Annotated in this window: 46 protein-coding genes, 1 other RNA gene, 1 pseudogene and 1 other annotated feature; of the genes and pseudogenes, 24 read left to right on the top strand and 24 right to left on the bottom strand. The window is 55.3% G+C overall.

Annotated elements, in window-relative coordinates; genetic code table 11:
• Positions 1-116: 116 nt before the first annotated feature.
• Both A3466_RS23090 and A3466_RS07495 read right to left on the bottom strand, forming a co-directional pair.
• Positions 117-263, bottom strand: a complete 147-nt coding sequence (locus A3466_RS23090) for a hypothetical protein (protein ID WP_239005649.1) — start codon at positions 261-263, stop codon at positions 117-119.
• A gap of 201 nt (positions 264-464) precedes the next feature.
• Positions 465-647, bottom strand: coding sequence for a hypothetical protein (locus A3466_RS07495; RefSeq protein ID WP_180979090.1), 183 nt, complete (start codon positions 645-647; stop codon positions 465-467).
• Positions 648-745: 98 nt separating this feature from the next.
• Between A3466_RS07495 and A3466_RS23875 the strand changes: the two genes are divergently transcribed.
• Both A3466_RS23875 and A3466_RS23520 read left to right on the top strand, forming a co-directional pair.
• Positions 746-901, top strand: coding sequence for a hypothetical protein (locus A3466_RS23875; protein ID WP_209445937.1), 156 nt, complete (start codon positions 746-748; stop codon positions 899-901).
• A gap of 15 nt (positions 902-916) precedes the next feature.
• A complete protein-coding gene (locus tag A3466_RS23520; RefSeq protein WP_321190286.1) occupies positions 917-1,198 on the top strand; it encodes a LysR substrate-binding domain-containing protein in 282 nt (93 codons plus the stop codon).
• A gap of 59 nt (positions 1,199-1,257) precedes the next feature.
• Here A3466_RS23520 and A3466_RS07485 read toward each other — a convergent pair.
• From A3466_RS07485 to A3466_RS07455, 7 genes and pseudogenes are all read right to left on the bottom strand, one after another.
• A pseudogene (locus tag A3466_RS07485) lies at positions 1,258-3,456 on the bottom strand (glycosyl hydrolase 2 galactose-binding domain-containing protein).
• A complete protein-coding gene (locus A3466_RS07480) occupies positions 3,425-6,121 on the bottom strand; it encodes a response regulator (protein ID WP_063450066.1) in 2,697 nt (898 codons plus the stop codon). Before A3466_RS07480 ends, A3466_RS07485 begins: the two are co-directional and overlap by 32 nt.
• 2 nt (positions 6,122-6,123) lie before the next feature.
• Positions 6,124-6,558, bottom strand: a complete 435-nt coding sequence (locus tag A3466_RS07475; protein WP_063450065.1) for a hypothetical protein — start codon at positions 6,556-6,558, stop codon at positions 6,124-6,126.
• Positions 6,555-7,949 carry a DUF3131 domain-containing protein gene (locus tag A3466_RS07470; protein ID WP_063450064.1) on the bottom strand — a complete coding sequence of 465 codons (1,395 nt, stop codon included), beginning with the start codon at positions 7,947-7,949 and terminating at the stop codon, positions 6,555-6,557. The genes A3466_RS07475 and A3466_RS07470 overlap by 4 nt, the downstream gene beginning before the upstream one ends.
• Positions 7,934-9,481 (bottom strand): DUF3131 domain-containing protein, encoded by a 1,548-nt coding sequence (locus A3466_RS07465; RefSeq protein ID WP_063450063.1) that lies wholly within the window; start codon positions 9,479-9,481, stop codon positions 7,934-7,936. The genes A3466_RS07470 and A3466_RS07465 overlap by 16 nt, the downstream gene beginning before the upstream one ends.
• Positions 9,478-10,809, bottom strand: a complete 1,332-nt coding sequence (locus A3466_RS07460; protein ID WP_063450062.1) for a DUF3131 domain-containing protein — start codon at positions 10,807-10,809, stop codon at positions 9,478-9,480. The genes A3466_RS07465 and A3466_RS07460 overlap by 4 nt, the downstream gene beginning before the upstream one ends.
• Positions 10,806-12,620: a glycosyltransferase gene (locus A3466_RS07455; protein WP_063450061.1), complete on the bottom strand. Its 1,815-nt coding sequence runs from the start codon at positions 12,618-12,620 to the stop codon at positions 10,806-10,808. The genes A3466_RS07460 and A3466_RS07455 overlap by 4 nt, the downstream gene beginning before the upstream one ends.
• 284 nt (positions 12,621-12,904) lie before the next feature.
• Between A3466_RS07455 and opgC the strand changes: the two genes are divergently transcribed.
• From opgC to A3466_RS07430, 5 genes are all read left to right on the top strand, one after another.
• The gene (opgC, locus tag A3466_RS07450) at positions 12,905-14,122 is read left to right on the top strand and encodes an OpgC domain-containing protein (RefSeq protein ID WP_063450060.1); all 1,218 of its coding nucleotides are present in this window, start codon (positions 12,905-12,907) and stop codon (positions 14,120-14,122) included.
• Positions 14,123-14,132: 10 nt separating this feature from the next.
• Positions 14,133-15,032, top strand: a complete 900-nt coding sequence (locus A3466_RS07445; RefSeq protein ID WP_063450059.1) for a hypothetical protein — start codon at positions 14,133-14,135, stop codon at positions 15,030-15,032.
• A gap of 71 nt (positions 15,033-15,103) precedes the next feature.
• The gene (locus A3466_RS07440; protein WP_432416606.1) at positions 15,104-16,249 is read left to right on the top strand and encodes a PP2C family protein-serine/threonine phosphatase; all 1,146 of its coding nucleotides are present in this window, start codon (positions 15,104-15,106) and stop codon (positions 16,247-16,249) included.
• Entirely contained in the window at positions 16,246-16,584 is a 339-nt protein-coding gene (locus A3466_RS07435; protein ID WP_063450057.1) for an STAS domain-containing protein, read from the top strand. Before A3466_RS07440 ends, A3466_RS07435 begins: the two co-directional genes overlap by 4 nt.
• Positions 16,585-16,591: 7 nt before the next feature.
• Positions 16,592-17,011: an ATP-binding protein gene (locus tag A3466_RS07430; RefSeq protein WP_082830919.1), complete on the top strand. Its 420-nt coding sequence runs from the start codon at positions 16,592-16,594 to the stop codon at positions 17,009-17,011.
• 102 nt (positions 17,012-17,113) lie between these two features.
• Here A3466_RS07430 and A3466_RS07425 read toward each other — a convergent pair whose 3' ends face one another.
• Positions 17,114-17,518 carry a hypothetical protein gene (locus tag A3466_RS07425; protein WP_063450056.1) on the bottom strand — a complete coding sequence of 135 codons (405 nt, stop codon included), beginning with the start codon at positions 17,516-17,518 and terminating at the stop codon, positions 17,114-17,116.
• A 143-nt stretch (positions 17,519-17,661) separates the two neighbouring features.
• Between A3466_RS07425 and A3466_RS22240 the strand changes: the two genes are divergently transcribed.
• The gene (locus A3466_RS22240; RefSeq protein ID WP_245167740.1) at positions 17,662-17,805 is read left to right on the top strand and encodes a hypothetical protein; all 144 of its coding nucleotides are present in this window, start codon (positions 17,662-17,664) and stop codon (positions 17,803-17,805) included.
• 26 nt (positions 17,806-17,831) lie between these two features.
• On the opposite strand, the gene ssrA is transcribed toward A3466_RS22240, so the two are convergent.
• Positions 17,832-18,195: a transfer-messenger RNA gene (gene ssrA / locus A3466_RS07420) on the bottom strand.
• A gap of 89 nt (positions 18,196-18,284) precedes the next feature.
• Entirely contained in the window at positions 18,285-18,767 is a 483-nt protein-coding gene (gene smpB, locus A3466_RS07415) for an SsrA-binding protein SmpB (protein WP_003863115.1), read from the bottom strand.
• A 156-nt stretch (positions 18,768-18,923) separates the two neighbouring features.
• Here smpB and A3466_RS07410 point away from each other — a divergent pair, with 156 nt between their 5' ends.
• Both A3466_RS07410 and A3466_RS07405 read left to right on the top strand, forming a co-directional pair.
• Complete coding sequence (locus A3466_RS07410) at positions 18,924-19,361, top strand: type II toxin-antitoxin system RatA family toxin (protein WP_003863117.1); 438 nt, start codon at positions 18,924-18,926, stop codon at positions 19,359-19,361.
• Complete coding sequence (locus A3466_RS07405) at positions 19,351-19,638, top strand: RnfH family protein (RefSeq protein ID WP_063450055.1); 288 nt, start codon at positions 19,351-19,353, stop codon at positions 19,636-19,638. The genes A3466_RS07410 and A3466_RS07405 overlap by 11 nt, the downstream gene beginning before the upstream one ends.
• A gap of 60 nt (positions 19,639-19,698) precedes the next feature.
• Here A3466_RS07405 and bamE read toward each other — a convergent pair whose 3' ends face one another.
• The 3 genes from bamE to nadK all read right to left on the bottom strand — a co-directional run bounded on the left by bamE (position 19,699) and on the right by nadK (position 22,801).
• Complete coding sequence (gene bamE, locus A3466_RS07400) at positions 19,699-20,037, bottom strand: outer membrane protein assembly factor BamE (RefSeq protein WP_063450054.1); 339 nt, start codon at positions 20,035-20,037, stop codon at positions 19,699-19,701.
• Positions 20,038-20,175: 138 nt separating this feature from the next.
• Positions 20,176-21,837 (bottom strand): DNA repair protein RecN, encoded by a 1,662-nt coding sequence (gene recN / locus A3466_RS07395; protein WP_063450053.1) that lies wholly within the window; start codon positions 21,835-21,837, stop codon positions 20,176-20,178.
• Positions 21,838-21,922: 85 nt separating this feature from the next.
• Positions 21,923-22,801 carry an NAD(+) kinase gene (nadK, locus tag A3466_RS07390; protein WP_063450052.1) on the bottom strand — a complete coding sequence of 293 codons (879 nt, stop codon included), beginning with the start codon at positions 22,799-22,801 and terminating at the stop codon, positions 21,923-21,925.
• Between the two features lie 122 nt (positions 22,802-22,923).
• Between nadK and grpE the strand changes: the two genes are divergently transcribed.
• Entirely contained in the window at positions 22,924-23,517 is a 594-nt protein-coding gene (gene grpE, locus A3466_RS07380) for a nucleotide exchange factor GrpE (RefSeq protein WP_063450051.1), read from the top strand.
• A gap of 51 nt (positions 23,518-23,568) precedes the next feature.
• Here grpE and A3466_RS07375 read toward each other — a convergent pair whose 3' ends face one another.
• Positions 23,569-24,855 (bottom strand): HlyC/CorC family transporter, encoded by a 1,287-nt coding sequence (locus A3466_RS07375; RefSeq protein WP_063450050.1) that lies wholly within the window; start codon positions 24,853-24,855, stop codon positions 23,569-23,571.
• A 19-nt stretch (positions 24,856-24,874) separates the two neighbouring features.
• Entirely contained in the window at positions 24,875-25,666 is a 792-nt protein-coding gene (locus A3466_RS07370) for a cytochrome C assembly family protein (protein WP_003863130.1), read from the bottom strand.
• Between the two features lie 166 nt (positions 25,667-25,832).
• On the opposite strand from A3466_RS07370, the gene ffh reads away from it, so the two are divergent.
• The 7 genes from ffh to A3466_RS07335 all read left to right on the top strand — a co-directional run bounded on the left by ffh (position 25,833) and on the right by A3466_RS07335 (position 31,270).
• Complete coding sequence (gene ffh, locus A3466_RS07365; RefSeq protein ID WP_003863132.1) at positions 25,833-27,194, top strand: signal recognition particle protein; 1,362 nt, start codon at positions 25,833-25,835, stop codon at positions 27,192-27,194.
• Between the two features lie 137 nt (positions 27,195-27,331).
• Positions 27,332-27,580 (top strand): 30S ribosomal protein S16, encoded by a 249-nt coding sequence (gene rpsP / locus A3466_RS07360; protein ID WP_022649067.1) that lies wholly within the window; start codon positions 27,332-27,334, stop codon positions 27,578-27,580.
• A gap of 15 nt (positions 27,581-27,595) precedes the next feature.
• Positions 27,596-28,135, top strand: coding sequence for a ribosome maturation factor RimM (gene rimM / locus A3466_RS07355; protein WP_028014127.1), 540 nt, complete (start codon positions 27,596-27,598; stop codon positions 28,133-28,135).
• A gap of 30 nt (positions 28,136-28,165) precedes the next feature.
• Positions 28,166-28,933 (top strand): tRNA (guanosine(37)-N1)-methyltransferase TrmD, encoded by a 768-nt coding sequence (gene trmD / locus A3466_RS07350; RefSeq protein WP_014832949.1) that lies wholly within the window; start codon positions 28,166-28,168, stop codon positions 28,931-28,933.
• Between the two features lie 43 nt (positions 28,934-28,976).
• Positions 28,977-29,324: a 50S ribosomal protein L19 gene (gene rplS, locus A3466_RS07345; protein WP_002914145.1), complete on the top strand. Its 348-nt coding sequence runs from the start codon at positions 28,977-28,979 to the stop codon at positions 29,322-29,324.
• A gap of 132 nt (positions 29,325-29,456) precedes the next feature.
• Positions 29,457-29,861 (top strand): DUF2946 domain-containing protein, encoded by a 405-nt coding sequence (locus tag A3466_RS07340; protein WP_063450049.1) that lies wholly within the window; start codon positions 29,457-29,459, stop codon positions 29,859-29,861.
• A 38-nt stretch (positions 29,862-29,899) separates the two neighbouring features.
• The gene (locus A3466_RS07335) at positions 29,900-31,270 is read left to right on the top strand and encodes a PepSY-associated TM helix domain-containing protein (protein ID WP_063450048.1); all 1,371 of its coding nucleotides are present in this window, start codon (positions 29,900-29,902) and stop codon (positions 31,268-31,270) included.
• A 2-nt stretch (positions 31,271-31,272) separates the two neighbouring features.
• On the opposite strand, the gene A3466_RS07330 is transcribed toward A3466_RS07335, so the two are convergent.
• From A3466_RS07330 to A3466_RS07320, 3 genes are read right to left on the bottom strand one after another with little or no spacing between them, the layout of a single operon-like run.
• On the bottom strand, positions 31,273-31,755 hold the full coding sequence (locus A3466_RS07330; protein ID WP_063450047.1) for an OmpA family protein: 483 nt from the start codon (positions 31,753-31,755) through the stop codon (positions 31,273-31,275).
• A gap of 12 nt (positions 31,756-31,767) precedes the next feature.
• Positions 31,768-32,988, bottom strand: coding sequence for a diguanylate cyclase DgcN (gene dgcN, locus A3466_RS07325; protein WP_063450046.1), 1,221 nt, complete (start codon positions 32,986-32,988; stop codon positions 31,768-31,770).
• On the bottom strand, positions 32,981-33,517 hold the full coding sequence (locus A3466_RS07320; protein ID WP_063450067.1) for a YfiR family protein: 537 nt from the start codon (positions 33,515-33,517) through the stop codon (positions 32,981-32,983). The genes dgcN and A3466_RS07320 overlap by 8 nt, the downstream gene beginning before the upstream one ends.
• 479 nt (positions 33,518-33,996) lie before the next feature.
• Here A3466_RS07320 and aroF point away from each other — a divergent pair, with 479 nt between their 5' ends.
• The 3 genes from aroF to A3466_RS07305 are packed head-to-tail and all read left to right on the top strand — an operon-like array spanning position 33,997 to position 37,132.
• Positions 33,997-35,067, top strand: coding sequence for a 3-deoxy-7-phosphoheptulonate synthase AroF (aroF, locus tag A3466_RS07315; RefSeq protein ID WP_063450045.1), 1,071 nt, complete (start codon positions 33,997-33,999; stop codon positions 35,065-35,067).
• A 10-nt stretch (positions 35,068-35,077) separates the two neighbouring features.
• Entirely contained in the window at positions 35,078-36,199 is a 1,122-nt protein-coding gene (gene tyrA / locus A3466_RS07310) for a bifunctional chorismate mutase/prephenate dehydrogenase (RefSeq protein ID WP_063450044.1), read from the top strand.
• Positions 36,200-36,259: 60 nt separating this feature from the next.
• A complete protein-coding gene (locus A3466_RS07305; RefSeq protein WP_063450043.1) occupies positions 36,260-37,132 on the top strand; it encodes an SMP-30/gluconolactonase/LRE family protein in 873 nt (290 codons plus the stop codon).
• On the opposite strand, the gene pheA is transcribed toward A3466_RS07305, so the two are convergent.
• From pheA to bamD, 4 genes are all read right to left on the bottom strand, one after another.
• The gene (gene pheA / locus A3466_RS07300; protein WP_063450042.1) at positions 37,129-38,289 is read right to left on the bottom strand and encodes a bifunctional chorismate mutase/prephenate dehydratase; all 1,161 of its coding nucleotides are present in this window, start codon (positions 38,287-38,289) and stop codon (positions 37,129-37,131) included. The two genes, A3466_RS07305 and pheA, sit on opposite strands and share 4 nt — an antisense overlap.
• A 30-nt stretch (positions 38,290-38,319) precedes the next feature.
• Positions 38,320-38,445, bottom strand: a sequence feature (Phe leader region).
• Complete coding sequence (gene pheL / locus A3466_RS23085) at positions 38,397-38,444, bottom strand: pheA operon leader peptide PheL (RefSeq protein ID WP_100229775.1); 48 nt, start codon at positions 38,442-38,444, stop codon at positions 38,397-38,399. (Overlaps the previous feature by 48 nt.)
• A gap of 104 nt (positions 38,446-38,549) precedes the next feature.
• The gene (gene raiA, locus A3466_RS07295) at positions 38,550-38,891 is read right to left on the bottom strand and encodes a ribosome-associated translation inhibitor RaiA (RefSeq protein WP_008502470.1); all 342 of its coding nucleotides are present in this window, start codon (positions 38,889-38,891) and stop codon (positions 38,550-38,552) included.
• A gap of 266 nt (positions 38,892-39,157) precedes the next feature.
• The gene (bamD, locus tag A3466_RS07290) at positions 39,158-39,895 is read right to left on the bottom strand and encodes an outer membrane protein assembly factor BamD (protein ID WP_063450041.1); all 738 of its coding nucleotides are present in this window, start codon (positions 39,893-39,895) and stop codon (positions 39,158-39,160) included.
• A 131-nt stretch (positions 39,896-40,026) separates the two neighbouring features.
• Here bamD and rluD point away from each other — a divergent pair, with 131 nt between their 5' ends.
• The 3 genes from rluD (at position 40,027) to clpB (ending at position 44,438) form a co-directional block, all read left to right on the top strand.
• A complete protein-coding gene (gene rluD, locus A3466_RS07285) occupies positions 40,027-41,007 on the top strand; it encodes a 23S rRNA pseudouridine(1911/1915/1917) synthase RluD (protein WP_063450040.1) in 981 nt (326 codons plus the stop codon).
• A complete protein-coding gene (gene yfiH / locus A3466_RS07280) occupies positions 41,004-41,735 on the top strand; it encodes a purine nucleoside phosphorylase YfiH (protein WP_063450039.1) in 732 nt (243 codons plus the stop codon). The genes rluD and yfiH overlap by 4 nt, the downstream gene beginning before the upstream one ends.
• Positions 41,736-41,864: 129 nt before the next feature.
• Positions 41,865-44,438, top strand: a complete 2,574-nt coding sequence (gene clpB / locus A3466_RS07275; protein ID WP_063450038.1) for an ATP-dependent chaperone ClpB — start codon at positions 41,865-41,867, stop codon at positions 44,436-44,438.
• Positions 44,439-44,796 lie beyond the last annotated feature (358 nt).

The raw sequence follows: 44,796 nt of genomic DNA, 5'->3' as shown, positions 1-44,796 counted from the left end.
GACCCCACATCATCGAGGCGCCTGAGAGTGTCGATACCACCGAAATCACCACCCCACAAACCCCCCCCCAAAAAAACGGTCGCGGGCCCGCCACCCCCCTGACCCGCTTCACCCTCTTACCACGGCTGTTCGGTCGGCATAATAAACAGCTCTGCCACGTCCACATGTTCCGGTGCCTGCAACACGTAAAGAATCGAGGCCGGGTCAGTGACATCCATCGCCAGCGCTATTGCTTCACCGCCAGCAGCCTCAATTTCAGACACCAGCGGGAAGCACCAGTGATGAGCGCGTTTTTACCTTTGAGTTCCATAGTTGATTCTCTTGAGAGTTAATTTCAACGCTTCAGAAAGAACGTCTGAAGTACGGTTCAATAATGGATTTTTCAGGCGCTGGCTTCGCGCGGGCTTTTGCTCAAACTGTCGGGCTTATGCTACGAACCATCGCTTTGCGATAGTGCGAGGGCGTCACGCCGGATCCTGAGCCAGTACCCCTGCAAGCAGGGTATTAAAGGCTTTCACGACGCGTGCACCCGGCGCCCACGGGGTCACAACCTGGCTTGAATTTTTCCCGCCCAGTTCAGCCAGCGTCAAGCCTGGCAGTATGACCGGGTTGGTCGCGTCAATCAGGATACGCCCATCCCTTAACACGGCTTCGGTTTTGTCCCAGTTCGTGCTGACAAAGACGATATCGGCGTCAGCGGCCTGTTGTACGGTGCCGGCGCGCGCAGTCGTTTGTCAGCGCGACGCTGGCAAACCTTGAGGCGCAGGTCGAGTTTCCATTATTCGATCGTTCCGGGCGTTATCCGAAACTGACGGAGGCGGGTGTCGCCATGCTGGACGCGGCACGTCTTGCCGCTGCCGGGATGGATGCCTTTAAGGCTAAGGCGCGCACCTTAGCGTAAGGTCTTGAGCCTGAGCTGGCGGTGTCCGTCGAGGTGATGTTTCCCGTTGCGCAGCTCACCGCTGCGGTGCAGGCTTTTCATCAGGCATTTCCTGACACGCCGCTGCGTTTGTATGTGGAAGCGCTGGGGGCGGTGCTCCAGCCTTTGCTGGACGATCACTGCCGGGTGGCGATAACCGGATCGCTGCCGCATCTTTCGGCGGGATGCACCTCAGAAGTCCTTCTCAGCGTGCCTGCGGTGGCCGTTGTCTCCCCTGAGCATCCGCTGGCGACCGCGTCTGGCCCGATCCTTCGTTAACACGCTGAAAATGCAGGCTGGCATGCCGGGTATCAATAGCAGCGTCGGGTAGCCAGCATTCATGGCTCAGGAGGGCTTTCCACCCTCTCAATGCGCTGGTTGGAACCCACGGTTTTACCGGCGCGATCCGAAATCTCATACTCAATGGTAACGTTATGCCTGGTGGTCGGTGTGACGGTGATGTCCTTGATCCTGCTGCCCGAATCGGGGGGGAGCGTAAGGGTTGTATTGCCTTTAGCCAGCACCCGACCATGTTGCTTCACCTGCCACTTCAGACGACACGCCTCACAGGCGGACCAGGTGTCATTGATTGCCCACAGGCGAACCGTTGCTTCGTTCCCCTGACGCCACACCGCCGTCACGGGTTCAATCGACGGCAGAATGGGCTGATAAGCTTTTTGCAGCGCGTAGTAGCCCGCTTTCGGCTTACGCAGATAATCCACGACGCCCCAGTTGATGGAGGGCCAGGTTTCTACAAACATAAAGTGGAAGAGGGCGGTAACCGGCTGATAGCGCTGCCGACGATAGCTCTCTGCCGCCATTGCCACCAGCTCCGCCTGGTAACGCTGGGTGTTGGCAATCATCTCCTGAATGGTATTACCCCGCGGAATATTGGCAAATTTAAAGGTCTGGAAGGGCTGGAAGTTATGGTATTTCCAGTGCGTCCAGCCGGGATCGTCGGCGGCGGTGCTTTTCGGTCACATCAGGCGGGCGGGAATGATGGTTTTCAGGGTTGAGAGTCGCGGTAGCGCCTGAGCGCCAAACTCCGTGATGATCGCGGTTTTGGCGGGGCCGAGCAAATCACGCATTGTGCCAAAGTACCAGCCGGCCCAGTAGTGTTCTTCCACCGCGGAAAAATGATGCACAATGCGCGAGGTGTCTTGCGCAAGCGCGTCTCCCACGCGTTTCGTCAGGTTCTGGTTCAGGGTTTTATTCCAGTCCGGGAAGCGTTTTTCCATCCACGGTGAATTCCACGGTGGCTCGTTATGACCGCCCCAGACGATAATGGCCGGGGAATTGCCAAATTGTTCAACCATCTCGCGGGTCTGCCGCGCGGCATTGTCCGCAAAGGCGTCGCTGTTGTTGTAACCCCATTGCAGGGGGACATCCTGCCAGATCATCAGCCCCATCTCGTCAGCCACATCGTAAAGCGCCCGGCCTGCCACATGCGCGTGAACGCGTATTGCATTGGCGTTCATCGCCTGCACCAGCCTGAAGTCGCGGCGATATTTCTTGCGCGTCATGGTGCTAAGCCATGGGGAACCGATGTAGTTGCTCCCCTTGATAAACAGGCGCCTGTCATTGATCAGCCAGCCCCTGTTGTCCGGCTGCTCCTCCATCTTGCGCAGGCCGGTTCGGGTCACCGCAGTATCCATCACCCCCTGTTCGTCCGCCAGGGTCGCACGCACCCGGTAGAGATTTGGCCTGCCATAGCCCACTGGCCACCAGAGCTTCGCGTCTTTTACGGGCAGCGTGACGCTGAGCGACCGCGGCTTACCGTCCGTTTTCGCAATCTGAACCGAAAACGCCTGCTCTGTGCGCTCGCCGATGAAATTATCAGGTGTTGCTGACAGGCGCAGCGTGACGTTACCGGCAGACAACGCGCGATAGCGGATCTCGGCGTGCAGCGCTGGTTTGTTCAGCCCTTCACGCCAGTCTGGACGTAGGATCACCTCGTCGATAGTCGCGCCGCGACTCAGGTGTAGCTTCACCGGTGCCCAAATCCCACCTGAGTTGGCGTCCTGACCATTCTCTGCCCACGCCCCGCCAGGGCGAGTATCGTGCTGGTTAAGTACGCCTTTAACCATCGTTTTGTGCAGCGGCCAGATTGTTTTCGGATCTTCCCAGGGGCTGTCCACCCGCACGGCGAGCTTATTGTGTCGCTGCAAAGCATCGCTTATGTCTACGGAGAAGCGCTGAAAATACCCCTCGTGGCGGGCAAGATGCCTGCCGTTGAGCGTGACGTCGGCAAAATAGTCCACGCCATCAAAGACCAGGGTGGCCATGGTATCGGGCGCGCGCCGGGGCAGGGTAAATTCGTGCCGATACCAGAGGGCACCCTGATGATCGTATCCGGCGCTGTACCAGTTGGCCGGAACCGCAATCGATCGCCAGTCGCGGTCAGGCGCGCTGGCGCCATCAAAGGGGCTGAGGTTGGCGTCATGCACGAGCCACATTCCGGCCAGTGACCAGGTGACGGGCTGGCTGGCCTGGGCCAGCAGAGGGCTAATTGTCAGCAGCAGAAGAAGCCTGATCATCTTTAACCTCCTGAGCTCTGCGGCGCAGCCAGGCCGCAGAGCGTCTGGCCTCCTCGATAAGCTCGCCATGTAAAACGCTCAGCCCCGTCTGGTTCAGCGAGACCGCCTGACTCTCTAATTGCTGAAGCACCTCTGAAAGACGAATGAAACCGAGGGTGACGGCTTCGCCGCGAAGCTTATGAGCGGCCCGCCTCAGGGCCTCGCGGTCATCATGCGCAATGTTCAGCGCTATGGCTGCCACCGCCTCGTCAATACCATTGCCGAACAGCGCCAGCAGTTCATTAACCAGTTCAGGATCGTCCGCGCACTGTTTTAACAGCTGTGCCTCATCCGGCAGACCCTTTTCTTCTCCGGCGACAACACGGGCTATCTCCTCCCTGAGCGCCTCCTGACTTACCGGCTTGGCAATATAGCCGTCGAAGCCCATTGCCAGACAGCGCGCCTTGTCGCCCTGCATGGCATGGGCGGTCATCGCGATGGTGGGCTGATGGTTACGCCCCCGCGCGAGCGTTTCTTCACGAAGAAGGCGAATGGCCGTTTCACCGTCCATTTCTGGCATTTGCAGGTCAACCAGCATTAAATCCCACGGCTGTTCACGCCAGCGTTCGAGGGCCTCCCGGCCATTGGATACCACTTCGCAACGGTGCCCGAGCTGCTCCAGCAGGCGTCTGGCCACTTTCTGATTCACCAGGTTGTCCTCGGCCAGCAGGATACGCAGACTGGCCTGCGCCGTAACGGGTGCAGAAGCGGGCACAGCCGCGGGAGAGGCAAGGGGAGCGGGCGCAAGGACGCTGGCTATGGTTTGATAGAGTTCACGTTGCGCAACCGGCTTATGCAGATAATGGGCGATCCCGATGCGCTTCAGCATGTTGGCGTCGAAATGACGGCTCATGGAACTGAGCATAATGATGTGGCTTTGCCCGGCCTGCGGCATAACGGAGAGCTCAAGGGCCAGCGATACGCCGTCCATATCCGGCATCTGGGCATCCAGCAGGATCAGCGGCCAGCATCCCCCTTTTGCGATCAGGCTTAACGCTTCCCCTGCGTTGTTAACACAGGTCGGCGTCAGACCCATCTGGCGAAGCATCATGTCCAGCAGGCGCAGGTTGGTGCTGTTGTCATCGACTACCAGTACCGATTCGCCGTTAAAGCGGGCTACAGGAGCACCGGGAGTGGAAGCTGCCAGCTGGCTCTCCAGCGGCAGAGTAAACGCAAATTCGCTGCCTGCACCCGGCTTGCTCTGAACCGTCAGCTCTCCGCCCATCAGGCTCACCAGACGGGCTGAAATGGTCAGCCCGAGGCCAGTACCGCCGTAGCGGCGGGTGGTTGAGCTATCGGCCTGGCTAAACGCCTCGAAAATGGCTTTTTGTTTCTCCACCGGGATGCCAATGCCGCTGTCGCGAAGGCGAAAACGCCATTGACCTTCACGTTGTGCAGGCTCTATTGCCAGCATCACCTCACCCTGATGGGTAAACTTCAGCGCGTTGCCCAAAAGGTTAGTCAGAATTTGACGTAGCCGGGGACCATCAACGATGAGCACGTCCGGCACTTCAGGTGCGATATCCACCAGCAGTTCGATGCCCTTTTCGCTGGCGGCGGGCATGTGCGGGCGGATCAGCGACTGCACAAAGGGACGGATCTCCAGCGGCTCTGTATCGACGGTCATCTTACCTGACTCAATGCGGGAGAAATCGAGAATGTCATTGATGATATGCATCAGTGACTGCGCTGAACTCATCACCAGAGACAGGTATTCCCGCTGTTCGGGGTTGAGCTGCGTATCGAGGCAGAGCTGTGTCATGCCCAGGATGCCGTTCATCGGGGTGCGAATTTCGTGGCTCATGTTCGCCAGAAATGCACTTTTCGCCTCGTTGGCCTCCCGGGCGACTTTCGCCGCTTCAATGGCCAGCAGCTCGGCCTCCTTGCGGCGGGTAATGTCCTGTAGGGTGCCGATCACCCGTTCGGCCTGCTGCTGCATGCTGAGGGTGACCACCTGCCCCGAGATCAGCATCCAGCGCCAGCCCTGGGACGCGTGCTGTACGCGAATTTCACATTCAAATACCGGCATATGCTCCTGTCTGGAGGCGATCATCGCGTTGCGCAGCACGGCGCGATCCTCTTCATGGACCAGGTTAAGTAAAAAGCGCAGCGGGTAGTGCAGGTGCGTACGCGACTGACCCACCATCGCCAGAAGCGTATCGTTCACCTCCAGGCTGTCTTGAGAGACCTGCCAGTTCCAGATACCGATCTGAATGGACTCTGCGGTCAGTAAAAAATCATCGTGCAGCTTGTGGCGCGAACGCTGGGCATCGTCAAGCTCGGTAATATCGGTATGCAGGCTGAGGATGCCGCCATCGGCAAGACGCTGATGCTGCACGTAGAGCCGCCGGTTTCCTGACTGCCGCACCTCACGATGGCTTGACTGGCGGCAGTTGCGAACGATCGCTTCCCGCAGGGTCCGACGGCGGGTGGGGTCGATGTTATAACCTGCATCAATGAATTTCTCCGCAAGGCTTTCAAGCGAAGCACCGGCGCTCAGCCAGGGGGCGATGACCGGGTAAAAGCGCGTTATCTGATCATTCCAGGCCAGCAAACGCTCGGCGGGATCGTAAATCATCACCCCTACAGGCAGCGCGTTGAGATCGAAACGGGATGTGGATCGCATGGTTACTCGCCTCCGGCCTGATAGTGCAGCTCCGCCTGGCGGCGCAGATACTCCAGCCCGGGCGCTATCGCCATCGCCCAGGCCGTGAGGATCTCTTCGTCGCAAAGGGGATCGCAGGTGCGCACGGTCCTGAGCATGGCCTCCCGCCAGAGTCCGAAAAATCGCGGCGGCAGGCGTAACCCTTCATCAGTCTGCTCCCGCGCCAGACGTTCCAGAAAATCCGGCACGAAGAGCGCACCGTCAACGGCAAGCATGGCGAAAAAGCACTTGAAGATCGTCTGCTGGCCATCCCGCCCCTGGCCCCGGGCAAAATGCTGCTCCGTTTCGGGGGACATATGGATAAACGTCTCCCAGAAAGCCTGCAAAAAGCGCCGTTTATCATTCTCTGGCAGAACGCGATTCAGGCTGGCGTCAAAGAGATCGCGATAAAATTTCATGGTGTGGCCCTCGCGGCGCGTTCGCCCGGCAGGCAGAGGCCGGGCGGGTTGAAGGGATCCGACGTGCGGCGGGAAAAATAGCCATCGTTTTCCACAAGGCCATTTTCAAACAGCGGCCCGGCGTTGTGTTTGTACAGCAGCGCTTCCAGCACCATGGCGTTCGTCGAGAGGGTGAGCGTCGGATTGATGTCGCCGGTTGCCTCAACGCGGCCCTCAAACCAGCCCTGTTTCGGGTTATTCAGGTGCCGGGTAACGGCCATTAACGCGTCAGTGTAATCGGTCTCCCACAGCGCCCAGAGCACGAAGACGGCCTTCGTGCTCACCTGTGCCAGGCGGGGATAGTTTTTTCCGTCGTCGCCCAGGGTGTTCCAGGCATAGCCATTTCCCCAGACGGTGTCCTCTACGTGCCAGGGAGCCTGAGAGAGGTAAAAATCGGCGCGTGCTGTGAGCGCGCGCTCACGCTCCCAGCGCGTTTTCTGGCTAAGCCATACGGCTTCGGCCCGCGCGCGCAGCGTTTTGTGAATATCGGACGTCACGCCGGGCGGTTGCCAGCCAAACTCCAGCCCCGGCAGCATGGCGGGAAGGGTGGAGAGCAGCGACGGCTGCCAGGTCGTTCTGGGATCGCGCGCGTCAACGGCGAGGCTACGCTGGTACAGAATGATGTTCTGAGAAGGCGGAGAGAATGCCTTATCCGATGAAAATCCCCACAGCCGAAACGCGCTGGCGGCATATTCGCTTTCACCCAGCCGCAGCTCGTCGCGCACCAACGGCTGCCCGTTCTGCACGGACGCAGACCACAGCTCCCCGTCCTTGTCCATCACCGGACAGAAATTCCAGCGCAGGATGATTTTATCCAGATATTCACGGTACTCAGGTGCACGCTCGGCTGCGAGCCGCAGCGCCAGCATCAGACGGGCCATATCTTTTGCCGACCAGCCGCGCGGCGCCGGTTTTCCTGTGAAATCGATGGGTGACGCCGTTCGGCTGGAATAGAGCCTGCCGGGGGTGCGGGTTTCGGTCAGCGTCAGGCGATTGAGGGTTCCGAGCAGGCGCGTCAGCCGGGCGTCGAATTCGTCCGCCTGGATAAGATCAAGGTCGCGGGCAGCCAGCGGGGCGATAAGCGTATCGCCCATTTGCCACAGCGTAACGCGCGGCTGTTTATCGCTGCCGTTGACCAGCCCTGTCTGAGGCTGGGTGTTATTGTCAAAATAGCGCCAGGCGATACGCGCCCACTCCCGCTCCTGAGGCGTCAGGCTACTGATGCGCGCGGTGGTGTGCCAGCCACCTTTGGTCAGCCAGCGCCACCCTGCGCCCTCCTGGCGGAACAGGACGAAGGCGATAATAAGAATGAGGACAGCGGCAGCCAGACCGCGGGCTAAGGTCTTAAGCATTGTGCGGTCACCGGCGGCAGTTTTACAGGCTCGTCCGTATTACAGGTGGCACACTGACAGGCCTGGCAAGCGGGTTTGGTGCGCAGGGTGGTTCCGGTCTGTTCACACCATGTCTTAACCGCTGGCGTACTGTTCAGGAACGGGCGGTTTCGCGAGGCATTATTGGGTTCAAAGAGGTCCACCAGCTTTTTCTCCCACAGGGAAGGGGCGAAGTGGCGATCTTTGGGATTATCGCTGTTGAACTGCAACAGCTTGCCTTCTTTCTTGAACAACAGGGCTTCAAGCATGATCCCGTTGTTATTGGCGGTGAACTCTTTGATGGGGCCGTCGCCGTTTTCGTACAGCCCTTCGTAGTATCCTTTGTCCGCCTCGTTGGCGTTTTCAATGGCGTCCAGCAGGCGATCGGTATAAGGCGAATTCCAGAGAACCCACATCCCGAGCGCCGCTTTCAGCGAGACGGCGGCCGTGTTGGGAACGTACACGCCTTTATCGGTAATGGTGTTCCAGTTGAAGCCGTCGCTAAAAACGGTGTCGTAGACGAAGTAGGGGGACTTATCGAGTTGATGCTCAGAGCGAGCGGATAAAATACCGGTGATGGCGTAGCGATTCTCCTGAGCCTGGTAAACCCTGTCGGCAAAGTTTTTCATCCACGGATGAGAGTAATCGCGTGGGCTGTTCTCCCTGTCCGTCGGCTTGTCGAAACCAAATTCCAGGCCGTAAAGCACATAGGATTCGGTGACGACGTAGTTATGCTGGCTGGTGAGGCGCGGATCGCGCGAGTCATAGGGCACCATAACGCAGTAGATTTCAGCCAGCTCGTAGGGCTGGGGCTGGCTCGACTGACAGGTGCCAAAGCCCCACAGCGCAAAGCCCGCAGCACCGTACTCTTCGTATCCCAGCCGTCCCTCCTGCACGTATTTTGGCTGGCCATTTTCCAGGTAGGCGCCGTACATCATCCCGCAGGGGTTGATGACGTTGGTGAAATTCCATCCCAGCATCACGTTATCAATGCTGTTGCTGTATTCCGGATAGCGCTCCTTAATGACCTTCAGCCAGATCAGCATCCTGCCGATGTCCAGCGCCGAGAAGCCAATCTCGCCAGGTTTGTTCTGGTAGTTAACCTTCTGGGCGGTGATGGTGTTATAGGCTTTATTGGGCAGTTCGTTGCGGAACAAATCCAGTTTATTGAGGGTGGCGAGTAATTTCAGCATTCTGCGATCGAATTCGGCTTTATCAATAATCCCCAGCTCCCTCGCGGCCGTCATCGCGGCCATATAGGAGGCGCTGTCCCACATGGTGGTTGAGGGAAATTTATTGACGGCATTCACCAGGCCGGTAGTGGGCTGGTAGTTCACAACGAAATATTGCCAGGCGTTTTTGGCAATGGTCATCTCGCGAGGCGTGAGTTCCCCACTACGCGGCGGGTAATCCGAGGCGGGAAGGCCGGTCGCTGCCTGGGCCGCAGAGAGTGAGAGCCAGCCTGCCACAAGCCCGGCCAGAAGAGGAAAAAAGAGTATTGATTTCAGCTTCATGGCTTCGCTCCTGCTGAAGATGTGGGGGGAGTGGCGGGGCCAGGGCAGGCCAGACAAAGCATCTGACCGTGAGCAATGTACGCCAGGCTTTCAAGAACGACCGAATTGGTATCGGCGTCAACGATCTCGTTCACGCTGCTGTTAAGGTTAAGCCCGCGCTGCCAGCCCTTACCCGGCACCTGTAGCTTCTGCACCTGCTGGCGTAGCGCTTCGCTCCAGCCGTTGCGGAACAGGGCGTACCAGGCAAAGGCGGTGCGGGTCGAGGTTATCGCCGTTTGCTCCGGCGTGGCGTCAAGCAGAGCGCTATTTTGCAGCGGCTGGCGATCGGGCAGATCGTTGACGTAATCCGGCGCGGGCTCGGCGTAATCGGTGCTGATCGGCGGCTTGCGGACCCGCAGGCCGTGACGGCGCTGTTGGATCTGCATTATGCGCCAGGCGATTTCGGCGCTCTGCGCGTCGAAACCCAGCTCGAGGCCCGTTAATAAATAGGGAAGGCTGATAAGCGAAGGCTGCCGACCCCACGGGGTGCGTAGCCCTTCATCAGGCACCATTATTCCGTCGATGTCGATCATCTGCTGCCCTTCCGGCGGGTTCGTCACCGCCAGCCCCGCCGCGTTGTCGATCAGCCGAAGCGTATGGCTGGCATACAGGCGATAGCCGAAGCTGTTTCGCGGCTCGTCCGTTGCCAGCGCCCAGTGGTGAAGCGGGACCGCGGCCTGGCTGCTGGTGTTGTGGGCAATCAGGGCGCCCAACTTCCAGCGTTCTAAAAGATCGCGCACGTCGGCGGCATGCTGGGGGTAGCGCCACAGCAGCGTTTGCAGGGCGTTAAGCAGGCGGCCCATGCCGATAGCCGAGGCGTCCGGTTTGCCCAGGGCTTCCAGCGTGTCGGCATGGTAATAGGCCGCGGGCAGCCCCTGCGGGTTGAGCGGAAGACGGGTGAGAGCAGCCAGTGCGGCCGCGATGCGTTCATCAAATTCGTCGGGAGTAAGAATGTTGAGCTGCCTGGCGGCTACAGCGGCAAACAGATAGCTGCCGGTGCTCCACAGGCTGAGCCAGGGCTCGCCGTCGTGCGCGTTGGCCAGACCATTCGGCTGCGTATTGTTCACATAATACTGCCAGGCTACCCGCCCCCAAATGGCCTCTTCGAATGTCAGCTCACGCGGAGCGGGCAGGGGCGGGAAATCGTTACTCAGCGACATCCCCGCGCTGCCTTCAACGCGTGTTGGCATCTGTTTTTCAACCCAGACGACGATGGCGAATCCCAGCAGAAAGCCGAGCAGGATCGTGAGGTAACTGCGGGCTGACAAAAGCGCGTCGCGTTTTCTCATTCGCTCACCTCTTCCTCAGCCGGGGTCCACATGGCGGCGAAGATCAGCGGCAGCATGGCGGCAATGTTGACTGCGCCCCAGAAAATGTTGATGACGTAGCCGGAGGGATCGTCAACCTGCCCGCGAGCGACCTGAATACCGCCCCAAATCAGCCCGGCCAGGGTGAGCACGACGATGGCGATTTGCGGTTTCACCAGATAGAGAAACCTGCCCGTCTGCCGCTCTTTCGGCGTGACGTGGAATTTGATCTGTTCACCGCGCAGTACCGTATCGAGCGCACGCAGGTTCATTGAGAAAAAGGAGAGATATGACGCTCTGCCGTCCCAGGCTGAAATCCCCCAGGTGCCGAACATAAAGGCCAGCTCCGACATGATGAAAAAGGGTAAAAAATGAAGATAAAAGGGCTCTGACCAGGCTGAAACAGGCGGAATGCCGGTAAACAGGTAAACAATGGGCGATATCAGGAAAATGGTGTTCCACACGCAGGCCAGATAGGACCAGAAGGTGGTGGCATACATCAGGGTCTGCGGCAGAGAAAGCTTAAAACGGCGGCGGCTGAAAATATTGTCGTGGAACAAAATATCCAGTGAACCCGCGGCGTATTTGAAGCGTTGGATCATCCACGTCAGCATGTCCTGCGGAGAGAGCATTTTCGATTCGATCCGCGGGTGCATCACCGAGCGCCAGCGGCGGGCGGCATCGCCGTGGAGCAGGATGGAGGTATAAATATCTTCCGAAACGTGAAACTTATAGGGCGTGAGCTCTGTGTCGAAAGCCACGTGAGGGCGCATGGCATCCTGAAGGGTTTCACGCATGACGGGATCGCGTATATCCCGCGTGTGCCGCTCAACCTCTTCTTCCACCGTCCAGACATAGCTGCGCAGTGCGGCCTGCATTACCGCTTCGCGCCTGTGTACAGACGCCGCACCGCAGCAGAAAGCGGCGTTGGCCCAGTTTCGCCGGCGCAAAATCACGTCATAAAACATGCGCGGATCGTTAAAAAAGGGGTCACGGCCAATGGTCACCGGCCCGATGAATTTCTGCGCAAGCCATCCCAGCCCGTATCCCGGTTTGCCCGCTTTCCGCCCAAGCCAGCGCGCCAGGTTTTCGCCTTCCGGCAGGTCGAAAAACCACTGCGGCGTCTGGACCCAGGCGACGTCAGGATCGCGAAAATAGCCCAGCGTGTGGCTGAGCAGGGTGGGGAATACCCGGGTATCGGCATCGCAAATGATCAGAAAATCTCCGTCAGTTTGCTCAAGTCCGTTTCGCAAATTACCGGCCTTGAAGCCAATATTGGTCTGGCGGGAGATGTAGTTGGCGCCTTCCTGATCGCAGACGGCTTTCATTTCTGGCCGTCGACCATCGTCAAGCACGTGCACTTTATAGTCCAGCGGAACCGGGTAGACCATCTTCATGGCGTCCCGAATAGAAAGCCTGACCAGCTCCACGTCTTCTGAATAGGTTGCGATAAAGAGATCGACCTTCAGGGGTCTGGATGCTTCCGCGTCTTCGGGGCGCAGGCAGTCATTGATCTCAACCGGGGGTGGGTTTTGCGGCGGATCGTCCTCTTTCCACAGGTTAATGGTGAACAGCACGGTGCCGATCCAGGCCAGCGTTTCCGCCAATACCAGCGGAATGGCATACCACAGCGCATCGGTATTTAAGGAGGCTGTCCAGCGCCAGTAAAGATAATTAGCGCCTAAAATCAGCGCGGCAACCGCTAATACCTGCCATGTTAGCATTACCCAGCGCGGTGTCTTAAGCGGTTCAGGCGGCTGGCGATGTTCAAAACGGGAAAAATAAAAATCCATAGAGAAGGATATCCTGATTCCACGATGGCTATTAATAACTGACCCGTTACCGACAGGGAGCACAAAACAGAAAATAACGTCCGCTAAAACAAAAAGTAAAGTAAGTGTAGATGGTGGATAAAATAATTCCAGAGGCGTAAAAAACCGATCTTTCAGGCATGCTTAAATAATCGTTAACTACGCTTAATAATATCGTAAGCGTTGTCAAAAATTGCTATATGCTTTTCTTTACGCTATCTAAATAAAATACAAGAAACTTTTTAGCATGGAGAACGCGACGCCCCATGAGCCAGATTGCGCCTGTGCTTATAAGAAAAGATACTGAAAAACCAACGGCATGGCGTTACGTCCTGTCGGATAAACGTGATTTACGTATTGATTTTATGCGCGGTATCGCCTTAGTAATGATGGTGGTGGCGCACACGGAAGTGATGTCGATATTTAATATATTCACCTGGGAAAGGTTTGGTCTGGTCACCGGTGCTGAAGGGTTTGTGATCCTTTCCGGATTTATGCTGGGAATGTTAAACCGTGCCAGATTGCAAAAAGCGGTATTGTTGACGATATCCTGGGGGTTATATCTGCGCGCATGGAAAATATATCGCGTAAATATCATCATTATTCTTTCATTTTTGCTGTTAGGGTATCTGCCGTTTATTAACGTCTTTGAGGTTACCCATTTTACCGATCGTTACTCAGGTACAACCTGGGCATTGTATCCGGTGACACCGCAAATTAAAGAAACCTGGTTTAACATTGTCCTCTACCTGCAAATTGGTCCTCATCAAACGCAAATCCTGGGTCTCTATATTTTTCTTCTGCTGTTAAGTCCGCTGTTTTTGGGAATGCTCCAGAGAGGATACGTCTACTGGCTGCTGGGGTTATCGTTGCTCGTCTACGGTTGCTGGCAGATATGGCCGGTGCGCGTGACGCCGTCTCAGTTTGAATTCGCGTTTCCGCTGCTGGCCTGGCAGTTCATTTTTGTGCTGGGAATGTGCAGCGGCTGGTACAAAGAAGACTTGATCTCTTTTGCCCGCACCCCCGCCGGTAAGGTGGTGCTCGTGGCGCTGGTGATGATTGCGCTGGTGCTTGGCTTTATCGCCCAGAATCATACCAACCCGTTCATGCCCCCCGGGCTGCTCATGCACAGCCTTTCACCCGAGAACTTTAACGCGTTTTATCATACCTGGGCGGCAAAAAATGGCCTTGGACCCGTCAGGGTAGTAAACGATATCAGCCTGATGGTGACGGTCTATCTGCTGCTGACCTGGTGCTGGCAGCCGCTGTATCGCCTGGCGGGCTGGTTTCTCATCCCGCTTGGTCAGCATTCGCTTTACACCTTTATTTTGCACGTCTACGTCGTATTCCTGGTAAGCCAGTTCGTCACGTTCGATCTGTGGCGCCAGGACTGGGTTGTGAATACCTTCATCCACGCGGTGACGCTGGGCGTACTGTGGCTGATGGCGAAATATAACGTCGCCGCACGCTGGATACCTAACTAAGGAAGGGCAGATGCGGGATAAATTGTTGCTGACCTGTGCGCTGTTGTGCGTTGCTACCGGCACAGAGGCTGCGCCGAAGGACGATGCGGAATCGCTACGTGACAAGAACGGCGAACCGGTGCAGGCTGGCGTGTTCACCAGCCGCTGGGGTCGCCTGTTCTCGGGGAATGAAGACGTCTTCTCTGGCGCGCTGAGCTTTAGTTCCGGACTGAAAGAGCAGTGGATGACCATCCCGAACAGCTCGGACAGCGCGGAGCAGAAACGTAAATACAACCAGACGCTCAATCTCAGCCTGCAATACTCACCCTACAGTTACTGGTTTGCCAACGTGACATCGCGGTTGCCGGTGACGGACACCAGCCGCTATACGGCTGATTTTCGTTACAGCTTTGGCTATGACGACTGGCATGCCAACACGGTCAGCCTGGTGTACAGCAATTACGGGGATAACCGCTTCTGGACGTCTGGAACGCGTCGTAACACCTATTTTGAACAGGGGGCCGTGACGCTGGCGTATAAATTTTCACTGCCGAAGCCCGTGGAGAATACGCTCCTGATCAACAAAGGCGACTCCATCATTTGCCAGATGGGCTACAGCTGGGTTCCGCGCTATTACGATCTGGACAGCAACGATATCCGCAAAAACAAGAACGTGGTGTTGGGCGGATGCGGTTATACCTTTAAGCAGCACTTCTTCGTGCGCGCCACTGCGTTCTGGTTCCCGGACAGCAGCCAGCAACAGCCCTGGAACGGCGACTATAGCTATAGCTTTGGCTACGCGGGCTATACGCCGGGTTCATTCTCCGTTCAGTACGCTAACTATTCCGGCACCCGTTACCCCGGCCACCAGAGCGGCAGCGGCAAATTTCGGGAAGGCACCGTCAGCGTCATCTGGTTCTTACCGCTTTAGGAGGGCGTAGGGTGTCACAGCACGTCCTGATTGTTGAAGATTCGCTGGTTTATCGTCGCCTGCTCAGCCGAATGCTGACGCAGTGGGGGTACATCGTCTACGAGGCGGAGAACGGCGTCGCCGCACTTGAGATCCTTGAAAACCAGCCCGTCAGCCTGGTGATTAGCGACTGGGATATGCCGGAAATGGATGGCCTGACATTGTGCCGGGAGGTTCGCAGCCGTCAGTTTGGACATTATGTTTATTTAATTTTGCTTACCGCGCGCGAAGAGCCGGGCGATCTGACGGTGGGGTTTGACGCCGGGGCGGATGATTTTCTCAATAAGCCGGTCGAGCAGAGTGAGCTGCGGGCGCGATTGCACGCGGGGGCACGGGTTTTGTCCCTTGAAGCCACGCTTGCTGCGCGTAATGCGCGCCTTAGCGAGGCGTTAAGGCAGATAGAGCAAGACCTTGAGGTGGCGGCACGTATCCAGCAGTCGGTTCTGCCCGCGCATCAGCTGCGCTACCGGGATTATTTTGCCGACTGGATTTTCCTGCCGTCAGCCTGGGTGTCTGGCGATATTTTCAATGTCTTCCCGCTGGACAATCACCTGGGATTCTACTGCGTGGATGTATCCGGGCACGGCGTCGGCGCGGCGATGATGTCGCTTGCCGTGGCCCGTCAGTTTCTGCATGGCAGAGCGGTGGAGCGTTTTCTGTTTGCGGACGATAGCGATGTAGCCTCTCCCGCGGACGTCGTTCGGATCCTGAACGGTCGATTTTGCAGCGAAGAGGTGGAGATAATGAGCTATTTCACCATGATTTACGGTGTTATCGACCTGTCTACAGGTGAAGGCAAGCTTTGCCAGGCCGGGCATCCCACTCCCTTTATTGTGAACCCTGGCGGCGAGATCAGGACGGTCGGTGAAGGCGGCGCGCCGGTAGGATTGATGCCGGATCTGAGCTGGACAGACGTGAACTTCTCGCTGGCACCGGGCGAACGACTCTGCCTGTTCAGTGACGGTATTACCGAGTGTGAGAACCCTGATAACGAACAGTTTGGGCAGGCGCGTTTGCAGCATCGGCTTCAGCGTGATGCCACGCTAGCGCTGGAACAGCTCTTACCGCAGTTTGCGCAGCACCTTGTTCACTGGCGCAGTGGGGAACGCCGGGAACCCCAGGCAATGGCCGACGATGTTTCCCTGTTAATTATTGAGCGTACTGGAGAAAGGCAATGAATATTGATACAGAAAGGCATCCCGGCGTGAATATTATGACGCCCTCGGTGCGAAGACTTGACGCCTCGGTGGCGGCGGCCTTTAAAGATGCCGTCACCCGGGAGCTCGGTGAGGATCGTAAAGCCCTGATTGTCGACTTCAGCAAAATCGATTTTATCGACAGTAGCGGTTTGGGCGCGCTTGTATCGCTGCTCAAAATGATGAACGGTAAAGGTGACATGGTGCTGTGCGCGCTGAACCCCGGTATACGCAACATGTTCACCCTGACTCGTATGGATCGCATATTTCGCATCTGCCCGGATCGCGCTACGGCACTTGCGCAGCTTAATCAGTGAGTTGACCGTGGCTAACGACATCACGCTTCCCGCCTCGTTAAGCTCAGTCTCGCCGCTCGCGGCGTGGCTTGAACGTCAGATGGCTTCGCTGTCCGTCAGCGATGACTGGCGCTTTGCGCTCGATCTCGCCGCCTGTGAAACGGCAACCAATATTATTCGCCATGCGCTACATGAGGACCCGGAACGTTGCTTCACCGTGGAGTTCATCGCTACCCGCTCGGGCGCGACGCTGCGTTTTACGGATGATGGCGATGCATTTCCTGCTGAACGTCTCGCGGCGGGGCGTGAAGACGTGACGTTCGACGGCTGTCTTTTGGCTGAAAGCGGCAGAGGACTGAAACTCATTTTGCTGTATGCCGATAATTTCACGGTGGAAAACGTTGCAGGGAAAAATATTACCGTTCTGGAGAAGGCGATGGTCGGATAATGTTTGACCGTGGAGAAGGTCTGGTGAGGGACAGTATGTGGGTAATCACAATGGCGCAGTAAACAGCCTGCGCCAGTATCGTGGTTACGGTAATAAAACCAGTCAGGCATCCGCCTGCCATTTCTCCATTATTGCACCGGCCCGACGGGCCGTGGCGGGCAGGAAGTCGGCATCGGCCACGTAGCCATCGGGATCGAGACAGCGATTGTGTTCTCTCGCCTGTTGCAGGATCTCCTCGTTCCATGTGACCTCCAACTGGCCTTTAAAGACCATGATGACCTGAATATCCGGGCACAGGTGTCGGCCCACAACGTGATCCTCAGAAAGACGCAGCCATTCGACGGAAAAACCGTGCGGACTCACGATAGCGGGAGCGGAATCCCGATCCTGTGAAATGCCAAAACAGATGACCGGCGCAATTTCGCCGCCGTGTCCCGGCAGCACCGAATCCAGCAGTCCCTGTGTTGACCAGCAGCGGTCATCGCCGGTTACCGCGCGCTGGCGCATCTCCTCAACGCTGTAGTCGCGCAGCCCGGCAATATAGGCCTCTGACAGCGGCGTCAGGCTGCGGGTAGGAGCTGGCCGCCATCAGCGGTCTGCCGGCAATAACGTTGCCGTGCGGCGTGAGCCGCAAAGGGGTGCCGGTGGGTATGGAGATTTTATCAATGCAGGAGGATGAGGCAGCACTGATGATGCTGGCACTGGCGTGTGAGGGGGCGCTGGGCGGGAGGGGGGATACACAAAAAAGCCCGCAGGGCTTGCGCCGTGCGGGCTTTCAGGACTTCATCGGATGACTCTGGTAATCACCGATGGAGAATTTTGGTGGAGCTGGCGGGAGTTGAACCCGCGTCCGAAATTTCTACATCCTCGGTACTACATGCTTAGTTTGTCTTTACATTCGCACGTCAGCTGCGGACAAACACGCCACTAACGAACTAGCCTGATTAGTTTTAACGCTTCAACCCCAGGCAGGGCTTCCACGCGATCTCTTTTGGGTTTGACCTCTCTTTGATCCCCGTCTTAAGAGCGGAAGCTAGGGAGAGAGGGCTCTTAGCAGGTTATTAAGCTGCTAAAGCGTAGTTTTCGTCGTTTGCGACTATTTTTTTGCGGCTTTTAACGAGGCAAACCGCCCCTCGGCATGCACCTTGGGTTTCGCAAATCCCGTCGAATCCAGAATCAGCCCCAATAGTGTTGAACTCAGTATACCAGATTTTACTTCCTCGATACCAGCCCGAAACGCTAACTTATTGAATAGTACAATAAGTGCGCAGAATCAACGCCCTGCGTTTTTCATGATACGTGCTTTGTCGAGCTGCCACTCGCGTGCTTTCAGGTCAGTACGTTTGTCGTGCTGTTTCTTACCTTTTGCAACGCCGATTTTCACTTTGCACCAGGCGTTTTTCCAGTACAAAGAGAGCGCAACCACGGTAAAGCCTTCCCGGTTGATGCGTCCGTAGAGGGATTCCAGTTCGCGCTTGTTCAGCAGCAGCTTGCGGGTGCGGGTTGGATCACAGACGTAATGTGAAGAGGCAACGGTCAGCGGCGTGAAGTTCGCGCCGAACAGGAAGGCCTCACCGTCTTTCAGGATCACGTAGCTGTCGCCAATGTTGGCTTTCCCGGCACGCAGCGATTTTACTTCCCAGCCCTGCAACGCAAGGCCGGCCTCGAATTCTTCTTCGATGAAATACTCGTGGCGAGCACGCTTGTTGAGCGCAATGGTCGCCGAACCAGGTTTATGTGCTTTTTTCTTCGTCATAAGTGTCGTAAAGCCGTCGGTAATCTGATTTTAAAAAGACACCTCATTGCGTCCTGTGAGGTCTAACGCGCTATCTTAGCACGAGATAAGGCTTAGCGTTTTTTTAACAGGTGATAAATGTTATTATTTGTCTGTTGTGTGACCATGGAAAATGCTATGCCTCAGATTAGCCGTACTGCGCTTGTTCCCTACAGCGCGGAACAAATGTATCAGTTAGTGAACGACGTTCAGTCCTATCCGGAATTTATACCGGGATGCACCGGTAGCCGGGTGCTGGAATCCGGCCCGACGCAGATGACTGCGGCCGTGGATGTCTCCAAAGCGGGGATCAGCAAAACGTTCACCACGCGCAATACCCTGACGAGCAATCAGAGTATTTTGATGCATCTGGTGGATGGTCCGTTTAAAAAACTGATGGGAGGGTGGAAGTTTACGCCGCTGAGCGCAGACGCCTGCCGTATTGAGTTCCATCTGGATTTTGAATTTACCAATAAGCTGATCGAACTGGCGTTTGGCCGTATCTTTAAAGAGCTGGCCTCGAATATGGTTCAGGCGTTCACCACGCGCGCCAAAGAGGTTTACAGTGTCGCATAAGATTGCTGTTGAGGTGGTGTATGCGCTGCCGGAGAAGCAGTATTTGCAGCGCGTGATGCTGGAAGAGGGGGCCACCGTTGAGGCGGCTATCCGGGTCTCCGGCATCCTTGAACTTCGCCGTGATATTGATCTGGCGAAGAATAAAGTCGGCATTTATAGCCGTCCGGTTAAGCTCGGTGATGTGCTGAAAGAGGGCGACAGGGTTGAAATCTATCGTCCACTGATTGCCGACCCGAAAGAGTTGCGCCGTCAGCGAGCAGAGAAATCCGGTAAATAGCCAATAAACGTATACAAAAAAGGTGCTCATTGAGCACCTTTTTGCGTTGCTGACGCCTGATTATTTGGTCAGGGCAGGCTTGTTGTCGATATTGGTTAGCACACCAGCACTGCTGAAGGTCAGCGTCAGGGTTTGCTGGCTCACGTCTTCATGACCAGGCTGCTGGCGGAATACATAGAACCAGGTATTTGTACCGAACGGATCGGACATCATCGGGGTTCCCAGTGCATAAGCGACCTGCTGTTGTGTCATTCCCACACGGATTTTGGACACATCGTTAGGGGTAAGGTAGTTCCCCTGGTTGATGTCAGGACGGTAAACCACTTTCTCCAGAGTGGAACAGCCTGCGGTCAACATCAGAAGAACCGCTGCGGCAGCGGTCAGCGTTTTACAGCGCATAGTGATTTGATTCCTTTTCGGGCCCGAGCAGTACGCGGCTCATATGTAATATGCCGATGATAATAGACCTTGCCCCACTTTGAAACCGGTCTGACGGCGTTTTTGTTGTTCTGTATGACCCTGAGATCCCGGAAAAGTTTATGCCGCCAGCAGTTCTTTCGCATTCGCGAGCGTATTGCGCGTGACTTCACTGCCCCCGAGCAGGCGTGCCAGCTCCTGCAAGCGTGCGCGTTTATCCAGCGGCTTCATGTGTGTTTCCGTCATTTCGCCGTCAGTTTCTTTACTGACGATAAAGTGATGATGACCACAGCCGGCTACCTGAGGCAGGTGTGTCACACACATGACCTGCGTCGATTCACCCAGCTGACGCAGCAGTTTGCCGACAACGGCCGCCGTCGGGCCGCTGATACCCACATCCACTTCATCGAAAATCAGCGCCGGGGTTTCCATTTTACGGGCGGTGATCACCTGAATGGCCAGGGCGATACGCGACAGTTCACCGCCGGAAGCCACTTTCGAAATCGCCTGTAAAGGCTGGCCCGGGTTGGTGGTGACGCGGAACTCAATGCGGTCTGCGCCTTCCGCCGTCAGGTGATTTTCTTCAAAGCGAACGTCGATGGTGAACACCCCGTGCGGCATCGCCAGGGTATGCATGCTGTCGGTAATATGCTGGCTAAGCTCCAGCGCATAGTGTTGGCGCACATCGTGCAGCCGTTTCGCCGTTTCCAGCGCCTGCTGGTGATGAAGATTTACCGCCAGAGACAGGGTTTCGAGGGAATCGGCCTGATCGTCCAGCTGTTGTTGTTCTTCCAGCAGAGACTGATAGTAATTCGGCAGTTCTTCCGGAGTAACGTGATGCTTACGCGCCAGTGAAATCTGACGGGAGATACGTTGCTCAAGTTCGAACAGACGGTTCGGGTCGAGATCCAGCCGTTCACAGTAGTGGCGCAGTTCATCCCCGGCTTCTGAAATCTGAATCGCGGCCTCTTCGAGCATCTCCAGTACGCCAGACAGCTTATTGTCCATGCCGGTCAGCTCGGTAACAAGCTGGCGAACGTTGTACAGCTGGCTCTGCAAGTTCACATCCTCGCCATCTGCCAGCATGTTCAGGGCATTCTGGCTGGTGGAAAGCAGCTGACCGCTGTTGGCCAGACGCTTGTACTCCTCGTCGATTTGCTCAAATTCCCCCGCCTGCGGGTTAAATTCGTTCAGCTCTTTCAGTTGATATTCCAGCAGCTCGGCGCGGGCGGTACGCTCCTGGCTTTGCTGCTGATGCTGCGCAAGTTCGCGGCAGCTTTGATGCCACTGACGATAGTGCTCCGCCATCAGTTGAGTAAGCGCGTACTCACCTGCGTAGCCATCAAGCAGCGCTTTCTGCTGTTCGGGCTTGATTAACTGCTGATGCGCATGCTGACCATGGATCTGGATGAGCAACTGGCCCAACTCGCGAAGCTGGGAAAGAGGGACCGCCGTGCCGTTGATAAAACCACGGGAGCGGCCATCACTGCTGATGACGCGGCGAAGTAAACACTCACGTCCGTCTTCCAGCTGGTTTGCTTCCAGCCAGCGCAGGGCGGCAGGCGTGTCTTTTAACGAGAAGCGGGCGCACAGGTCTGCACGGGCTGCGCCTGTGCGCACCATGTCGCCCTCAGCACGACCGCCGAGGCACAAGCCGAGGGCATCAATGGCAATGGATTTACCTGCGCCGGTTTCACCGGTAATCGCCGTCATTCCGCTATGGAAGTCGATCTCAAGCTCACGAACAATGGCAAAGTTGCTGATGGTCAGTTGTGCCAGCATAATTGTTTTCCTGTATGAAAAACCATAACTGTGTTTGTATACAGTATAAACTGGTTTTATATACAGTAAAGCGCTGGATGCAAAATCAGAACAATTTTTTTGACCAGCCAAGCTTGGAGCTTAATGTATTGAAATAGCTGTAATCTTTCGGGTGAATGAGGTTCAGGTGGTAATCGCAGCGGCGAATGAGTACATCTTCACCTTCCTGAATAGGAAGCGCAATCTGGCTGTCGCAGCTGATCTCCAGGTCGCTGCGGCGATGGGAGAAACGCAGTCGGATGGTGCTGTCGCCGTTGATCACCAGCGGACGCGCCGAGAGCGTGTGCGGGAACATCGGCACTAGGGTTATCGCATCCAGCGATGGCGTCAGGATTGGGCCTCCGGCTGAAAGCGAGTAGGCGGTTGAGCCGGTCGGGGTGGAGATAATCAGCCCGTCAGACCGCTGCGAGAACGCGAAGATTTCGTCGATATAGACTTCGAATTCGATCATGTGCGCCACTTTACCGGGGTGGAGAACCACCTCGTTAATGGCGGTGCTGATGCGCTTCTGGCAGTCCTGCTGACACACCTGGGCTTCCAGCAAAAACCGTTTTTCACTGATATAGTGACCTTCCAGCACGTCCGCCAGCTGCTGCTGCGCATTGTCCGGGTCGAGGTCGGTCAGGAAACCGAGATTGCCACGGTTAATACCAATCACCTTAATATCATAGCGAGCCAGCGTTCGCGCCGCGCCCAGCATATTACCGTCGCCGCCGACCACCACGGCGAGATCCGCCTGCTGGCCAATTTCCGCCAGCGTGCCGGTTCTGACGCTTTTAAGCTGCAACTCCTGGGCGATTTGCTGCTCGACCATCACTTCATAGCCTTTACCACTCAGCCAGCGATACAACATTTCATGTGTCGTCAATGCGGTAGGGTGACGCGGATGGCCGACGATCCCAATACACCTGAAATGATTATTCATGTTCTGGAGGTCCTTGTGCCTGATGAATGATGACAATCTGCCTTGTTCCCTTGAATCCAGGAAACTGATCCCCATAATAAGCGAAGTTAGCGAGATGAATGCAGAAAAACGCGGAGAAATTCATGAGTAGTAAAGAACAGAAAACGCCTGAGGGGCAAGCCCCTGAAGAAATTATCACGGAACAGCACGATGAAGTTGAGGCAGTAGAGCCAGACGCGTCTGCTGAGCAGGTGGACCCGCGCGATGAAAAAATTGCCAACCTGGAAGCTCAGCTGGTAGAAGCGCAGAATCGCGAACGCGATGGCGTACTGCGCATCAAAGCGGAAATGGAAAACCTGCGCCGTCGTACCGAGCTGGACGTTGAAAAGGCGCACAAATTTGCGCTGGAGAAATTCGTCAACGAACTGCTGCCGGTGATCGACAGCCTGGATCGCGCGCTGGAAGTGGCGGATAAAGCTAATCCGGATAACGCGGCGATGATTGAAGGCATCGAGCTGACGCTTAAATCCATGCTGGATGTGGTGCGTAAGTTCGGTGTTGAAGTGATCGCCGATACGGATGTCCCGCTGGATCCAAACGTTCACCAGGCCATTGCGATGGTTGAGTCAGAAGACGTTGCCGCGGGTAACGTGCTGGGCGTGATGCAGAAAGGGTATACCCTGAACGGTCGTACTATTCGCGCTGCGATGGTCACCGTGGCGAAAGCGAAAGCCTAATTTGCTACCTGTAGTGCCGGGTGGCGGCATTCGCCTCACCCGGCCTACCTTCTATTCGGCAATACTTTCCCGAAGTGGCGTAACGGGCAGGACTTTCACCTGCTTAATCATGTTGTCCTGAACGTCCAGAATATCAATATCATACTGTTCAATACGCACACGCGTACCTGCTGCCGGGATCTCTTCCAGCGCTTCCAGAATCATACCGTTCATCGTCCGCGCCTCGTCTTCCGGTAAATGCCAGTTGAACGCTTTATTGATTTCACGAATGTTGGCGCTGCCGTCGATAAGCACTGACCCGTCGTTTTGCGGGGTAACCTCTTCCGCAAGGGAAGGCGACATCGACGTGGTAAAGTCCCCGACAATCTCTTCCAGAATATCTTCCACCGTTACCAGCCCCTGGATGTCGCCGTATTCATCCACCACCAGGCCGACTTTCTTCTTGTTGCGCTGGAACTTCACCAGCTGCGTGCTGAGCGGCGTGCCTTCCGGTACGTAGTAAATTTCGTCGGCGGCGCGCAGCATCACTTCTTTGGTGAACTCGTTTTTCTCGGTCATCAGGCGATAGGCCTCGCGCACGCGCAGCATGCTGATGGCATCGTCGAGGGAATCGCGATAGAGCACGATTCGCCCGTGCGGGGAGTGCGTCAGCTGGCGGACGATCGCCTTCCAGTCATCGTTAATATCGATTCCGACGATTTCGTTTCGCGGCACCATGATGTCGTCAACGCTGACCTTTTCCAGATCCAGAACCGACAGGAGCATGTCCTGATTGCGGCGGGAGATCTGCGAACGGGATTCGTTCACGATGGTACGCAGCTCGTCTTTACTCAGCGCGCTGCTGATGGTGACGTCGGCCTTAATACCGACCATGCGCATCAGCACACGGGTCACCATATTCAGCAGCCAGACCAGCGGCATCATCAGAATAAGCAGCGGCGCTAGCAGGAAACTGCTCGGGTAGGCGACCTTCTCCGGGTAAAGCGCCGCGATGGTTTTGGGCAGCACTTCCGCAAACACCAGCACCACAAACGTGAGCACCCCTGTGGCAATCGCCACGCCGGCGTTGCCGTACAGACGCATCCCGACAATGGTGCCCAGCGCAGAGGCGAGAATGTTGACCAGGTTGTTACCGATAAGCACCAGGCTAATCAGGCGGTCTGGCTTACGCAGCAGCTTTTCGACACGGCGCGCGGCACGGTTACCCTGCTTGGCCCGATGACGCAACCGGTAGCGATTCAGCGTCATCATGCCGGTTTCAGAGCCAGAGAAATAAGCGGAGATGACCACCATGATGACCAGAATGACGATCAGCGTGGTGGTAGAGATGTGTTCCAGGGGGAACTCCTTTTGTTACTTAGCCAGCAAATTGCTGTATGAAGCGGCTACCAAAATAGGCAAGCGTGAGAATGCCGGCACCCGCAACGTTGAACCAGACCACGCGACGACCGCGCCAGCCCTCATGATAATGGCCCCATAACAGGACAATATAGACAAACCACGCAATGATGGAGAGGACTGCTTTATCGATATTCTCCACGCTGAACAGGTTCTTCATATAAAACAAACCTGTGCACAGCGTCAGCGTCAGCAGAACCACGCCGACCTGGGTGATGTGGAACATCTTACGCTCAATCACCATCAGCGGCGGCATTTCGTGGTTAAACGCCAGCTTTTTATTTTTCAGCTGGTAGTCAATCCAGGCGAGCTGCATGGCGTAAAGGGCGGCAATGATCAGCGTCGCGTAGGCGAAAAGCGACAGGCCAATATGCACCAGCATTCCCGGCGTGGCTTCCAGATGGGTAATAAACTCATTAGGCATGAACGTGGCTAACGCCAGGTTGATCAGCGCAAAGGCGTAGACTATCGGCAGCAGCAGCCAGCCGCGATTTTTAGACGCGACAATGGTCATGACCGTACAGATCATCAGGCTGACCAGCGAGCCGACGTTCAGTACGCTCAGGTTTTGCACGCTGCCGTCGCCGGGAATGATGCGTGATTCCAGCGCAAACGCGTGGCTAATCAATGCGATCACCGCCGAAAGAATAGCCATGCGCCGCCAGCCGCTGTTTTTTTGCAGCAGGCCAGGAATGATCAGCGCGAGGCTGACAGAGTAGGCAACAAGGGCGATCAGTGCGAAAACAGGCATATAGGCGTCGACAGTTGTCTTAATAAGAAAGAGAAGCAGTATAACGTTACGTGACGCCTGCTCCAACCGTTGCATAACAACAAAGGCGCCTTCATGTTATACTCCGGCAAAATTCTGTGTATGTGTCGCCCAGGCGACCTAACGTTTCTACCCCAGGCGAGAGACAATGTTTGATAATTTAACCGATCGTTTGTCGCGCACGCTGCGCAACATCAGCGGCCGTGGACGCCTCACCGAAGAGAACATCAAGGAAACGCTGCGCGAAGTGCGCATGGCGCTGCTGGAAGCAGACGTTGCGTTGCCGGTCGTCCGTGATTTTATCAACCGTGTGAAAGAGAAAGCGGTTGGTCATGAAGTTAACAAGAGCCTGACCCCGGGTCAGGAGTTCGTCAAAATCGTTCGTAACGAACTGGTTTCGGCGATGGGCGAAGAGAACCAGGTACTTAACCTGGCGGCCCAGCCGCCTGCCGTGGTGCTGATGGCGGGTCTGCAAGGTGCAGGTAAAACCACCAGCGTCGGTAAGCTGGGTAAGTTCCTGCGCGAAAAGCACAAGAAAAAGGTGCTGGTCGTTTCGGCGGACGTCTATCGCCCGGCGGCGATCAAACAGCTGGAAACGCTGGCTGAGCAGGTTGGCGTGGACTTCTTCCCGTCCGACGTGGCGCAGAAGCCTGTCGATATCGTGAATGCCGCGCTGAAAGAGGCGAAGCTGAAATTCTACGACGTGCTGCTGGTGGATACCGCCGGTCGTCTGCACGTTGACGAAGCGATGATGGACGAGATCAAGCAGGTGCACGCCTCTATCAACCCGGTAGAGACCCTGTTTGTCGTTGACGCCATGACCGGTCAGGATGCGGCGAACACCGCTAAAGCGTTTAACGAAGCTCTGCCGTTAACCGGCGTGGTGCTGACCAAAGTGGACGGTGACGCCCGCGGCGGTGCGGCGCTGTCTATTCGTCACATCACCGGTAAGCCGATTAAATTCCTCGGCGTGGGCGAGAAAACCGAAGCGCTGGAGCCGTTCCACCCGGATCGTATCGCCTCCCGTATCCTCGGCATGGGCGACGTGCTGTCGCTGATCGAAGATATTGAGAGCAAGGTCGACCGCGCGCAGGCGGAAAAACTCGCCAGCAAGCTGAAAAAAGGCGACGGCTTCGATCTGACCGACTTCCTTGAGCAGCTGCGTCAGATGAAAAACATGGGCGGCATGGCAAGCCTGATGGGCAAGCTGCCGGGCATGGGGCAGATCCCGGACAACGTTAAATCGCAGATGGACGACAAAGTGCTGGTGCGTATGGAAGCCATCATCAACTCGATGACGCTGAAAGAACGTGCTAAGCCAGAAATCATCAAAGGGTCGCGTAAGCGCCGTATCGCAGCCGGCTGCGGCATGCAGGTGCAGGACGTTAACCGCCTTCTGAAACAGTTCGACGACATGCAGCGCATGATGAAGAAAATGAAGAAAGGCGGCATGGCGAAGATGATGCGCGGCATGAAAGGCATGATGCCACCAGGATTCCCTGGGCGTTAATCGGCCTTTTACAGCAGACTGAACAACTGCTGATTGCATTTTCCCCAAAAATCAGTAAAATTTTCGGGCTTTTAATATGACACCCGGGCTCCGTTCCTCGATGGGGCCCGGTTGTTTTATTCACACAAGAGGATGTTATGGTAACTATTCGTTTAGCACGTCACGGCGCTAAAAAGCGTCCGTTCTACCAGGTTGTTGTGACTGACAGCCGTAATGCACGCAACGGTCGCTTCATCGAGCGCGTTGGTTTCTTCAACCCACTGGCCTCTGGCGCAGAAGAAGAAACCCGTCTGGATCTGGATCGTATCGCTCACTGGGTTGGCCAGGGCGCTACTGTTTCCGATCGCGTTGCTACGCTGATCAAAGCAGCAAACAAAGCAGCTTAATCTGTCACGGTGGTCATGATGAGCAATAAAGCACCTGTTGAACCGATCGTATTGGGAAAAATGGGTTCTTGCTACGGTATCCGTGGTTGGCTCAGAGTGTTTTCCTCCACTGAAGACGCTGATAGCATTTTTGATTACCAGCCCTGGTTCATCCAGAAAGCCGGTAAGTGGGAAGAGGTCGAGCTGGAAAGCTGGCGTCACCACAATCAGGACATCATCATCAAGCTGAAAGGCATTGACGATCGTGATGCCGCGAATGCGCTGACTAATTGTGAAATTGTCGTGGATTCGTCGCAGTTGCCACAGCTGGAAGAGGGCGACTACTACTGGAAAGACCTTATGGGTTGCCAGGTAGTGACCACTGAAGGCTACAGCCTGGGGAAAGTCATCGACATGATGGAAACCGGGTCAAATGACGTTCTCGTCATTAAGGCAAACCTGAAAGATGCATTTGGCATCAAGGAGCGGCTGGTCCCGTTCCTCGATGGACAGGTTATCAAGAAAGTCGATCTCGCTACTCAAACCATTGAAGTAGATTGGGATCCTGGTTTTTAATTCTCCGGATAAACGGTAAAAGACGGCGCTATGTGGATTGGCATAATTAGCCTGTTTCCTGAAATGTTCCGCGCGATTACCGATTACGGGGTAACTGGCCGGGCAGTAAAGAATGGCCTGCTGAGCATCCAGAGCTGGAGTCCGCGTGACTTTACGCATGACCGGCACCGTACCGTGGACGATCGTCCCTACGGCGGCGGACCGGGGATGCTGATGATGGTGCAACCCTTACGGGACGCCATTCACACAGCAAAAGCCGCGGCAGGTGAAGGCGCGAAGGTGATTTATCTGTCACCTCAGGGACGCAAGCTTGATCAAGCGGGCGTGAGCGAACTGGCGACGAATCAAAAGCTGATTCTGGTCTGTGGTCGCTACGAAGGGATAGATGAGCGCGTAATTCAAACCGAGATTGACGAAGAATGGTCTATCGGCGATTACGTTCTCAGCGGTGGTGAGTTACCCGCAATGACGCTGATTGACTCCGTTGCCCGGTTTATTCCGGGTGTTCTGGGCCATGAAGCTTCGGCAACGGAAGATTCCTTTGCCGATGGATTGCTGGACTGTCCACACTATACTCGTCCTGAAGTGTTAGAAGGGATGGAAGTACCGGCAGTATTACTGTCAGGAAACCATGCCGAGATACGTCGCTGGCGTTTGAAGCAGTCGCTGGGCCGAACCTGGCTTAGAAGACCTGAACTTCTGGAAAACCTGGCTCTGACTGAAGAGCAAGCAAAGTTGCTGGCCGAGTTCAAAACCGAACACGCGCACCAGCAGCATGAACATGATGGGAATGCGTAATACGCTCCCGAATATCAGTTTACCCAGGATAAGAGATTAAATTATGAGCAACATTATTAAGCAACTTGAACAAGAGCAGATGAAGCAGGACGTACCTTCCTTCCGTCCAGGTGATACCGTGGAAGTGAAAGTATGGGTTGTTGAAGGTTCCAAAAAACGTCTGCAGGCATTCGAGGGCGTGGTTATCGCTATTCGTAACCGCGGTCTGCACTCTGCATTCACTGTTCGTAAAATTTCCAACGGCGAAGGCGTTGAGCGTGTCTTCCAGACTCACTCTCCGGTAGTTGACAGCATTGCTGTTAAACGTCGTGGTGCTGTACGTAAAGCTAAACTGTACTACCTGCGTGAGCGTACTGGTAAGTCTGCTCGTATTAAAGAGCGTCTGAACTAAGATTCGCTTAAGCGACATCCTGTTAGAAAGGGCTGGCCGAAAGGCTGGCCCTTTTTTTATCCCATCGCACCTCTCGTGTTAACCCTTCCGTCATAAATCATTTACAATGTTGGCCTCTTGGGTGGAGGATAAGTGGATAACGTACTGCATCAGCATAGATGGAAACGCGCAGCGGCATTGACCGCGCTGTTTGCGATCCTGCTGATCGTCGTGGCGCCGCTGATCTCCGTCTCGCTGCAAAAAGATCCCATGAGCGCGATGCCTGGCATGCACCATGACATGAGCATGATGTCGATGGATGAGCATCACGGCGATATGCCACACACGATGCCGGTTGACCATGCGGAGGCGTGCGGCTACTGCGTGCTGCTGGCGCACGTGCCGGGCGTGATGCTGGCGCTTATCGTTCTGCTCAGCGTGGTGTTGCAGCGGCTGCGGCTGAAGCCGCCACGTCAGGCGGTCAGCCACTGGCACTTCTTCCCCTGGCTTTATCCTGATACCCGCGCGCCGCCGCGGCGGTCTGCTTTCTCCCTTTAAAACAAAATCACTCACTTTTTGCCTTAAAAAGGAAAAGTATGACTACCTGCACTTCGCGCGCGGCATGGGGAAACCTGCTGCGTCGCCTCCATTTCTACATCGGGCTGTTTGTCGGTCCGTTTATCTTCTTCGCCGCGCTGACCGGTACGCTGTATGTGGCAACGCCGCAGCTTGAAAATGCGTTGTACCGTAACGCACTCCACACGGATGCCGTGGGTGATGCGCAGCCTCTTGCTGAACAAATTGCCGTGGCGGAAAACGCCGTGGGTTCAGCGCTGCGTTTACATGCCGTTCGTCCGGGGCTGGAAAAGGGCGAAACGACCCGCGTGATGTTTGCCGACCCGAAGCTTGGTCCCTCCGAGCACCGGGCGCTCTTTGTTGATCCTGTCAGCCTTGAACTACGCGGGGATATGACCGTGTACGGCACCAGCGGGATTTTACCGCTGCGTCAGACTATCGATTATCTGCATACCTCGCTGATGCTGGGCAACCTCGGGCGGCTCTATAGCGAGTTAGCCGCCTCCTGGATGTGGGTTGCTGCCCTGGGCGGTATCGCGCTGTGGTTCTACACCCGGCCAAAGCGCCGCATTAACAACCGTTTCCAGAATCGTCGTCGCCTGCATGTGATGTTAGGCTGGACGCTGCTGGCGGGAATGCTGCTGTTCTCAGCCACCGGTTTAACCTGGTCACAATGGGCCGGGGGTAACGTTGACAAGCTGCGGGCAGAGATGAACTGGCTGACGCCGCAGGTCAATACCCAGCTTTCCGGTGCGCCGGAAATGATGGATGAACACGCCGAACACCGTGGCCATCACGGTGCTATGACGATGCCTGACATGCCGGTCGAGCTGTCGCTTTTTGACAGCGTGTTGCAGGCTGCTCGCCAGTCGGGGATTGATGCGAACAAAGTTGAGATCCGCCCGGCAAAAAGGGCTGACCAGGCATGGACGGTGACGGAAATCGATCGCAGCTGGCCGACGCAGGTTGATGCCGTTGCCGTGGATCCCCACTCTCTGAAGGTGCTGGACGGCAATCGCTTCGAGGATTTTCCGCTGATGGCGAAACTCACCCGCTGGGGCGTCGATTTCCATATGGGGATACTGTTTGGTCTGGCAAATCAGCTGGTGCTCATCGCGTTTGGTGTTGCGCTGTGCGTGCTGATTATCCTGGGATACCGGATGTGGTGGATGCGTCGGCCTGCAACGTCAGCCGCGAACCCGGTCCAGACGCTCTGTCAAAGCTGGCTGGCATTGCCGCTGTGGGGAAGGGGTGTGACCTTGCTGATAAGCGTTCTGCTGGGGCTGGCGTTGCCGGTGATGGGCGTCAGCCTGGCGGTGTTCATTGCGATCGACTGGCTGCGCTGGCGAGCGGCTTCAGGCGTGTCGCTCGCCGGATCATCCGTTAAATAGCCTTATGGCGTGCTGATGACCACCGCAACCCGGCGGTTTTCAGCGCGCCCTTGCGCAGTGCGGTTGCTGCTGACCGGGTATTTTTTACCTAAGCCCCGCGTGGTGAGGTTGCTGCGCGGGATGTTCGCGCCCTTCGCCCAGGCATCCGCCACGACGTTGGCGCGTTTTAACGAAAGCGCTTCGTTGTAGCGCTCTTCACCATAGTTATCCGTATGGCCGTCCATCCGGGCGTGATTCAGACCGGTTGCCGCCAGACGTGAGGCCATAGTCTGGATCTGCGTTTCACTTTCCGGCCGCAGTCTGGCGTCATTTTTATCAAACAGGATCTTATCCGACAGGCCCAGAGACCAGTCGCCGTTCAGTTCGTTAAAGCCGTAGGACTTCATGGCCGCAATTTGCGCTGGTGTGAATTTACCGTCCGGCGTCTGGCACCCGGACATAGCCAGAGATGCCAGTAACAACGGCGCAAAGTATCGCTTTAACATATCGTCTTCCTTTCAGGATATTGTTTTCGAACGCTGGTTCTTGACCAGATACATATTGCGATCGGCTTGCTCCAGTAATGCCTCAACGGAGCCATTTTCCCAAGCCAGAGCAAAGCCAATGCTGAGTGACATTGATGCTGTGTGCCCGTTATGCAGATCAAACGGACGAATAAATTGCTGTGACAGCGCGGCGCAAATATATTCCACCTCACGCTCGGTATGGACGCCGTACAGGATCATGGCAAACTCGTCGCCGCCGAGACGGTAAGACTGATGACGCTTTTCGCCAAATTCGACCATCCTTTTTGCGGCTTCGATCAGGACGCAGTCACCCGCGGCATGGCCCCAGGTATCGTTGATAAACTTGAAGTTATCACCGTCCAGGAAGAGCAGGGCAGAATTGATTTTTGCCGAAGCGTCATTCATTAATGCCGCAATGTTGTTGCGAAACGCGGCGCGGTTTGCCAGCCCCGTGAGCGGATCGTGCATGGCGGTACGCAATAGCTGCGCGTTTTTGGCCTGTAGCTTGAGCTGCCATTCCTCCATTTCATCCAACAGGCTGTTGAAGTCTTCACCAAACTGGTGAAATTCTTCAATCCGGCCTTCAGTTACCCGGCGAGAGAAGTTGCGGTTGGTGCGGACATCATGCACAACGTCAGTGATGTTTTGCATTTCAGCGACCATGCCATGATGGAGCGAGCGGGTGATGGTCAATGCGACGGCAGAGGCAATAAGAATGCAGCCGGTGAGAACGGCAAATGACAGCCAGATAAAATGGCTAATCAGGCTGTCTCGTGCGGTCAGTCGAATTTCGCCAATCACATTGCCGTTATGCATGATGGGCTGTGCGACAGGAAGAGGGAACAACCAGCGGCTGACCAGTGCGCCGAGCGTGTCGGTATTATCCGCCGGGTTCCATGACCACCAGGCAAACCGTTTATGATGCGCGTTAAGCACTTCCGCCACGGCAAACTGCCCCTGCTTACCGAGGGTTGCAAGCGTTTCGTTTGCCGCCACGGCATCGTTGAACACCAGAGAGGCTTCAAGGCTGTGGCTCATGGTGGCGCCGGTGAGTTCGAGGTTTTTTTGCGCGTATTCCTTTAATGTCACCACGGAAGCGAAACACAGCAGCAACCATATAAACGTCATCGTTATAACGACGCTTATCATGCTGATTCGCCGCAACGTTCTTTTAAACGTCGGACGCGGTGTTGATATGACATCCTTATTCATGCTTCTTATTCCGCGCGAGCATTAATACATCCGGATTGACTCTTACGCCACTGCGCGCCAGCGCGTCCAGATTGACGGAAAATCTGACCTGGTTGGACTCTATTATCAGACAAAATGCGCTGCCAATAACGCATTCAGGATTTTGCTCTGACATTAATAACAACGCATGGCCTTGATATTGATTTATTATTTCCTGTTGTTTTGCCGGCAACTCACTCCCGAAATAGAGGGCATCACACCTTGCCGCGAGCGCTTCCCGATCGCTATGCACAATGACAGGGGTATAGGGCAACGGGTTATTTACATCTCCACTGCTGAGCGCCTGTCTGTAACGGGAAGAGGCATAAATACAGAGCTTCGGCTGGCCGGACAGTGCTGGCCATCGGGTGTAGCTCACAATACCGGAAACAATCGAACGTACCGATTTATCCGTTTCCGTAAACGAGCCTGCCCTTGCAGGACTCACTAAAATGAACAGCATTAGCGCCAGGGGGAGGTGAAGAAAAGCGATCAAGAATGTATTTCTCATCAGAATCCGCCAAACCGCCCCGGAAATAGATGCCCTTAAGAATTTCCGGCAGAATACCATTGTTTCTTATAGCCGTCATTATGTCAGAAATATCCCTGTATTGACCTAAGCTAAATCTTACTGCGAATTATATTCCCGAGAATGAAGCCAGCTTCGATTAAGTCTGCTGGAATTCATAATTTCATTCATTGTTTGTTTTCTGGATTCATGTGCCAGCCAAGTTTCCCTTCGATTCACCAGAGGGTTATTAAGCTCACGGCCAGCGCCTGGATAGTGTTCCTTGCGTGAGCGTAGATGGGCAGTAAATGCGCTTGTGTAATTTTATGTTTACGTTTTAAGCCTGATTTTTTGGCATTAAAATGGTTGCTGTAAATTAAAGTGTACGTATTTTGGATTGAAATCTTTACTTGTTGTGGTATCGTTGTGTCACCTCCTTGAGGAAAACCACTATCGCAAACGAGTTTTACAGGATCGCAATCATGCAAAAAGACGCGCTGAACAACGTACATATCACTGATGAACAGGTATTAATTACCCCGGATCAACTGAAGGCGGAGTTTCCGCTGAGCGCCGCGCAGGAAGCTCAGATTGAGCATTCTCGCCAGACCATTTCTGACATTATCGCTGGCCGCGATCCGCGTCTGCTGGTGGTATGCGGCCCTTGCTCTATTCACGATCCTGAAACCGCCATTGAGTACGCACGTCGATTTAAAGCATTAGCGGAGGAGGTCAGCGATAGCCTCTACCTGGTGATGCGCGTTTATTTTGAAAAGCCACGCACGACGGTTGGCTGGAAAGGATTGATCAACGATCCGCACATGGATGGCTCGTTTGACGTGGAAGCAGGGCTGAAAATTGCGCGTCGCCTGCTGGTGGAACTGGTCAGCATGGGCCTGCCGCTGGCAACCGAAGCGCTGGATCCGAACAGCCCGCAGTACCTTGGCGATCTGTTTAGCTGGTCCGCGATTGGCGCGCGCACCACCGAATCACAAACCCACCGCGAGATGGCGTCTGGTCTGTCTATGCCGGTTGGTTTTAAAAACGGTACCGACGGCAGCCTGGCGACGGCGATTAACGCCATGCGCGCCGCCGCAATGCCGCACCGTTTTGTTGGGATCAACCAGGCGGGCCAGGTATGCCTGCTGCAAACCCAGGGTAACCCGGACGGTCACGTGATCCTCCGCGGCGGTAAAGCACCGAACTACAGCCCGGCGGACGTCGCGCAGTGTGAAAAAGAGATGGAACAGGCAGGACTGCGCCCGGCGCTAATGGTAGATTGCAGTCATGGTAATTCGAATAAAGATTACCGTCGCCAGCCAGCGGTTGCAGAGTCTGTGATTGCACAGATTAAAGATGGCAACCGTTCAATTATCGGCTTGATGATTGAAAGTAATATTCATGAAGGCAATCAGTCATCGGAACAGCCGCGCAGCGCGATGAAGCCCGGCGTCTCCGTCACGGATGCCTGTATCAGCTGGGAAACCACCGATGCGCTGCTGCGTGAGATCCACAAAGATTTGAACGGCCAGCTGGCGACGCGTCTGGCTTAAGAGGGTAGTTATGGTTGCTGAATTGACCGCATTACGCGATCAAATTGATGAAGTGGATAAGGCGCTGCTGGATCTTCTGGCGCGCCGCATGGCGCTGGTTGCTGAGGTCGGGGAAGTGAAAAGCAAATATGGCCTGCCGATTTACGTTCCGGAGCGCGAGGCCTCTATGCTCGCCTCCCGCCGTAAAGAGGCGCAGGCCCTGGGCGTTTCACCTGATTTGATTGAAGACGTCCTGCGTCGCGTGATGCGCGAGTCCTATTCCAGCGAAAACGACAAGGGCTTCAAAACCCTCTGTCCATCGCTGCGTCCGGTGGTTATCGTCGGTGGCGGCGGGCAGATGGGGCGTCTGTTTGAAAAAATGCTGACGCTCTCTGGCTATCAGGTACGTATTCTTGAGAAAGAGGATTGGCCGCACGCGGCAGAACGGATGAAAGATGCCGGTATGGTTATCGTCAGCGTGCCGATACACGTGACGGAGCAGATCATCGGTAAGCTTCCTCCCCTGCCGGAGGATTGCATTCTGGTGGATCTGGCCTCCGTTAAAAATGGTCCGCTACAGGCCATGCTGGCGGCACACACCGGCCCTGTGCTTGGGTTGCATCCGATGTTTGGCCCGGACAGCGGCAGCCTTGCGAAGCAGGTCGTGGTTTACTGTGACGGACGGCAGCCGGAAGCCTACCAGTGGTTCCTGGAACAGATTCAGGTCTGGGGGGCGCGTTTACACCGCATTAGCGCGGTAGAGCATGACCAGAACATGGCGTTTATTCAGGCGCTGCGCCACTTTGCTACTTTCGCCTATGGGCTGCACCTGGCGGAAGAGAACGTTCAGCTTGAACAATTGCTGGCGCTTTCCTCGCCAATCTATCGTCTCGAGCTGGCGATGGTCGGGCGACTGTTTGCGCAGGATCCACAGCTTTATGCTGACATCATCATGTCGTCTGAAAATAACCTGGCACTGATCAAACGTTATTATCAACGTTTTGGCGAAGCGATCACCTTGCTGGAGCAAGGCGATAAACAGGCTTTTATCGACAGTTTCCGTAAAGTGGAGCACTGGTTCGGTGATTACGCCACGCGATTCCAGAGCGAAAGCCGCACCCTGTTGCGCCAGGCAAATGACAGTCGCCAGTAATCGGATGATGTATATACTGAAAGCCAGCATTGCTGGCTTTTTTCATTTTGGGGATCTGTTATGGCTGAACCGCAGCTGCTGTTGAACTATACCGGGCATCTGCCCGAATGCCCGACGTGGAGTGCAGAAGAAAATGCGCTCTACTGGGCAGATATTCTGGAAGGGGAGATCCATCGGTATCATCTGCCCACCGCGGAACATTCGGTGCTCTCATTCCATGAAGAAGTCGGGTGTTTTGCCCTGCGTGAACGCGGCGGATTTATCGTCGCGATGCGTAACGCCATCTGGCTGGCCGACAAACACGGCCTGCTCCAGCGTAAGGTATGCGATAACCCGTCTAATCCGCTGCTTGCACGCTTTAATGACGGTGGCACCGACCATCAGGGACGGTTTTATGCGGGCACCTTCTGGGGGCCGGGAGATTATAACGGCGCCATGCTGATGCGTATTGATAACGACCTGACGCCGAAAGTGATCCAGTGCGATATTCAGGGGCATAACGGTTTAGCGTTTAGCCCTGACAAACGGTGGATGTTTACCTCTGATACGCCGAACGGCGTGATCTACCGCACACCGCTTGATGAGCTGGCTGAACCCGGAACGCGCGAAGAATTTCGCCGTTTTAGCGAGGGAGAAGGTATTCCCGACGGTGCGGCAATGGATGAGGAAGGCTGCTACTGGAGCGCGCTGTTTGACGGCTGGCGGATAGCGCGGTTTTCCCCGCAGGGAGAACAGCTGGAAGAGTACCGGCTGCCGGTACGTTGCCCGACAATGGTCTGCTTTGGCGGCGACGATATGAAAACGCTGTTTATCACCACCACGCGGGAAAACATGGAGGCGGAGGAGCTGGCAAAATTTCCGCTTTCCGGGGCTATCTTCACCCTGCCCGTAAATGTGGCAGGGATGAAGAAAAGCCACTTCATCGAACGTTAAGCCGGGTCGACCGGGACCACGTTTTCGCTCGGATAGCAGCCCAGCACTTTCATGGAGCGGGTGATCTCGCCCAGCTCGCGCAGGGCTTTCTGCATGGATGCAGATTTCAGGTTGGCCTGGATGTCGAGATAGAACATCTCTTCCCACGGATTGCCGTGGATTGGGCGGGATTCCAGCTTCGTCATGATCAGGTTGTGATTACGCAGCACCAGCAGCGCTTCAACCAGCGCGCCCGCCTGCTGGCCGGTCGCCATCAGCAGGGTGGTTTTCGCCGGTACCTGATCGGACACGTTGATGGCCTTGCGGGCCAGAACCACGAAACGGGTGATATTCTGCGTCTGGTTCGCCAGATTGCGCTCCAGAACCTGTAAGCCATACAGTGCGCCGCCCGCTTCGCTACCGAGTGCCGCGACGGCAGAAGAGTTTGCCTGCGCCACTTTTTCCATCGCCGCCGAGGTGCTCTCGGTGTACTCAATTTTCCAGTGCGGATAACGGTTCAGGAACTGGCTGCACTGCTGGAACGGCTGCGGGTGGCTATAAACCGTTTCGATCTGACTCAGGTCCGTTGAGCCGACGACCAGCACGCAGTGATCGATAGGAATAGTCAGCTCACCGACCAGCGACAGGCTGGTGTGCTGGAGCAGATCGTAAACATCGTTGATGGCGCCGGAGCTGGTGTTCTCGATAGGCACCACGGCGTAATCCGCCTGGCCGGTTTCGACCTGGTTGAAAATGTCCGCAAATTTCGCACAACCGCTCTCAATAAACTCTTCGAAATGGCGGGCGGCGTACTGGCGAGCCGCCAGGTGAGAATAAGAGCCTTTCGGGCCGAGAAATGCGACGCGCGCAGAGTGCGGGTTGGTTTTGTTCAGATGTTGCTGGAGCAAGGCTTGCTGCGTCAGAACGGAATCTTCGATGATGAGCTGGAACAGGCGGGTGATGTAGTGGGCATCCAGATGATGCGCTTTACCGAGCTGAATCAACCGTTCCAGTAAATCACGTTCGCGATCGATATCGCGTACCGGCCGATGGGAATCCAGCTTGGCTTTGCCCACTTCCACAGCGAGCGCGCGGCGTTCTGCCAGCAAGGCCAGTAATTTTTCATCGAGAGCGCTGATCTTTACGCGCAAATCCAGGAGCGGGTTTTCCGGTGTCATAGTGTTGTCTGTCTCAATTTATCGTTATCAATAAAAAAGGCCTCCCGGTGTGGGAGGCCTTGATGTTCGTCTTCGCATTCTTTATCACACGACGAAACGCCTCCCGGTCAGGGGAAGGTAAAAAAGAATGCGAAGAAAAACGGCGTCTGTTTCATAAGGTCGTCCTGAAATTGATAGGGTTAAAGTACCTGTACTGTTTTGATCCTGTCAATAAAAAACGCGCCCGGAGGCGCGTTGTCGGTACACTCAATTTTAGAGGATTACTCTTCTTCAACTTCTTCCGCGAAGCTGGCGTCTTTCACCGACGTTGTGGCGCGACGGGCTTCACCTTTGTGTTGCACTTTATTGAGCTGCCGTTCCAGCTTGTTGATCAAATCGTTAATTGCGGTGTACATATCCTCGTGTTTTGCGCTGGCGACCAGATGGCCGTTTGGAGTATTGATAGTTGCATCAGCGATGAAACCCTGCGGCTCCTTGGACAGGATGATATGTGGGTTAATCAAATGTGTTTGCCATTTATCCAGTTTGGCGAGACGGTCTGCGACGTGCTGGCGGATTGCCGGAGTAATTTCCATTTGTTTACTGGTAATGTTCATTGTCATAAATGTTACCTCTTGTCTTTCCGTCTTGGTGATTCCAGCATACCCGACCTAATGTCAAAATGTGTGATTTAGATCACGTTATTTTGTCGGTTTTTGTCAGGGAATCTTTTTTGTGAGGCAGGGCAGGAAGAGGTGAGATTTACCTTGTCGAAGCCAGCAATTACGGTCATAGTTGAATGGATGTGTTGAGGCTAAACCGCTTCATCGGAAGTCTGAATGATAAAAAAACGGCAGCCTGCGGGCTGCCGTTTTGCGTTGTAGCGGTATCAGGTATTGCTGCTGTTCGCGGCAATAATTTTCGCCACTTTGTCAGCCTGAGCCGTCATCTGCATCTGGCGATATGCATTCTCCATCAGCTTCAGGCCATCACGCGTCGCCTGTGTATCCGGATAATCGCGCAGCATGCCTTCTACACGGTTAACCACGGCAACCCATGCGCCGCGGCGGGTGTAGTATTCCGCAACGGAGTACTCGTATTTCGCCAGACGATTTTTCAGGAACACCAGACGCTTAGTGGCATCGGTAATGTACTGGCTGTTCGGGTAGCTACGCACCAGTTTGGAGAAGTCATTGAAAGCATCACGTGCATGTTGCGGGTCACGGTCAGAACGATCCACCCCGAAGAAGCCCTGCAATGCACTGTCATCCAGCGCCATGTTAGTCAGGCCGCGCATGTACATCACGTAATCGATGTTAGGATGGGTAGGGTTCAGACGCATGAAACGGTCGATGGTTGCCTGAGCCAGCGGCAGATCGGCGTTTTTGTAGTAGGCGTAGATAAGATCTAACTGTACCTGCTGCGAATACGGACCAAACGGATAGCGATTATCCAACGCTTCCAGTTGCGTTATCGCCTGTTTCCAGTTACCGTCCTGCAACTTTTGTTGTGCAGTCGCATAGATTTCATTCGGCGGATTGTCAGGGACCTGTTCATTCGAACCGGAGCAGCCCACCAAAGCCAGGCTCAACGTGGCCGCTGCCACCAGATATTTCATGCGCGTCATGACGTTTTGACTTTCCTCAAATGTTTGTCCGGGAGAAACTCAGTTCCTGCTCCCGATTAAGACCAGCTACAATAGCACACTATATTAAACGGCAAAGCCGTAAAACCCAACGTTAAACGAAGAAGCAGTTTATGGCACAACGAGTAGAACTCACCGCAACAGTCTCCGAAAATCAGCTCGGTCAACGCTTAGATCAGGCTTTGGCCGAATTGTTCCCTGATTATTCGCGTTCACGCATAAAAGAATGGATCCTTGACCAGCGCGTGCTGGTAAACGGCAAGATCTGGGACAAACCTAAAGAGAAAGTGTTTGGTGGGGAAGCTGTCGCCATCAATGCTGAAATCGAAGAGGAAATTCGCTTCGAGCCGCAGGATATCCCCCTGGAGATCGTCTACGAAGATGACGATATTCTGGTCATCAACAAGCCGCGCGATTTTGTTGTCCATCCGGGCGCGGGCAATCCTGACGGTACGGTACTTAACGCACTCCTTCATTATTATCCGCCGATTGCTGACGTACCGCGTGCCGGGATCGTTCACCGTCTGGATAAAGACACTACGGGTCTGATGGTGGTGGCGAAGACGATTCCGGCTCAGACTCGCCTGGTGGAATCTTTACAGCTGCGCGAAATCACGCGTGAGTATGAGGCGGTGGCCATTGGTCATATGACCTCTGGCGGCACGGTGGAAGAGCCGATTAGCCGTCACCCAACCAAGCGTACGCATATGTCCGTGCACCCGATGGGTAAACCGGCGGTAACCCACTACCGTATCATGGAGCATTTCCGTATTCATACGCGCCTGCGTCTGCGTCTGGAAACCGGGCGTACCCACCAGATCCGCGTGCACATGGCGCATATTACCCATCCGCTGGTGGGTGATCCGGTTTACGGCGGTCGTCCGCGTCCACCAAAAGGGGCGTCGGATGAATTCATCTCCGTGCTGCGTAAATTCGATCGTCAGGCGCTGCATGCGACGATGCTACGTCTTTACCATCCCATTACCGGAATTCAGATGGAATGGCATGCGCCGATCCCACAGGATATGGTGGAACTTATCGACGCGATGCGCGCAGATTTCGAAGAACATAAGGATCACGTGGACTGGTTATGACCAAGCTGATTGTCCCGGAGTGGCCGCTGCCTGAAGGCGTGGCCGCCTGTAGTTCGACCCGTATCGGTGGCGTGAGCCAGGGCGCGTGGGAGTCTCTGAACCTCGGCGCGCACTGTGGCGATAACCCGGAACACGTTGAAGAGAACCGCAAGCGCCTTTTTGCTGCGGGAAACCTCCCTTCAAAACCGGTCTGGCTTGAGCAGGTGCACGGTAAAGCGGTGCTGACGCTGTCGGGTGAGCCTTACGCGTCTAAACGCGCCGATGCCTCGTACAGCAATACGCCCGGAACGGTTTGCGCGGTGATGACCGCCGATTGCCTGCCTGTGTTGTTCTGCAATCAGGCGGGAACTGAAGTGGCTGCTGCCCATGCCGGATGGCGCGGGCTGTGCGAAGGCGTGCTGGAAGAGACCGTCGCCTGCTTCCGGGACACTCCCGCGAATATCATTGCCTGGCTTGGCCCGGCGATTGGTCCGCAGGCGTTTGAGGTAGGGCCTGAAGTGCGCGAAGCCTTTATGGAAAAAGATCCGCAAGCGGTTGACGCGTTTGTGGCTTCCGGTGACAAATATCTGGCCGATATTTATCAGTTGGCCCGCCAACGTTTGAATAACGTTGGGGTGACGCAGATCTTCGGTGGCGATCGCTGTACCTTCACCGAAAAGGGTGATTTTTTCTCCTATCGCCGCGACAAGACAACAGGCCGTATGGCAAGTTTCATTTGGCTGATATAACCTAAAGAATCAAGACGATCCGGCACGCGCCGTTTTCTTTTCACATAATTCAGGTTATTAACCTTGAATAATTGAGGGATGACCTCATTTAATCTCCAGTAGCAAATTTGACCTGTTATGGGAGGAGTTATGCGTCTGGATCGTCTTACTAATAAATTCCAGCTTGCTCTCGCCGATGCCCAGTCCCTCGCACTGGGGCACGACAACCAGTTTATCGAACCTCTTCATTTAATGAGCGCCTTGCTGAATCAGGAAGGGGGATCGGTACGTCCTTTATTAACGTCCGCTGGCATTAATGCCGGCCAGCTACGCACCGCCATCGATCAGGCGCTGAGCCGTTTACCACAGGTAGAAGGTACCGGTGGCGACGTCCAGCCGTCGCAGGATCTGGTGCGCGTGCTGAACCTTTGCGACAAGCTGGCGCAAAAACGTGGGGACAACTTTATTTCGTCAGAGTTGTTTGTTCTGGCGGCGCTTGAATCACGCGGTACCTTGACCGACCTGCTGAAATCCGCCGGTGCAACCACCGCCAATGTGACCCAGGCGATTGAGAAAATGCGCGGAGGTGAAAGTGTGAACGATCAGGGAGCCGAAGACCAACGTCAGGCTTTGAAGAAATTTACGGTCGACCTGACCGAACGTGCCGAGCAGGGCAAACTTGACCCGGTGATCGGCCGTGACGAAGAAATTCGCCGGACTATCCAGGTACTGCAACGTCGTACCAAAAACAACCCGGTACTGATTGGTGAGCCCGGCGTCGGTAAAACCGCCATCGTTGAAGGGCTGGCGCAACGTATCGTTAATGGTGAAGTGCCTGAAGGGCTGAAAGGCCGCCGGGTGCTGGCTCTGGATATGGGCGCGCTGGTGGCCGGGGCGAAATATCGCGGCGAGTTCGAAGAGCGTCTGAAAGGCGTGTTGAACGATCTGGCAAAACAGGAAGGTAACGTCATCCTGTTTATTGACGAACTGCATACCATGGTTGGGGCCGGTAAAGCTGACGGCGCAATGGATGCCGGGAACATGCTGAAACCTGCGCTGGCGCGCGGTGAACTTCACTGCGTCGGTGCCACCACGCTGGACGAGTATCGTCAGTACATTGAAAAAGATGCCGCGCTGGAGCGTCGTTTCCAGAAGGTGTTTGTCGCTGAACCAAGCGTTGAAGACACCATCGCTATTTTGCGCGGTCTGAAAGAGCGCTATGAACTGCACCATCACGTGCAGATCACTGACCCGGCCATCGTTGCGGCGGCGACGCTTTCGCATCGTTATATCGCCGATCGTCAGCTGCCGGATAAAGCCATCGACCTTATCGATGAAGCCGCGTCCAGTATCCGCATGCAGATTGACTCGAAGCCGGAAGAGTTAGACCGACTCGATCGCCGCATTATCCAGCTCAAGCTGGAACAGCAGGCGCTGAACAAAGAGTCTGATGAAGCGAGTAAGAAACGCCTCGATATGCTCAACGAAGAGCTGGATGAGAAAGAGCGTCAGTATTCTGAACTGGAAGAAGAGTGGAAAGCTGAGAAAGCCTCCCTCTCTGGCACCCAGACAATCAAGGCAGAGCTGGAGCAGGCGAAAATTGCCATTGAGCAGGCGCGTCGCGTAGGGGACCTGGCGCGGATGTCCGAGTTACAGTACGGCAAGATCCCTGAGCTGGAAAAACAGCTTGAGATCGCCACGCAGTCGGAAGGCAAAACCATGCGTCTGTTGCGTAATAAAGTGACGGATGCCGAGATTGCCGAAGTGCTGGCGCGCTGGACGGGTATTCCTGTGGCTCGCATGATGGAAAGTGAGCGCGAAAAACTGCTGCGTATGGAGCAGGATCTGCATCAGCGCGTTATTGGCCAGAACGAAGCGGTCGAAGCGGTATCTAACGCCATTCGTCGTAGCCGTGCAGGGCTGTCCGATCCGAATCGTCCAATCGGCTCGTTCCTGTTCCTGGGGCCAACCGGTGTCGGTAAAACTGAGCTGTGTAAAGCGCTGGCAAACTTTATGTTCGACAGCGACGATGCGATGGTGCGTATCGACATGTCCGAGTTCATGGAGAAACACTCCGTCTCGCGTCTGGTCGGTGCGCCTCCGGGATATGTCGGTTATGAAGAGGGCGGTTATCTGACGGAAGCGGTTCGCCGTCGTCCTTATTCCGTCATCCTGCTGGATGAAGTGGAAAAGGCACACCCTGACGTATTTAACATCCTGTTGCAGGTACTGGATGATGGACGCCTGACGGACGGGCAGGGGAGAACGGTCGACTTCCGTAACACGGTGGTGATCATGACCTCGAACCTGGGTTCCGATTTGATTCAGGAACGCTTCGGTGAGCTGGATTACAGCCATATGAAAGATCTGGTGCTGGGTGTGGTCAGCCAAAACTTCCGTCCGGAGTTCATCAACCGTATTGATGAAGTGGTCGTGTTCCATCCGTTGGGTGAGAAACACATCGCGTCGATTGCACAGATCCAGTTGCAGCGTCTGTACAAGCGTCTGGAAGACCGTGGGTATGAAATCCACATCTCGGATGATGCGCTGAAACTGCTGAGCGAGAATGGTTACGATCCTGTTTATGGCGCGCGTCCGTTAAAACGTGCCATCCAGCAGCAGATCGAAAACCCGCTTGCGCAGCAAATTCTCTCCGGGGAGTTGGTTCCGGGCAAAGTTATCCGTCTGGAAGCCAACGACGATCGCATTGTGGCAGTGCAGTAAGTCACAAAACGCAAAAACGGGCCGCTTGCGGCTCGTTTTTGATTAAAAACCAGGCGAAAATTGAGGTCTGAAGAGTGATTTGCCTGGAAAGTGAGCGGTCAGTAAATAATTTTCACTTTACGCTTGCAGGTTCAGAATTACTCCCTATAATGCGCCTCCACTGACACGGAACAACGGCACGCAAGCCGCCGGGTCAGCAGAGAAAAGCAAAAATAAACGCTTGACTCTGAAGCGGGAAAGCGTAATATGCACACCCCGCGCCGCAGCGAAAACGTAGCGGCACTGCTCTTTAACAATTTATCAGACAATCTGTGTGGGCACTCAAAGTGACATGGATTCTTAACGTCGCAAGACGATA

It is taken from the genome of Enterobacter genomosp. S, assembly GCF_001631805.1.
GTDB classification, from domain to species: Bacteria; Pseudomonadota; Gammaproteobacteria; order Enterobacterales; family Enterobacteriaceae; genus Enterobacter; species Enterobacter quasihormaechei.
The sequence above is the reverse complement of the archived record's forward strand: the minus strand, read 5'-3'. Positions and strand labels throughout refer to the sequence as shown.

Coding starts and splice junctions, on each gene's coding strand:
- nadK (WP_063450052.1), bottom strand. CDS start 22,801: ATGAATAATCATTTCAGGTGTATTGGGATCGTCGGCCATCCGCGTCAC.
- rimM (WP_028014127.1), top strand. CDS start 27,596: ATGATGAGCAATAAAGCACCTGTTGAACCGATCGTATTGGGAAAAATG.
- A3466_RS07460 (WP_063450062.1), bottom strand. CDS start 10,809: ATGAGAAAACGCGACGCGCTTTTGTCAGCCCGCAGTTACCTCACGATC.
- rplS (WP_002914145.1), top strand. CDS start 28,977: ATGAGCAACATTATTAAGCAACTTGAACAAGAGCAGATGAAGCAGGAC.
- A3466_RS07335 (WP_063450048.1), top strand. CDS start 29,900: ATGACTACCTGCACTTCGCGCGCGGCATGGGGAAACCTGCTGCGTCGC.
- A3466_RS07410 (WP_003863117.1), top strand. CDS start 18,924: ATGCCTCAGATTAGCCGTACTGCGCTTGTTCCCTACAGCGCGGAACAA.
- bamD (WP_063450041.1), bottom strand. CDS start 39,895: ATGACGCGCATGAAATATCTGGTGGCAGCGGCCACGTTGAGCCTGGCT.
- A3466_RS07320 (WP_063450067.1), bottom strand. CDS start 33,517: ATGAGAAATACATTCTTGATCGCTTTTCTTCACCTCCCCCTGGCGCTA.
- bamE (WP_063450054.1), bottom strand. CDS start 20,037: ATGCGCTGTAAAACGCTGACCGCTGCCGCAGCGGTTCTTCTGATGTTG.
- A3466_RS07305 (WP_063450043.1), top strand. CDS start 36,260: ATGGCTGAACCGCAGCTGCTGTTGAACTATACCGGGCATCTGCCCGAA.
- opgC (WP_063450060.1), top strand. CDS start 12,905: ATGAGCCAGATTGCGCCTGTGCTTATAAGAAAAGATACTGAAAAACCA.
- aroF (WP_063450045.1), top strand. CDS start 33,997: ATGCAAAAAGACGCGCTGAACAACGTACATATCACTGATGAACAGGTA.
- ffh (WP_003863132.1), top strand. CDS start 25,833: ATGTTTGATAATTTAACCGATCGTTTGTCGCGCACGCTGCGCAACATC.
- A3466_RS07455 (WP_063450061.1), bottom strand. CDS start 12,620: ATGGATTTTTATTTTTCCCGTTTTGAACATCGCCAGCCGCCTGAACCG.
- A3466_RS07425 (WP_063450056.1), bottom strand. CDS start 17,518: ATGCGCCAGCGCGCGGTAACCGGCGATGACCGCTGCTGGTCAACACAG.
- tyrA (WP_063450044.1), top strand. CDS start 35,078: ATGGTTGCTGAATTGACCGCATTACGCGATCAAATTGATGAAGTGGAT.
- dgcN (WP_063450046.1), bottom strand. CDS start 32,988: ATGAATAAGGATGTCATATCAACACCGCGTCCGACGTTTAAAAGAACG.
- pheA (WP_063450042.1), bottom strand. CDS start 38,289: ATGACACCGGAAAACCCGCTCCTGGATTTGCGCGTAAAGATCAGCGCT.
- yfiH (WP_063450039.1), top strand. CDS start 41,004: ATGACCAAGCTGATTGTCCCGGAGTGGCCGCTGCCTGAAGGCGTGGCC.
- rluD (WP_063450040.1), top strand. CDS start 40,027: ATGGCACAACGAGTAGAACTCACCGCAACAGTCTCCGAAAATCAGCTC.
- grpE (WP_063450051.1), top strand. CDS start 22,924: ATGAGTAGTAAAGAACAGAAAACGCCTGAGGGGCAAGCCCCTGAAGAA.
- A3466_RS07465 (WP_063450063.1), bottom strand. CDS start 9,481: ATGAAGCTGAAATCAATACTCTTTTTTCCTCTTCTGGCCGGGCTTGTG.
- rpsP (WP_022649067.1), top strand. CDS start 27,332: ATGGTAACTATTCGTTTAGCACGTCACGGCGCTAAAAAGCGTCCGTTC.
- raiA (WP_008502470.1), bottom strand. CDS start 38,891: ATGACAATGAACATTACCAGTAAACAAATGGAAATTACTCCGGCAATC.
- A3466_RS07435 (WP_063450057.1), top strand. CDS start 16,246: ATGAATATTGATACAGAAAGGCATCCCGGCGTGAATATTATGACGCCC.
- trmD (WP_014832949.1), top strand. CDS start 28,166: ATGTGGATTGGCATAATTAGCCTGTTTCCTGAAATGTTCCGCGCGATT.
- smpB (WP_003863115.1), bottom strand. CDS start 18,767: ATGACGAAGAAAAAAGCACATAAACCTGGTTCGGCGACCATTGCGCTC.
- clpB (WP_063450038.1), top strand. CDS start 41,865: ATGCGTCTGGATCGTCTTACTAATAAATTCCAGCTTGCTCTCGCCGAT.
- A3466_RS07475 (WP_063450065.1), bottom strand. CDS start 6,558: ATGAAATTTTATCGCGATCTCTTTGACGCCAGCCTGAATCGCGTTCTG.
- A3466_RS07440 (WP_432416606.1), top strand. CDS start 15,104: ATGCTGACGCAGTGGGGGTACATCGTCTACGAGGCGGAGAACGGCGTC.
- A3466_RS22240 (WP_245167740.1), top strand. CDS start 17,662: ATGGAGATTTTATCAATGCAGGAGGATGAGGCAGCACTGATGATGCTG.
- A3466_RS07330 (WP_063450047.1), bottom strand. CDS start 31,755: ATGTTAAAGCGATACTTTGCGCCGTTGTTACTGGCATCTCTGGCTATG.
- A3466_RS07480 (WP_063450066.1), bottom strand. CDS start 6,121: ATGCGATCCACATCCCGTTTCGATCTCAACGCGCTGCCTGTAGGGGTG.
- A3466_RS07470 (WP_063450064.1), bottom strand. CDS start 7,949: ATGCTTAAGACCTTAGCCCGCGGTCTGGCTGCCGCTGTCCTCATTCTT.
- A3466_RS07445 (WP_063450059.1), top strand. CDS start 14,133: ATGCGGGATAAATTGTTGCTGACCTGTGCGCTGTTGTGCGTTGCTACC.
- A3466_RS07370 (WP_003863130.1), bottom strand. CDS start 25,666: ATGCCTGTTTTCGCACTGATCGCCCTTGTTGCCTACTCTGTCAGCCTC.
- recN (WP_063450053.1), bottom strand. CDS start 21,837: ATGCTGGCACAACTGACCATCAGCAACTTTGCCATTGTTCGTGAGCTT.